Annotated in this window: 45 protein-coding genes (1 of these 45 running past the window's edge); 29 read left to right on the forward strand and 16 right to left on the reverse strand. The window is 66.3% G+C overall.

Annotation, left to right across the window (positions count from 1 at the left end; genetic code table 11):
* Positions 1–92: 92 nt before the first annotated feature.
* Positions 93–761 carry a lipoyl(octanoyl) transferase LipB gene (gene lipB / locus ACFVYC_RS17575; protein ID WP_387552654.1) on the reverse strand — a complete coding sequence of 223 codons (669 nt, stop codon included), beginning with the start codon at positions 759–761 and terminating at the stop codon, positions 93–95.
* Positions 762–900: 139 nt separating this feature from the next.
* Here lipB and ACFVYC_RS17580 point away from each other — a divergent pair, with 139 nt between their 5' ends.
* Positions 901–2,559 (forward strand): serine/threonine-protein kinase, encoded by a 1,659-nt coding sequence (locus ACFVYC_RS17580; protein ID WP_387552656.1) that lies wholly within the window; start codon positions 901–903, stop codon positions 2,557–2,559.
* A gap of 27 nt (positions 2,560–2,586) precedes the next feature.
* Here ACFVYC_RS17580 and ACFVYC_RS17585 read toward each other — a convergent pair whose 3' ends face one another.
* Positions 2,587–3,483: a TIGR01777 family oxidoreductase gene (locus tag ACFVYC_RS17585; RefSeq protein WP_387552658.1), complete on the reverse strand. Its 897-nt coding sequence runs from the start codon at positions 3,481–3,483 to the stop codon at positions 2,587–2,589.
* Positions 3,484–3,559: 76 nt separating this feature from the next.
* Between ACFVYC_RS17585 and ACFVYC_RS17590 the strand changes: the two genes are divergently transcribed.
* Positions 3,560–7,084, forward strand: coding sequence for a S41 family peptidase (locus ACFVYC_RS17590; protein WP_387552660.1), 3,525 nt, complete (start codon positions 3,560–3,562; stop codon positions 7,082–7,084).
* 85 nt (positions 7,085–7,169) lie between these two features.
* Here ACFVYC_RS17590 and ACFVYC_RS17595 read toward each other — a convergent pair whose 3' ends face one another.
* The 5 genes from ACFVYC_RS17595 to ACFVYC_RS17615 all read right to left on the reverse strand — a co-directional run bounded on the left by ACFVYC_RS17595 (position 7,170) and on the right by ACFVYC_RS17615 (position 13,310).
* Positions 7,170–7,598 (reverse strand): OsmC family protein, encoded by a 429-nt coding sequence (locus tag ACFVYC_RS17595; RefSeq protein WP_387552662.1) that lies wholly within the window; start codon positions 7,596–7,598, stop codon positions 7,170–7,172.
* A 187-nt stretch (positions 7,599–7,785) separates the two neighbouring features.
* A complete protein-coding gene (locus ACFVYC_RS17600; protein WP_387552664.1) occupies positions 7,786–8,136 on the reverse strand; it encodes a hypothetical protein in 351 nt (116 codons plus the stop codon).
* Positions 8,137–8,289: 153 nt separating this feature from the next.
* The gene (gene sucB, locus ACFVYC_RS17605) at positions 8,290–10,026 is read right to left on the reverse strand and encodes a 2-oxoglutarate dehydrogenase, E2 component, dihydrolipoamide succinyltransferase (protein WP_387552666.1); all 1,737 of its coding nucleotides are present in this window, start codon (positions 10,024–10,026) and stop codon (positions 8,290–8,292) included.
* A 117-nt stretch (positions 10,027–10,143) separates the two neighbouring features.
* Complete coding sequence (gene lpdA, locus ACFVYC_RS17610; RefSeq protein ID WP_387552668.1) at positions 10,144–11,526, reverse strand: dihydrolipoyl dehydrogenase; 1,383 nt, start codon at positions 11,524–11,526, stop codon at positions 10,144–10,146.
* A gap of 257 nt (positions 11,527–11,783) precedes the next feature.
* The gene (locus ACFVYC_RS17615) at positions 11,784–13,310 is read right to left on the reverse strand and encodes a leucyl aminopeptidase (protein ID WP_387552670.1); all 1,527 of its coding nucleotides are present in this window, start codon (positions 13,308–13,310) and stop codon (positions 11,784–11,786) included.
* A gap of 258 nt (positions 13,311–13,568) precedes the next feature.
* Between ACFVYC_RS17615 and ACFVYC_RS17620 the strand changes: the two genes are divergently transcribed.
* From ACFVYC_RS17620 to ACFVYC_RS17635, 4 genes are all read left to right on the forward strand, one after another.
* Positions 13,569–14,507, forward strand: coding sequence for a proteasome assembly chaperone family protein (locus ACFVYC_RS17620; protein WP_387552672.1), 939 nt, complete (start codon positions 13,569–13,571; stop codon positions 14,505–14,507).
* 99 nt (positions 14,508–14,606) lie between these two features.
* On the forward strand, positions 14,607–15,953 hold the full coding sequence (locus tag ACFVYC_RS17625) for a nitrate/nitrite transporter (RefSeq protein ID WP_387552674.1): 1,347 nt from the start codon (positions 14,607–14,609) through the stop codon (positions 15,951–15,953).
* Between the two features lie 93 nt (positions 15,954–16,046).
* Positions 16,047–17,318 (forward strand): DUF4192 family protein, encoded by a 1,272-nt coding sequence (locus ACFVYC_RS17630; protein ID WP_387552676.1) that lies wholly within the window; start codon positions 16,047–16,049, stop codon positions 17,316–17,318.
* A 253-nt stretch (positions 17,319–17,571) separates the two neighbouring features.
* Entirely contained in the window at positions 17,572–18,870 is a 1,299-nt protein-coding gene (locus ACFVYC_RS17635) for an RNA polymerase sigma factor (RefSeq protein WP_387552677.1), read from the forward strand.
* A gap of 148 nt (positions 18,871–19,018) precedes the next feature.
* Here ACFVYC_RS17635 and ACFVYC_RS17640 read toward each other — a convergent pair whose 3' ends face one another.
* Entirely contained in the window at positions 19,019–19,240 is a 222-nt protein-coding gene (locus ACFVYC_RS17640; RefSeq protein WP_018761086.1) for a hypothetical protein, read from the reverse strand.
* A gap of 254 nt (positions 19,241–19,494) precedes the next feature.
* On the opposite strand from ACFVYC_RS17640, the gene ACFVYC_RS17645 reads away from it, so the two are divergent.
* On the forward strand, positions 19,495–21,603 hold the full coding sequence (locus tag ACFVYC_RS17645) for a type IIA DNA topoisomerase subunit B (RefSeq protein WP_387552679.1): 2,109 nt from the start codon (positions 19,495–19,497) through the stop codon (positions 21,601–21,603).
* Positions 21,604–21,690: 87 nt separating this feature from the next.
* Here ACFVYC_RS17645 and ACFVYC_RS17650 read toward each other — a convergent pair whose 3' ends face one another.
* Complete coding sequence (locus ACFVYC_RS17650) at positions 21,691–22,683, reverse strand: M56 family metallopeptidase (RefSeq protein ID WP_387552681.1); 993 nt, start codon at positions 22,681–22,683, stop codon at positions 21,691–21,693.
* A gap of 6 nt (positions 22,684–22,689) precedes the next feature.
* Positions 22,690–23,076 (reverse strand): BlaI/MecI/CopY family transcriptional regulator, encoded by a 387-nt coding sequence (locus ACFVYC_RS17655; RefSeq protein WP_163163124.1) that lies wholly within the window; start codon positions 23,074–23,076, stop codon positions 22,690–22,692.
* A 271-nt stretch (positions 23,077–23,347) separates the two neighbouring features.
* Here ACFVYC_RS17655 and ACFVYC_RS17660 point away from each other — a divergent pair, with 271 nt between their 5' ends.
* From ACFVYC_RS17660 to cydD, 3 genes are read left to right on the forward strand one after another with little or no spacing between them, the layout of a single operon-like run.
* Complete coding sequence (locus ACFVYC_RS17660) at positions 23,348–24,952, forward strand: cytochrome ubiquinol oxidase subunit I (protein WP_387552817.1); 1,605 nt, start codon at positions 23,348–23,350, stop codon at positions 24,950–24,952.
* Between the two features lie 32 nt (positions 24,953–24,984).
* The gene (gene cydB / locus ACFVYC_RS17665) at positions 24,985–26,034 is read left to right on the forward strand and encodes a cytochrome d ubiquinol oxidase subunit II (RefSeq protein WP_387552683.1); all 1,050 of its coding nucleotides are present in this window, start codon (positions 24,985–24,987) and stop codon (positions 26,032–26,034) included.
* A 1-nt stretch (position 26,035) separates the two neighbouring features.
* Positions 26,036–29,683 carry a thiol reductant ABC exporter subunit CydD gene (gene cydD, locus ACFVYC_RS17670; protein WP_387552685.1) on the forward strand — a complete coding sequence of 1,216 codons (3,648 nt, stop codon included), beginning with the start codon at positions 26,036–26,038 and terminating at the stop codon, positions 29,681–29,683.
* On the opposite strand, the gene ACFVYC_RS17675 is transcribed toward cydD, so the two are convergent.
* Positions 29,665–30,183 (reverse strand): DinB family protein, encoded by a 519-nt coding sequence (locus tag ACFVYC_RS17675; RefSeq protein ID WP_387552687.1) that lies wholly within the window; start codon positions 30,181–30,183, stop codon positions 29,665–29,667. The genes cydD and ACFVYC_RS17675 overlap by 19 nt on opposite strands.
* Before the next feature lie 9 nt (positions 30,184–30,192).
* Positions 30,193–32,703 carry a DNA topoisomerase (ATP-hydrolyzing) subunit A gene (locus tag ACFVYC_RS17680; RefSeq protein ID WP_387552688.1) on the reverse strand — a complete coding sequence of 837 codons (2,511 nt, stop codon included), beginning with the start codon at positions 32,701–32,703 and terminating at the stop codon, positions 30,193–30,195.
* Between the two features lie 77 nt (positions 32,704–32,780).
* On the opposite strand from ACFVYC_RS17680, the gene ACFVYC_RS17685 reads away from it, so the two are divergent.
* The 5 genes from ACFVYC_RS17685 to ACFVYC_RS17705 all read left to right on the forward strand — a co-directional run bounded on the left by ACFVYC_RS17685 (position 32,781) and on the right by ACFVYC_RS17705 (position 38,850).
* Positions 32,781–35,465, forward strand: a complete 2,685-nt coding sequence (locus tag ACFVYC_RS17685) for a GNAT family N-acetyltransferase (protein ID WP_387552690.1) — start codon at positions 32,781–32,783, stop codon at positions 35,463–35,465.
* Between the two features lie 41 nt (positions 35,466–35,506).
* Positions 35,507–36,250: a DUF5998 family protein gene (locus ACFVYC_RS17690; RefSeq protein WP_387552692.1), complete on the forward strand. Its 744-nt coding sequence runs from the start codon at positions 35,507–35,509 to the stop codon at positions 36,248–36,250.
* Positions 36,250–37,479: an alkaline phosphatase family protein gene (locus ACFVYC_RS17695; protein WP_387552694.1), complete on the forward strand. Its 1,230-nt coding sequence runs from the start codon at positions 36,250–36,252 to the stop codon at positions 37,477–37,479. Before ACFVYC_RS17690 ends, ACFVYC_RS17695 begins: the two co-directional genes overlap by 1 nt.
* The gene (locus ACFVYC_RS17700) at positions 37,472–38,185 is read left to right on the forward strand and encodes a thymidine kinase (RefSeq protein WP_387552696.1); all 714 of its coding nucleotides are present in this window, start codon (positions 37,472–37,474) and stop codon (positions 38,183–38,185) included. Before ACFVYC_RS17695 ends, ACFVYC_RS17700 begins: the two co-directional genes overlap by 8 nt.
* Before the next feature lie 152 nt (positions 38,186–38,337).
* Positions 38,338–38,850 (forward strand): hypothetical protein, encoded by a 513-nt coding sequence (locus tag ACFVYC_RS17705; RefSeq protein ID WP_387552698.1) that lies wholly within the window; start codon positions 38,338–38,340, stop codon positions 38,848–38,850.
* A 147-nt stretch (positions 38,851–38,997) separates the two neighbouring features.
* Here ACFVYC_RS17705 and sepH read toward each other — a convergent pair whose 3' ends face one another.
* Positions 38,998–40,386: a septation protein SepH gene (gene sepH / locus ACFVYC_RS17710; RefSeq protein WP_387552700.1), complete on the reverse strand. Its 1,389-nt coding sequence runs from the start codon at positions 40,384–40,386 to the stop codon at positions 38,998–39,000.
* 226 nt (positions 40,387–40,612) lie between these two features.
* On the opposite strand from sepH, the gene ACFVYC_RS17715 reads away from it, so the two are divergent.
* Entirely contained in the window at positions 40,613–40,912 is a 300-nt protein-coding gene (locus tag ACFVYC_RS17715; RefSeq protein WP_387552701.1) for a DUF4193 domain-containing protein, read from the forward strand.
* Positions 40,913–41,011: 99 nt separating this feature from the next.
* Here ACFVYC_RS17715 and ACFVYC_RS17720 read toward each other — a convergent pair whose 3' ends face one another.
* Positions 41,012–41,500 carry a DUF3093 domain-containing protein gene (locus ACFVYC_RS17720; RefSeq protein WP_387552703.1) on the reverse strand — a complete coding sequence of 163 codons (489 nt, stop codon included), beginning with the start codon at positions 41,498–41,500 and terminating at the stop codon, positions 41,012–41,014.
* A 140-nt stretch (positions 41,501–41,640) separates the two neighbouring features.
* Here ACFVYC_RS17720 and dut point away from each other — a divergent pair, with 140 nt between their 5' ends.
* The 4 genes from dut (at position 41,641) to ACFVYC_RS17740 (ending at position 44,218) form a co-directional block, all read left to right on the forward strand.
* Positions 41,641–42,180 (forward strand): dUTP diphosphatase, encoded by a 540-nt coding sequence (gene dut, locus ACFVYC_RS17725; RefSeq protein WP_387552705.1) that lies wholly within the window; start codon positions 41,641–41,643, stop codon positions 42,178–42,180.
* 100 nt (positions 42,181–42,280) lie between these two features.
* Positions 42,281–42,994: a DUF3710 domain-containing protein gene (locus ACFVYC_RS17730; protein WP_387552707.1), complete on the forward strand. Its 714-nt coding sequence runs from the start codon at positions 42,281–42,283 to the stop codon at positions 42,992–42,994.
* On the forward strand, positions 42,987–43,349 hold the full coding sequence (locus ACFVYC_RS17735) for a hypothetical protein (RefSeq protein WP_387552709.1): 363 nt from the start codon (positions 42,987–42,989) through the stop codon (positions 43,347–43,349). The genes ACFVYC_RS17730 and ACFVYC_RS17735 overlap by 8 nt, the downstream gene beginning before the upstream one ends.
* On the forward strand, positions 43,346–44,218 hold the full coding sequence (locus tag ACFVYC_RS17740) for a DUF3159 domain-containing protein (RefSeq protein WP_387552711.1): 873 nt from the start codon (positions 43,346–43,348) through the stop codon (positions 44,216–44,218). Before ACFVYC_RS17735 ends, ACFVYC_RS17740 begins: the two co-directional genes overlap by 4 nt.
* A 5-nt stretch (positions 44,219–44,223) precedes the next feature.
* On the opposite strand, the gene ACFVYC_RS17745 is transcribed toward ACFVYC_RS17740, so the two are convergent.
* Positions 44,224–44,967, reverse strand: a complete 744-nt coding sequence (locus ACFVYC_RS17745; protein ID WP_387552713.1) for a potassium channel family protein — start codon at positions 44,965–44,967, stop codon at positions 44,224–44,226.
* A complete protein-coding gene (locus tag ACFVYC_RS17750) occupies positions 44,964–45,638 on the reverse strand; it encodes a potassium channel family protein (RefSeq protein WP_387552715.1) in 675 nt (224 codons plus the stop codon). Before ACFVYC_RS17750 ends, ACFVYC_RS17745 begins: the two co-directional genes overlap by 4 nt.
* A gap of 120 nt (positions 45,639–45,758) precedes the next feature.
* Between ACFVYC_RS17750 and ACFVYC_RS17755 the strand changes: the two genes are divergently transcribed.
* The 9 genes from ACFVYC_RS17755 to ACFVYC_RS17795 form a co-directional block, all read left to right on the forward strand.
* Complete coding sequence (locus tag ACFVYC_RS17755; protein WP_387552717.1) at positions 45,759–47,735, forward strand: APC family permease; 1,977 nt, start codon at positions 45,759–45,761, stop codon at positions 47,733–47,735.
* A complete protein-coding gene (locus tag ACFVYC_RS17760) occupies positions 47,732–49,138 on the forward strand; it encodes a class I SAM-dependent RNA methyltransferase (protein ID WP_387552719.1) in 1,407 nt (468 codons plus the stop codon). The genes ACFVYC_RS17755 and ACFVYC_RS17760 overlap by 4 nt, the downstream gene beginning before the upstream one ends.
* Positions 49,139–49,303: 165 nt before the next feature.
* Positions 49,304–52,129, forward strand: a complete 2,826-nt coding sequence (locus ACFVYC_RS17765) for an aconitate hydratase (protein WP_387552721.1) — start codon at positions 49,304–49,306, stop codon at positions 52,127–52,129.
* Between the two features lie 143 nt (positions 52,130–52,272).
* On the forward strand, positions 52,273–54,246 hold the full coding sequence (gene dxs / locus ACFVYC_RS17770) for a 1-deoxy-D-xylulose-5-phosphate synthase (protein WP_387552723.1): 1,974 nt from the start codon (positions 52,273–52,275) through the stop codon (positions 54,244–54,246).
* Positions 54,243–54,860, forward strand: coding sequence for a DUF402 domain-containing protein (locus ACFVYC_RS17775; protein WP_387552724.1), 618 nt, complete (start codon positions 54,243–54,245; stop codon positions 54,858–54,860). Before dxs ends, ACFVYC_RS17775 begins: the two co-directional genes overlap by 4 nt.
* Positions 54,857–55,417, forward strand: a complete 561-nt coding sequence (locus ACFVYC_RS17780) for a hypothetical protein (protein WP_387552726.1) — start codon at positions 54,857–54,859, stop codon at positions 55,415–55,417. Before ACFVYC_RS17775 ends, ACFVYC_RS17780 begins: the two co-directional genes overlap by 4 nt.
* 8 nt (positions 55,418–55,425) lie before the next feature.
* Positions 55,426–56,403 carry an aldo/keto reductase gene (locus ACFVYC_RS17785; protein ID WP_387552728.1) on the forward strand — a complete coding sequence of 326 codons (978 nt, stop codon included), beginning with the start codon at positions 55,426–55,428 and terminating at the stop codon, positions 56,401–56,403.
* Between the two features lie 7 nt (positions 56,404–56,410).
* Positions 56,411–57,436, forward strand: coding sequence for a nucleoside hydrolase (locus ACFVYC_RS17790; RefSeq protein WP_387552730.1), 1,026 nt, complete (start codon positions 56,411–56,413; stop codon positions 57,434–57,436).
* 179 nt (positions 57,437–57,615) lie between these two features.
* On the forward strand, positions 57,616–57,671 hold the beginning of the coding sequence (locus ACFVYC_RS17795; protein ID WP_387552732.1) for an ECF transporter S component. It continues 763 nt past the right edge of the window; only the first 56 of its 819 coding nucleotides appear in the window; it begins with the start codon at positions 57,616–57,618; the stop codon falls past the right edge of the window.

Genomic DNA, 57,671 nt, shown 5'->3' on the forward strand with positions numbered 1-57,671 from the left:
CTTGGCCTTGATCCAGTCCGGCTTCCGCTCCACCGGGACCGCCGAGTTGCGCTGTTCAACGCGCAAAAGCTTCCGGCCTTCAGGTGCCAATGTCACAGTAGAGCTCCTTCGGGGGTAGCGACCAGGGCGTCTTCATTGTTGCGCAGTTCTTCGGTAATTCTGGAAACGAGGTCAACCGGGGCCACGTCATAACCCGTTTCCCGGGCGATGGTTGTCACTCCGGCGTCGGTAATCCCGCAGGCAATGATCTGCGTGTAGGGGGCGAGATCGTTGTTGCAGTTGATGGCGAACCCGTGCATGGTGACGCCTTCGTGGACGCGGATGCCGATGGCTGCGATTTTCCTGTCCGGGCCTTTTCCGTCCGCTGCGATCCACACGCCTGCCCGGCCCGTGATCCGCACGGCTTGAATGCCGTAGCCGGCCAGGACGTTGATGATGACCGACTCGAGGCGTTCGACGTAGTCGCGGATCCCTGCCCGGTTCTTCAGTTTGATGATGGGATACCCCACGAGCTGTCCGGGGCCATGCCAGGTCAGTTTGCCGCCACGGTCCACCGGAACCACCGGCGTGCCGTCCAGAGGCCGCTCGTGGTCCTCGGTCCGTTTACCGGCCGTGTAGACCGGGGCGTGTTCGAGGAAAAGGACGGTGCTCGGGGCCTTCCCGGCGACAACGTTGTCGTGGAGTTCGCTCTGGATGGCCCAACCGCGGGTGTAGTCGACGAAGTCCGGAGCAAGACCCAGCTGTGAAAACTCAAGAGTCATGGCATCCAGCTTAGACGTTGGGCGGCCACGCGCCCGGTTTAGTGCTTAAGCTCACCGTGCGGTCCGGGGCCGGTCGGCACCGCCTCCGACCCTGTGGATAACTTCTGCACGCATCGCCGGATTCGACTAGACATGGGTTATGGACGATTTGCAGGGGATGACGGTCTCCGGTTACGCCGTAGGGCGGTTGCTGGGCCGCGGTGGCAGCTCCTCCGTCTGGCTGGCGAGGGAGGAACGGAGCGGGCGGGAGTTCGCCCTGAAGTGCTTCCGCCCGGCAGCGCGCAGGTCTTCACGTGGAGCGGTGATGACAGAAGAGGGCATCCGGCGCGAGATCCGCATACTGTCCGTCCTCGATCATCCGCATCTCATCAAAGCCCATGGGACGGTGGCGTTGGCCGGCGGCGCGGAGAGCCGCACCGCGCTGATTATGGACTACGCACCTGGCGGGTCCCTTGCCGGCCTGATAACGGCCAGGGGAAAGCTCAGCGCGGGGGAAACAGTGACGGTGCTGACCCCCATCTCCCAGGTCCTGGCGTATTTGCATGGCAAAGGGTTCACCCATGCCGACGTGTCACCGGGCAACGTCCTGTTCACTGGCCAGGGTAAACCGATGTTGTCCGACGTCGGCATTGCCCGCATGCTGGGGGACCCGGTCCCTGGAGCCAGCGCAGGCACACCCGGATTGATGGATCCGGCGCCGGTGGACGCAGTGCGGGCAGGACTTCAGCCTGAACGGGATGTCTATGCGGCTGCTGCGCTGGGCTGGTACTGCCTCACAGGCACGCCCCCGCAACGCACGGCTGACCGGCCCCCGTTGTCCATCCTGCTTCCCGGGGTCCCATGGGAACTCGCCGCCGCCCTGGAGGCAGGGCTGAACGAAGACCGGCGGCTCCGACCCACCGCTGCTTCCCTGGCAACAGCGGTCTACCGGAGCGCGTCACCCCTGCCGCTGGACCTGGCGCCGGCGGTCCATCCCACGGTCCTGCCGGAACTGGTCACACGCCTGCACACGCAGGCCGCTCCCCGTAACCGGTTGGGCGAGAGGGCGCGCGGGTTGCGGCGCCGGGTGACGACGTCGAAGTGGTCAGGTCCGTTTATTGCCCCGGAAAGGCTGCCCTTTCCCGAATCAGACGTGGTCAGGCCCCGCGCCCGCCGCGAGGACGGCGGAAAAGCGCGGCACGCCCAGCCGCGGGGTGGCCGGCGGCTGCGGAGAGGGGTTCTTGCGGGCGCAGCGGCCGCGGCAGTGGCTGCCGCCTGGTGGTTGTCCGGCGCGGGGGGCACGGCTGCCGGGCCGGGTACACCGTCGGGGCCTCCCGCTGCGGCCCCGAGTACTGCCGCCGTCCAGGAATCCCCTTCAGCCGGAGTTGACCAGGAGGCAGATCCGGTAGGGGCTGCCCGGCAGCAGGCAGCTTCCCTCGATCCTGGCGTGGCCGTCCATGGCATCGCGCTGCTCAGGTCGCTGGCTTTCAGTACAGGCATGCTGGAACTCCTCGATGAGGTGAACCAGCATGGCTCGGATGCGGCGGCGGCAGACGTCGGAATCAGCGGGCGGCTGAGGGAGTCCGGCCACACCCTGTCCGGATTCTCCACCACGCTCACAGAGGTGCAGACGGAGGACGGCGGCAATGGCGCCAGCACCGTGGTTGCTGTCACCTCAGCCTCATCCGGCTATGAGGAAAAGGATGCCCAGGGCGCGGTGGTGGCAAAAGGAGAGCCCAGCCCGGGACAGCGCCTCCGCCTGGTGCTGGTCTCGGTGGACGGCAGATGGCGGGTCAGCGGGATTCTTCCCGGCACCTGACCCCGGTGGCTCCTTCGAAAGGAGCTGTCACTGCTCCTTGCCGGCAACCCACTGGGCGGCCTGGGCGAGCGTTGGATGCTGCCAGGTAAAGCCGGCGGCTGAGAGGCGGGCGGGTTCCAGGCGCTGGCTGGCGAGCAGCAGTTCTTCGGCCAGGTCGCGCATGACCAGGCGCAGCACCGGGGCCGGAACCCGGAATACGGCGGGGCGGTGCAGGGCGCGGGCCAGCGCAGCCACCAGGGCGTTCACGTCCGCGTCTTCAGGAGCGCAGAGGTTGACCGGCCCGCTCAACGGGGACTCCAGCAGGAAGAGAAAAGCCGCCGACACGTCAGGCAACGTAATCCACGGCCAGAACTGGCGGCCGTTTCCAAACGGCCCACCAACGCCCAGTCGGATCAGGGGGAGCAGCTTGCCCAAAGCACCTCCGGAACGGCTGAGCACTACGCCGGTCCGCGGAACCACCACGCGCACGCCCGCGGGAGCTGTGGCAGCCGCGGCCTCCCACTCACCACAAATCCCGGCGAGGATTCCCGTTCCCTGCGGGGAATTCTCACGCAGGACAGTGTTCCCGGAGTCGCCGTAGTAATTCGCCCCGGACTGGCTGATGAAAACAGGGGGCGGGGAGCCAAGCCGGTGCATGGCCTGCGTCAGCGTCCGCGTGGAGTCCACCCGCGAGCTGTAGAGCTCCTCAACGCGTCTGCGCGTCCACGGCCTGTCCCCGATGCCTGCCCCGGAAAGATTAACAACGGCGCCGGCCCCGGCAAGCGCCTGCGGGTCCAGTTCCCCGGCGGCCGGGTTCCAACGGACTTCCGCCGCCGACCCCGGTTCGCGCCTGACCAGGGAGACGACGTCATTGCCGGCACTCCGGAACGTTGCGGACACGTGGGTCCCGATCAGCCCGGAGGCGCCGGCGATGACTATGCGCATGGAGTCCATCACACCACGGCGGGTGCTGCGGCGGCACCTCCAACAGTGCTAACCGGGGGTTGACTATGATCAAACGATGACCTTTTCGAGCTACTTCCGTTACCCGCACCTGCACGGCGATCTGGTCACCTTTGTGGCCGAGGATGACGTATGGATTGCGCCCCTGGACGGAGGCCGCGCCTGGCGTGTCTCCTCGCTCCAGCTGCCCGCCCGCAATCCCCGCTTTACCCCGGACGGACAAAGGCTCGTATGGACGGTGGTGCAGGGAACGGCGCCGGAAGTTGTGTCCGCTGCGGTGGATGGCGGCGACTACCGGCAGCTCACGTACTTTGGCCACGGCACCACGAAGGTCAGGGGATTTACCGCGAAAGGCTCCGTGGTGGTCACCAGCGCCTTCCGCCAGGCTGAGAGCCGGCATACACATGCCTACAGCGTCCCCCTTGAGGGCGGCTGGGCGGAGGAACTGCCCTTCGGGCCGGTGGAGTCGGTGGCCTTTGGCCCCGAAGTGGGGGATGAGCGCCCGGTAGTTGTGGGAAGCGTACTCTCCCGTGAACCCGCCTGGTGGAAGCGGTACCGCGGAGGTACCGCCGGGAAGCTGTGGCTGGACAACGATGGCAATGGCGAATTTGAACGACTGCTGCCCGACCTGGACGGCAACCTCGCAGATCCCATGTGGGTGGACGGCCGGATCGCTTTCCTGTCCGACCATGAGGGTTACGGCAACCTTTACTCGGTCCTCCCGAGTGGCAAAGACCTGCGCCGGCACACAGACCACGAGGACTTCTACGTCCGGCACGCCGGTACCGACGGCAAACGCGTCATCTTTGAATCCGCGGGTGAGCTCTGGGTGCTTTCCGATCTCAACTCCGCTCCATTTCGGCTGGACATCACCCTCGGCTCGGCCTCGCAGTCACGGCGCCCGGCGCTGCTCAACACCACCAGGCATTTGGGCGCTGCAGTCCCGGACAGCTCCGGCGCGGCCAGCGCCGTCGAAGCGCACGGCACCATTCACTGGCTGCGGCACAAGGACGGTCCGTCCCGCATCATCGAAGCAACCCCGGGCGTCCGCGCCCGCCTTCCCCGGCCCCTCGGCGGCGGCCGGCTGGCCTACGTGGCGGACCACGACGGCGTCGAATCGCTGTACATCAAGGACGTCGCCGCCCCGGTTCCCGGCACTCCCCACGCCGGCGCCCCCGGAACATCCGCGGGCCCGGAAGACCAGGGGAGCGAAGCGCCCGCTTCGGCACCTGGCCAGGAGGAGGCCGCGGTGCCCTTGCCTCAGCCGGTTCCGGCCGCCGGGGCTGCGGTCCTCGCGGGAGCCGCCCCGTCCTCCGTGGTGCGGGATGACCAGCAGGCTGACGTCCAGCAGGCTGACGTCGCCCCGGAAAACGCATCCCCAGCGGCCGGCGCGGTTGCTCCGGCAGCAGCAACCCGGATCGACTTTCCCCGCCCCACGCGCACCAGCTCCCTGGAAGCGAGTCCGGACGGCGATTGGCTCGCACTGGGCACATCCTTCGGTGAGGTGTACGCGGCCAACACCCGAACCGGTGAACTGACACTGGTGGCCAGCATCGGTGAGGGCACCGTCTCGGATCTGGCCTGGTCGGCCGACTCGCAATGGTTGGTCTGGTCCGAACCGGTAACTTCCTTCGGTTCGCGCAGCCGGCTTCGGCTGGCGAAGGTCACCGACACCGAAGCCGACCCGGTGGATGTCACCGATGGCCGTTTCTGCGACACGTCGCCGGCCTTCACCACAGACGGCAAGTTCCTGGCGTTCCTCTCCAACCGCAGCTTCGACCCCGTCTACGACGGGCACTCCTTTGACCTCTCCTTCCCGAGCCCCATCAAGCCGTACCTGGTGGCGCTGGCTGCTGACACGCCGTCGCCCTTTGGTCCGTCCGTGGATCCGGACGCCGGCGGGGACGGGGCAGCCAGCGAAGGCGGGGAACCGAAGCAGGATGCGGCGCCCGAGGTTCGGGTGGATGCGGAGGGGCTCGCACACCGCGTCATTGGCGTTCCCGTCCCGCAGGGCAACTACACGTCACTGAAGGCAGCCGACGGCGCACTGCTCTGGCTCGACTGGGCCCTCGCCGGCGTCACCGGGGACGGCAAAGCCAGCCAGGACGACAAGGATGCACGTCCCAGCCTTGCGCGCTTCGACCTTTCGCGGCGGAAGCAGTCCACCCTGGTGGAATCGCTGGACAGCTTCCGGCTCTCCGGTGACCGGACCAGGGCAGTGGTGATCTCCGACAAGCAGGTCAGTGTGGTACCGGCGGACAAAAAGGCGGACGAGGACTCAGGCGACCTGGTCAAGGTGGATCTTGGCCGGATCCGGGTGATGATGGACCCGCTCAGCGTGTGGGGCCAGGCCTTTGACGAGGCATGGCGGCTGCAGCGTGACTTCTTTTGGACCGAGGACATGGCCGGGCAGGACTGGGAGTCCATCTACAAGCGCTACCGTCCGCTGGTGGACCGCCTGGGATCCCATGACGACCTCGTGGACCTGCTGTGGGAACTCCACGGCGAACTGGGGACCTCCCACGCCTACGTCCGGCCCGCGCCAGTCAAAGAAAACGGAAGCCACGGCCAGGGCAGGCTGGGCGCCGACCTTGCCCTCACGCCGGCCGGTTGGGAGATCACGCGCATCCTCGCTGGCGAATCCTCCGACCCCCTCGCAACGTCGCCCCTGACCAGGCCGGGCGTCGGCGCCAAAGCCGGAGACATCCTGCTCGCCATCGACGGCGTGCCGCTGGCCGCCACCGTGACCCCGGCCATGCAGCTGGTGGGGGCGGCGGGCCGGGCCGTGGAGCTGACACTCCTCAACGGCGCAGCGCACGGCGAAAGCGCCGGCAGGCAGCGGCGGGTCGCCGTCGTACCCGTCAAGGACGAGGAACGACTGCGGTACCAGGAATGGGTGGCCTCCAACCGGCGGACCGTCCGGGAAGCCTCCGGCGGTACCTTCGGTTACCTGCATATCCCCGACATGATGGCGAACGGCTGGGCCCAGCTCCACCGCGACCTCGATACGGAAACAGCGCTGGACGGCCTGATCGTGGACGTGCGGCGCAACCGCGGAGGCCACACGTCCCAGCTGGTGGCGGAGCTGATTGGACGCAAGGTCACCGGCTGGAGCATGCCGCGGGCGGAGAAGCCGCGGACGTACCCGCACCATGCGCCGCGCGGGCCGGTCATCATCCTGGCCGATGAGTTCGCAGGATCCGACGGCGACATCATCACCCAGGTTTCCAAGCTGCGCGGCATCGGTCCCGTCATCGGAACCCGCACCTGGGGCGGCGTGGTGGGCATTGACAACAGGTTTGCCCTGGCGGACGGAACCGGTGTCACCCAGCCGCGGTACGCCACGTGGTTTGGCGGCGGTGTGGGCTGGAGCGTGGAGAACTACGGCGTCGACCCGGACATCGAGGTCACCTACCCGCCGCACGCGTACGCGGCCGGACGGGATCCGCAGCTCGAATACGGCATCGGGGCGCTAAAGGAAATGGTCCAGGAGCTGCCCACAGACCGCCCGCCGGCACGCGAAGGCTACCGCCGGCTCCGCCCGGCGCCGCTTCCACCCCGGCAAGGCAACCAGCCGTCCTGACGCAGCAAAAGGCCCTGCCTGACCGGAGCGTTCCGGTCAGGCAGGGCCTTTTGCTTACAGGGCTCTGGTGAACCCTTGGGCTCGCTTAGGACTGCAGGGTGGCATCCAGCGTGATGTCGATGCTGGCCAGGGCACCGGATACGGGGCATCCCACCTTGGCCTCGGCGGCGATCTTCTGGAACTCGTCTTCGGAGATTCCCGGGATCCGGGCCGACATGGTCAGATGGCTGCCGGTGATTCCGGTGCCAGGCACGAACGTGACGTCGGCCTTGGTGTTGACTTCCTCCGGCGCGTGCCCGGCCTGCGCCAGGGCATGGCTGAAGGCCATCGAGAAACAGGCCGAGTGGGCGGCCGCGATCAGTTCCTCCGGGCTGGTCTTGCCGCCCGCGGCCTCGGTGCGCGCCTTCCAGGTGACCTCGTACGTGCCCAGGCCGGAGCTGTCCAGGGTGGTGTTTCCGGAACCCGTCATCAGGTCGCCGTTCCAAACCGTGTGCGCGGTGCGTGTTGCTGCCATAACCACTCCTTAAGTTGATTCGAACCGGGGCAGGCCAGTGCCTGGCCCCGCCGTCTCCCATCCTAGGGATATCCCCCCGGGCATGCACCAGCTGTCCGCTGCTGGTGAATTATGACCGGCGGCAAACGTCGATGGCGGCGCCCGGGGTAGGGGGCGCCGCCGTCGTTGGGGCCTTCGCGGCAGGCAGTTACTGCCAGATGGTGGCGATGGCGACGTTCAGGAGAGCAAGCCCGCCCACGCTGTGCGCCAGGCCCTTGCTGATGTCCTCGCCGTTCTTGTACTTCCGGCGGCCGATGAAGGCCAGTACACCGACAGCGAGGGCGATGGCGAACTTAATGCCCAGCTTGGCGTAGTTGGCGTCCATGTCGAGGGCCGGAATCAGCCCCATCAGGGCGACGCCGGTGAGGAGCTGGAGCATGGCGCCGTCGAACTGGCGGGGGTGGACGGTGGGCTTCTTCATCTGGCCGATCCAGATGCCGACGATCATGGCGGCGCCGACGATGTGCAGGAAAACCACGATGTTATAGACGATGTTCATGGGACCAGTGTAGCCAGTGTTTTCTACAGCGTGTAGTAGTTCGGGGCCGCAGGTGTTTCGTCGCGCCGCGGGGCTTATTAAACGCCGATGGCGGTGCAGGACGTGCGGTGGTTTCCCGCCGCTGCCTGCACCGCCGTCGTGCGTCTTAGCCTGTTACAGCCCCAGGTCCGCTTCGAAGGCGCCTTCTTCGAGGCGCGCCTTCAGGGTCTGGAGGAACCGGCCGGCATCGGCGCCGTCCACCAGGCGGTGGTCGTACGTCAGGGAGAGGTACATCATGGAGCGGATGGCAATCGAGTCGTCACCGTTCTCGTCGGCAACAACCACGGGGCGCTTGACGATGGCGCCGGTGCCCAGGATGCCCACCTGCGGCTGGTTGATGATCGGGGTGTCGAACAGGGCCCCAACCGAACCGATGTTAGTGATGCTGAAGGTGCCGCCGGACAGCTCGTCCGGGCCGATCTTGCCGTCGCGGGTGCGCCCTGCGACGTCGGCGATCTTGCCGGCCAGTCCGGCCAGGTTGAGGTTGCCGGCGTCGGAGATGACCGGGACCAGCAGGCCCTTGTCGGTGTCGACGGCGATCGCGAGGTGCTCAGCGTTGTGGTACGTGATCTCCTGCTTGTCCTCGTCGTAGGCAGCGTTGAGCTTGGGGTGCTGCTTGAGCGCCTCGGCAACTGCCTTGGCGATGAACGGCAGGAAGGTGAGCTTGACGCCGTTCTGGGCCTGGAACGAGTTCTTGGCCTTGAGGCGCAGCTTGGCGACCTTGGTCATGTCCACTTCGTGGACCTGCGTCAGCTGGGTGGAGACCTCGAGGGACTCGCGCATGCGGCGGGCGATGACCTGGCGGATGCGCGGTGCCTTCTGCGTGGTGCCGCGCAGTGAGGAAACAGCGGCGTTGGACGCTGCCGGAGCTGATGCCGGCGCGGCTGCGGGAGCTGCGGCGGGTGCGGCCTTGGCTTCGGCGGCGGCGATGACGTCCTGCTTGCGGATGCGTCCGCCCACACCGGTGCCCGAGAGCGAGGAGATGTCCACGCCGTGCTGGTTGGCCAGCTTCCGCACCAGTGGTGTGACGTAGCCCGACTCGGATCCGTTGGCCGGTGCGGCCTCGGTTTCGGCCGGTGCTGCAGCGGGAGCAGCCTGCGGTGCAGGTTCTGCCTTGGGGGCCGCCTGTGCCGGTGCTGCCTGCGGGGCAGGTGCCGGCGCCTCAGCCTTCGGTGCCTCAGCCTTGGGAGCTTCCTGGGCCGGCGCCTCGGTGGACGGTGCTTCGGCGGGGGCGGCAGCTGCGCCTGAGCCGATAACTGCCAGGACGGAGCCCACTTCTGCTGTTTCGTCTTCGTTGACGCGGATTTCCTGGAGGGTGCCGGCCACCGGCGACGGGATTTCGGTGTCAACCTTGTCGGTGGAGACTTCCAGGAGGGGCTCGTCAACCTCGACGGAGTCACCCACGGCCTTCAGCCAGCGGGTGACGGTGCCTTCGGTGACGCTTTCGCCCAGCGCGGGGAGGGTAACCTCGTGGCCTTCGCCGCCGCCGGCCGGGGCCTCCTGGGCGGGAGCCGGCGCTTCCTGGGCAGGTGCTTCCTCGGCCGGGGCAGCTGCGGGTGCTTCTTCCGCCGGTGCTGCCGCGGGTGCTTCTTCGGCCGGTGCGCCGCCGCCGGAGCCATCGCCAATGCGGACCAGGGGAGCGCCGACCTCGGCGGTCTCGTCCTCGGCAACCAGGATTTCCTCAATCACGCCAGCGACAGGAGAGGGGATTTCAGTGTCTACTTTGTCGGTGGAGACTTCGAGCAGCGGCTCGTCCACCTCTACCCGGTCACCTACCTGCTTGAGCCAGCGGGTGACGGTTCCTTCGGTGACGCTCTCACCGAGGGCGGGCAAGTTAACGGATTCAGACATGTCGTCCCCGTTCTCCTTATTGATCTTTAGTGCGGATGATTGCTGCCTTGTTGGCCAGCCTAGTGCACCCGGCATTCCGTGCCGGGTGCACCAGGCCCTGTGGTGCTTGGGGGGAGACTAGCCGTGAAGCGGCTTGCCGGCGAGGGCCAGGTGGGCTTCGCCGAGGGACTCGTTCTGGGTGGGGTGGGCGTGCACCAGCTGGGCAACATCCTCCGGGTAGGCTTCCCAGTTCACGATCAGCTGGGCCTCGCCCACCTGCTCACCCATGCGGGCGCCGATCATGTGGACGCCCACCACGGGGCCGTCCTTCTGGCGGACCAGCTTGACCAGTCCTGAGGTGCCCAGGATGGAGCTCTTGCCGTTGCCGGCCAGGTTGTATTCCTGGGTCTGCACCTGGTCCTCGCCGAACTTCTCCTTGGCGGCCTTTTCGGTGTAGCCAACGGTGGCGATTTCGGGATCCGAGTAGGTGACCTTGGGGATGTTGATGTCCTCAACAATTACCGGCTTCAGGCCGGCGATTTCCTCGGCGACGAAGATGCCCTGCTGGTAACCGCGGTGGGCCAGCTGTACGCCGGGGACGATGTCGCCCACCGCATAGATGTTGCCGACGCCGGTGTGGAGGCGCTCGTTGGTGATAACAAAGCCGCGGTCGATGGTGACGCCGGCTTCCTCGTAGCCCAGGTTGGCGGTGACGGGGCCACGGCCGACGGCGACGAGCAGCAGGTCGGCTTCGAACGTCTTGCCGTCCACCAGGGTGACCTTGACGCCGTCGTTGTTCTGCTCAACGCCCTGGAAGAACACTCCGGTGGAGAACTTGATGCCGCGCTTCTTGAAGGCCCGCTCGAAGTTCTTGACGATGGTGGCGTCCTCGTTGGGGACCAGTGAGGGCAGGCCCTCCACGATGGTGACGTCCACGCCGAAGGACTTCCAGACGGACGCGAACTCGACGCCGATAACGCCGCCGCCCAGGATGATGACACTCTTGGGGATTGAGTCCATGGTCAGGGCCTGGTCGGAGGTGATGACCTTGCCGCCGATTTCCAGTCCCGGAAGGGAGCGGGAGTATGAGCCCGTGGCCAGGACGATGTTCTTGCCCTTGTACGCGGTGCCGTTGACCACGATGGTGTCGGTGCCCTGGAGCTTGCCCTCACCCTCGATGACGGTGATGCCCTTGGACTTGATCAGGCCCTGGAGGCCCTTGAACTTGCCGGCGATAATGCCGTCCTTGTACGCGTTGACGGCCGTGATGTCGATGCCGTCAAGGGTGACGTTCACGCCGTACTTGGCGGAGTCACGGGCGTGGTCGGCGAGCTCTGCCGAGTGCAGCAGCGCCTTGGTGGGGATGCAGCCGTTGTGGAGGCAGGTGCCGCCCAGCTTTGCCTTCTCCACGAGGCCGACGGTAAGGCCAAGCTGTACGGCCCGCAGTGCGGCGGCGTATCCGCCGCTGCCTCCACCGAGTACCAGGATGTCGAATTCTTGCGCAGTTGCCTGATCGGCCACTTAAACGCTCCCTCGCGTGAACGATGACGCGATCTCCGCGCATCATCTGGTCTTGGAACTTACACTGCCGTGATTATGCCAGCAGGCCGGTTCTCTTGCATTTGTGACTACCGTGGTTCACCTTAGCGAACCACTTATCCATGCTCCACCTTGGCGCCGCGTTTGTGGAGCGCTTGTGTCCAGTGTCACGCGGCCCTGCGGCGCAGGGAACATTCCCTGTTCCGCAGGGCGTGCGTGCCCCCGGGCGGCCGGCAGTATCAGGCCGCCGCGGCCAGGATGTCCTCTACATAGGCCACCAGGGTCCGTACGGTGCAGCCCGTGCCCTGCTTGTGGGTGTAGCCATAGGGGCTTCCGTTGTTGAAGGAAGGCCCGGCGATATCGATGTGGGCCCAGGGGATCTGCTCCCCGTCCTTGCCCTTACCCACGAACTCGCGCAGGAAAACGGCGGCCGTCATCATGCCGCCATGGCGTTCGCCGATGTTGGCGAGGTCCGCAACCTGCGAGTCAATGCTGGGGCGCAGTTCCTCCGGAAGCGGCATGGGCCACACAAGTTCCCCGGCCCGGTCGGCTGCGGCCTTGAGCGGGCCGGTCACGGTGTCGGAGCCCATGATGCCGGCCGTGCGGTTGCCCAGGGCGATCAGCTGCGCCCCAGTGAGGGTGGCGACGTCGATGATGGCGTCCGGGTACTCGCGGCTGGCTGCCACGATGCCGTCGGCCATGACCAGCCGGCCCTCGGCGTCGGTGTTGAGGACCTCGACGGTCTTGCCGCCGAACATGGTCAGGACGTCCGCCGGACGCGAGGCCGCGCCCGAGGGCATGTTCTCGGCGATACAGAGCCAGGCGGTCGCCTTGACCGGCAGGCCAAGGCCGGCGAGGGCCAGGACAGTGTTAAGGACGACGGCGGCGCCCGCCATGTCGCTCTTCATGTCGCCCATGCCGAGGGCCGGCTTGATGGAAATACCGCCGGTATCGAAGGTGATTCCCTTGCCGACGAGGGCGATCTTCGAGGTGGCCCTGGCAGGGGAGTACTCCACCTTGACCAGCCGGGGCTGGCGGGCGGAGCCCTTCCCCACGCCCATGATGCCGCCGAATCCTTCCTTTTCAAGCCGCTTCTCGTCCCAGACAGTGACCTTCACGGGCAGGCCCTTGGCCAGCTCCTTCGCTGCTTCCGCGAAGGTTTCGGGGTAGAGGTGGCTGGGCGGCTGGTTTACCAGTGAACGGGTGGCATTGACCGCCTTGCCGATCAGCCCGGCGCGTTTCAGCGCGGCGCCGGTTTCGCTATGGTCGGCGAGTTCGGTAAAGATCACCGCGTTTCGAACCGGATCCTTCAGACCGTCCCTGGATGACCGGAACTCGGTGAAGGAATAGGCGCCCAGGGCGGCACCCTCGGCGACGGCCGCCACATCGGCGACTGACGTCGTCGGCAGGGCCAGGACCACCGTTGCGAGGCCGGCGAGTTGCCGGACCGCGGAACCTGCCGCCCGGCGAAGTGCTTCGCCGGCAAGGGGCTCCGCTGCCGTGACCTTGCCGGTGCCCGCGAGGACCAGGATCCCGGCGCCGGTCTCCGGCAGGCCGGGGAGGCGGACGATCTGGTCGGCGGCGCCGGTGACGCCCAGTGACTTAAGGGAGCCGGCGAGGGCCTCTGCGGACTTGGCCGTCAGGGGGTTCTCCAGGAGGACCGGTCCGTCGGCGCCCTTTCCCACGCCTATGACCACTGCGTCACTGGGGCTCTTCTTCAGGTCCCTTGAGAGGGTACTAAGGTTGATTTCAGTATTCTTGACCACAGGGATCAGTCCTCAATTCTCGAGAGATGTTCGGGCAGGGGTGCATGTTCGGCGCTCTGCCATGGATGCCCGGGTGCAATCGGTCGGGACGCTGTCCGGGTGTCTGCAAGCCCGTCTGGCAGGCCAGTTCCGATCGTAGCCCGTCCCCGCCCGGGCCGTTGTATTTCCTGAGAGGTGCGCCACACCCGAGGCAGGAATGTGCGGCTGTCCTGCGGCGTTGTAGAAGATGTCCACCCGCACCTATGAAAGGAACACGCCGTGCTTGAACGGTTTTCCGGCTCCCTGCTGGACCCCGATGCGCTCTATGCAAGCAACATTGAGCTGTTCCACAGCCCCGCCCTCCGCGGGCTGAACCTGGTGATGGGCTTCACCGGATTCGCCGACGCCGGGCACGTGGTGAAGCAAATCAACGCGGAACTTTTGGACACGCTCGACGCCGAGCCGGTCGCAGTCTTCGACGCTGACCAGCTCATCGACTACCGGTCCCGCAGGCCGCACCTGACGTTCGTCGAGGACCACCTTCAGGACTACCAGGAGCCCCGGCTCGCCCTCTATCGGCTCATTGACGGCCTGGGTAATCCCTTCCTCCTGCTGGCAGGTTTTGAACCGGACCTGCAGTGGGAACGGTTTGCGCGTGCAGTGGTGGGGATCGTGGAGAAGTTGGACGTCAACCTCGTCACCTGGATCCACTCCATCCCGATGCCGGTGCCCCACACCCGTCCGGTGGGTGTGACGGTGCACGGCAACAGGCCTGAACTCATCGAGGGCATCTCCGTGTGGAAGCCCACCGTGGAAGTCCCCGCTGCTGTGGGCCACATCCTGGAGCTCCGCCTGGTGGAGGCCGGCCGCAACGTCGCCGGCTACGTCATCCATGTGCCGCACTACCTGGCCGAGGCGGAATACCCCACCGCCGCCGTCGCAGGCCTCGAATACCTGGGGGCGGCCACATCGCTGATGCTGCCCTCGGACAGGCTCCGCGAAGCGGGGCGGGAGGTCAGCCGGCAGATCGCCGAGCAGATCGATGCCTCCGAGGATGTCCAGCAGGTGGTTTCGCGCCTCGAATCGCGGTATGACGAAAAAGCCGAGGGCACGGTCCGCCGCTCACTCCTCGCCGACGAAAATGACGAGCTGCCCAATGCGGACGTCCTCGGCGCTGCTGTAGAGGCCTACCTCGCCCGCGAAAATCCCGGCCAGTAGGACCCTGAAGTTGTTGAACCCCCGGCCGGCAGGCGGAACGCGCTGCTGCCGGGGCGTGCGCTTGGGTCCGGGCATCACGGTCCCGGGCATAATGAAGGGGTGACTGCACCCCGCGCCTGGCTGATCTGGACCGTTGGCATCTTCGGGTACCTGGTAGCCGTTTCGCAGCGCACGTCCTTTGGGGTGGTGGGACTGGAGGCCACGGAGCGCTTCCAAGCCAGTGCCTCAGCAATTTCGTTCTTCACTGTCCTCCAGCTGCTTGTCTACGCCGGACTGCAGATCCCCGTGGGCCTGCTGGTGGACCGGTTCGGCTCCCGCGCCATGATCGCCGGCGGTGCCGTGTTGATGGGCCTGGGCCAGCTTCAGCTGGCCTTCGCTGACAGTGTTCCCGGCGGCGTGGCCGGCAGGGTCCTGGTGGGCGCCGGGGACGCCATGACTTTCATTTCGGTAATCCGCCTGATCCCCCTCTGGTTTGCGCCCGCACGGGTGCCGCTGGTGACCCAGCTGACGGGTATGTCCGGCCAGCTGGGGCAGCTGTTCAGCGTTATACCTTTCGCCTATGTCCTTCACGCTTCCGGCTGGACCCCAGCGTTCCTGATGCTGGCGGGAATGTCCGGACTTGCCGTTGTCCTGGTGCTGCTGCTCCTGCAGGACGTGCCGCCGGGCACCCCGCGGCCGCAGGCCCAGAGGGGCCTGAAGGCCACCGGGGCATCGCTCGCCCGCGCCTGGCGCCAGCCGGGGACCCGGCTGGGGTTGTGGAGCCACTTCACCATCCAATTCAGCGGCACGGTCTTCGCCATGACCTGGGGTTACCCGTTCCTGCTTTCCGGGCAGGGCCTGGATGCCGGGACGGTGGCCGCCCTCATGTCTTTGTACGTGGCAACGGCCATGGCCGTAGGGCCGTTTATTGGCCGCTTTGTCTCCCGCCACCCGCTACGGCGTTCAACGATGGTCCTGCTGATCGCCGCTGCCACTGCTGGAGCGTGGGCGGCCGTCCTGCTCACTCCGGGGCGTTCGCCGCTGTGGCTCCTGGCAGGACTGGTGGTGGTGCTGGCAATTGGCGGGCCCGGCTCCATGATCGGTTTCGACTTCGCCCGCACCTTCAACCCCGCGCACCGGATCGGCACGGCAACGGGCATCGTCAACGTCGGCGGGTTCATCGCGGCGCTGATCGCGATCTTCCTGATTGGACTGGTGCTGGACGTGCTGTACGCCAGCGGATTCTCCAACGGAGTCCTGTACGGGCTGGACCCGTTCCGGATCGCTTTGAGTGTCCAGTTCCTGCTGCTCGGCCTCGGAGCCGCAGCCACACTGGTATGCCGCCGCAAGGTCCGGCGCCAGATGGCTGCCCAAGGGGTGGTGGTCCCGCCGCTGCGCAGCGCACTGGCCCGGCAGCGCCGGGAGAACCTTGCACGGCGCAGCCGGGCCGCAGCTTCGGACGACTGACTGGTCCTCCACAGGACTGGCCTGATCCCGCTGTGTCCACATAGGGGCGGCCACCGCTGTCGAGGTGCCCGTCGCTGGGCGAATGCTGGAGCCATGACACCTCCAGAACGCCTCACCGTCCGCGGCCCGGAAGACATCCTGGGCTTCATTCCCCACTCGCTGGGATACTGGCCGGCGCAAAGCCTCGTGGCCATGACAATGCAGGGCAAAAGGCTCGGGGCTACGCTGCGGCTGGATCTTCCCGGGCCGGCTGTCCTCGCTGACCCCACCGTCTTCGCGCAAACGGTGTGCGGGTACCTGGAGGCAGACGAAAATGCCGACGGCACCCTGCTGGCCCTTTTCACGAACAACGGCTGGCTGGCAGGCCCGGATTGCTACGACGCACTGCTCGATTCCCTGGAGTGGGCACTCGCCGAGGCCGGAATGCCTGTCAAGGACGCGTGGTACGTCGGGGACCAGTACTGGCGGGACGTTCGTTGCCGCTCCGGATGCTGCCCGCTGCCGGGGCGTCCTGTCCAGGAGATCCGGGACAGCCTGCTCAACACCGAGATGGTGTTCCGGGGCAGCAGCGTGGGACCGGCACCGGAACAGCGGCAGCCGGCCTGCCCGGTGCCGGACCTCCAATGCGACGCTGTTCGGGAGGCGGAAGCCGTGTGGTCGGCCCAGTTGGACCCCAGGCGGCAGAGCCGGGCCCAGTTTGACGCGGTGCTGGGCCAGTGGGAGGCGGTGCTCGCCAGGCCGGCCGGGCACCTGCAGCGGCCGTCGGTGCACCGCGACGCCTTCCTCCGGGCAACGCTCATGATTCCCGCCTGGCGCGATGCCGTACTGGTCATGGCGGCAGCCGGGAGGGCAGCGGCAGCAGCCGGGGCCGAAGAGTTCGGAATCTTCAGCGAGGACGTGCGACTGGGGCCACTGGCACCTGCGGCGGAACAAGCCGGCGCGGAACAGACGCCATTCGCAGCGGATGCGGCTGACTATCATTGCTTTGCTGCGGACAACCCCTGCGTCCAGGGCTTGTCGATGCCGGAAGGCGGCGCTGGAACTCCTGGCTACGGTGACGTCCTGATGGGGCACGATCCCGCAGTTCCTCAATGGCACAGCCTTGACGCCCTTGACCTTGTCCTGGAGCACCTTGCCGTGCCCGGGGGACCACCGGCAGCCGCCGCTTTGACGGGGAGGGGATGGATCGCCTGGTGCCGCGGCCGCGGCTCGTATGCGGCCGCGTACCTGGATGAGGCGCTCGAATCCGAGCCCGGCTACCGGCTCGCAGAGCTACTGCTGGAGATGGTCCGCCGGGGCGCCCTGTGCGGCTGGGCGGCGCGGAAGGAGGCGGCCTGGCAGAAGTTCGGACCGGACGCGGCCTGAAGTGGCCGCGGCAGGAAAGGCGGGTTAGGCCCTATTTGGGGAAATCGTGAGACAATGAATGCCGAGACCCGGTTGGGTCCGTGTATCAAGTGTTTGTGATGAACCCTTTTGGGGAACATTACAGCCGCTCCGGCAGTTCTATTTATAGACTCTGCCGGCCGTGGTGACGCTTGGTTTCCACCACGGACTTGACAGGGTCATAGTGGTGTTGCCCGTATGGCGATTCCACAGACCACCGCTAGAAAGGTTTTCTGTGACCCCGTCTTCCACGAAGAAGGACCCCGCCGCCCAGGACGAACTGTCCGCCGAGGAGAAGCAGGCGGCAACAAACGCCAAGCGGGCCGCCACGCGGGCAGCCAACAAGGCTTCTGCCGGTGAAGCTGGTGCGGACGGCAAGCGCGAGCCCAAAAAGCGCGGACCCAAGCCCGGCGCCAAGGCTGCCGCAGAGGCTGCCGGGAAATCGGACGCCGATGACGCAGAAGAAGTCGAGGAGGACCTCGAAGCCCTCGAAGGGCCTGACGTCGTCGAGGAGGACGCCGAGGCTGATCCCGTAAAGGGAGCAGCCGGCTCGGGCAAGGGCTTCGTCTACTCTGACGCCGATGACGACGACGCACCCGTGCAGCAGGTAATGTCTGCCGGAGCGACGGCCGACCCCGTTAAGGACTACCTGAAGCAGATTGGTAAGGTCGCACTGCTCAACGCCGAGCAGGAAGTGGACCTTGCGCTCCGGATCGAAGCCGGGCTGTTCGCCGAAGAGAAGATCAACGCAGACGACGGGTCCATGGATCCGAAGTACAAGCGCGAGCTTGAGTTCATCATCCACGACGGCAAGCGCGCCAAGAACCACCTGCTGGAGGCCAACCTCCGCCTGGTGGTCTCACTGGCCAAGCGCTACACCGGCCGCGGCATGCTCTTCCTGGACCTGATTCAGGAAGGCAACCTTGGCTTGATCCGTGCGGTAGAGAAGTTCGACTACACCAAGGGCTTCAAGTTCTCCACGTACGCCACCTGGTGGATCCGCCAGGCGATCACCCGCGCCATGGCTGACCAGGCGCGCACCATCCGTATTCCGGTGCACATGGTTGAAGTCATCAACAAGCTGGCCCGTGTCCAGCGCCAGATGCTGCAGGACCTCGGCCGCGAACCCACGCCGGAAGAGCTGGCGCTCGAACTGGACATGACCCCCGAAAAGGTCGTGGAAGTCCAGAAGTACGGCCGCGAGCCCATCTCGCTCCACACGCCCCTGGGCGAGGACGGCGACTCGGAGTTCGGCGACCTGATCGAGGACTCCGAGGCTGTGGTTCCGGCCGACGCCGTGAGCTTCACGCTCCTGCAGGAGCAGCTCCACTCCGTACTGGATACGCTTTCCGAGCGCGAGGCCGGTGTTGTGGCCATGCGGTTCGGCCTCACTGACGGACAGCCGAAGACTTTAGACGAAATCGGCAAGGTCTACGGAGTGACGCGCGAGCGCATTCGCCAGATCGAATCCAAGACCATGTCCAAGCTGCGCCACCCCTCACGGTCCCAGGTGCTGCGGGACTACCTGGACTAGAGTCAGACGTACACAAGCGGCCCGCCGGTTGCTGCGCCTTGTAAGGTGCGCATCGGGCGGGCCGTTTTTGCTGCCCCGGCTCTAGGCCGGTCGGCTTAAAAAGATTGGGACCCCGCCTTCCGGCAGGGTCCCAACAACTTCAGTGAAGCTAGTCGATTTCCACGGGAGCTTTCTCGTGAAGCTTCCCCGTCTCATCATGCCAGTCGGAGCTCAACGGCTTCAGCGTTGCTTCAACTGCACGGGCGTGGTGGCCGCAGAAAAGCAGTTCACCGCCGGAGGACTCCAGTACAACCCGGACATATGCCTGGGCTCCGCAACGATCGCACCGGTCCAGTGCGTTGAGTGTGCGGTCTGCCACTGCTGTTGTCATGTCGGCCTCCTTAGTAGATCAGTACGTCTATATAACCAGCATTCGTATCAAAACCATTGCAAGGATGGCCCAAGTTCGCTGTGCGCGTAGCCGCAAGACTCCGTCAAGACCAGCGCAGCCAGCCTTGGAAACCGCCACGTGGCGCGGTGCACACGGCGCCCCGGGTGTGGCAGTCGGCACTGCCAGGCCGGGCCGACTAACCTAGGAAGAGCGCACCAGCCCGCTTTTTTCGTCCCTGAAGGAGTTCATCACCAGTGGCACCAAGCTCTGATTACACTGCCCGGCACCTGTCTGTGCTGGAGGGCCTCGAAGCCGTCCGCAAGCGCCCCGGCATGTACATCGGTTCCACTGACTCCCGCGGCCTGATGCACTGCCTCTGGGAAATCATTGACAACTCGGTGGACGAGGCACTCGCGGGGTTTGGCCACGACATCAAGATCATCCTCCACGCAGACAACTCCGTGGAGATCCACGACGACGGCCGCGGCATCCCGATCGACAAGGAGCCTAAGACCGGGCTCACCGGCGTCGAGGTGGTCTTCACCAAGCTCCATGCCGGCGGCAAGTTCGGCGGCGGCTCCTACACCGCGTCCGGCGGCCTGCACGGCGTGGGCGCCTCCGTAGTTAATGCCTTGTCCGCCCGGCTCGACGTCGAGGTGGACCGGGGCGGAAAAACGTACAAGATGTCCTTCCGCCGGGGCGAGCCGGGGCGCTTCAAGGACATCGGTTCGAAAATTGATCCGGCTGCGCCGTTCGCGCCGTTCGTGGACGACTCGGTGCTGGACGTGGCGGGCAAGGCCAAGCGGGGCGTCACAGGAACCAGGATCCGCTACTGGGCGGACCGGCAGATCTTCACCCCGGATGCAAAGTTTTCCTACGACGAACTGGCGGCCCGCGCCCGGCAGACTTCCTTCCTGGTGCCCGGCCTCAAGCTGACGGTCCGTGATGAGCGCAAAGTTCCGGGAACGCCCGGCGAAGCCGGACCCCATGAGGAGGTGTTCCACCACGACGGCGGCATCTCCGAATTCGTCGAGTTCCTTGCCGCTGATCCCGCCGTCACCGATGTCTGGCGGCTGCACGGCTCCGGAAAGTTCAAGGAGACGGTTCCCGTGCTCGACGAACGGGGGCACAGCCAGCTCGCCGAAGTGGAGCGCGACTGCGAGGTTGACGTGGCCCTGCGCTGGGGGATCGGTTACGACAGCACGGTCCGCAGCTTCGTCAACATCATCTCCACGCCCAAGGGCGGAACCCACCAGTCCGGCTTTGAACAGGCCCTGGTCAAGACCTTCCGCAAAGCAGTGGAAAGCAACGCCAGGAAGCTCAAGGCCGGCAACGACAAAATTGACAAGGATGACATTTTTGCCGGCCTCACCGCCGTGCTGACGGTACGCCTGGCTGAGCCGCAGTTCGAAGGCCAGACCAAGGAAATCCTCGGCACCAGCGCGGTGCGCGCCATCGTGTCCAGGGTGGTGGAGCGGGAGGTCAACGCGAAGCTCACGTCCGCCAACCGGAACGACAAGGCGCAGTCCGCACTGCTCCTGGAAAAAATCGTCAGCGAGATGAAATCCCGTATCTCGGCGCGCGTGCACAAGGAAACCCAACGGCGCAAGAACGCCCTGGAAACCTCCTCGATGCCCACCAAGCTCGCTGACTGCCGCACGGACGACGTCGAACGTTCCGAACTCTTCATTGTGGAAGGCGACTCGGCGCTGGGAACGGCCAAGCTGGCCCGGTCTTCGGACTTCCAGGCCCTGCTGCCCATCCGTGGCAAGATCCTCAACGTCCAGAAAGCGTCGGTGGGGGACATGCTCTCCAACGCCGAATGCGCGGCCCTCATCCAGGTGGTGGGCGCAGGATCAGGCCGCAGCTTCGACATCGCCGCCGCCCGCTACGGCAAGGTCATCCTGATGACGGACGCCGACGTGGACGGCGCGCACATCCGCACGCTGCTGCTCACCCTCTTCTTCCGCTACATGCGTCCGATGATCGTCGAAGGCAGGGTCTTCGCCGCAGTACCGCCGCTGCACAGGGTGGAAGTGATCAACGCCGGCCAAAAAGCCAACGAGATGATCTACACCTATTCCGAGGCCGAGCTCCACGTGCTGCTGGCCCGGCTGGCGAAGGAGGGCAAGCGGTACAAGGAGCCCATCCAGCGCTACAAAGGCCTCGGCGAAATGGACGCCGAACAGCTGGCCGAGACCACCATGGATCCCCGCCACCGAACGCTCCGCAAGGTCCGTATCGAGAACGCCCAGCAGGCTGAAGAGATCTTTGACCTGCTGATGGGCTCGGATGTTTCTCCGCGCAAGGATTTCATCATCGCCGGCGCCTCCAGCCTGGACCGGGAACGCATCGACGCCTGACCGGGCAGTACGCGGGCGGCAGCAGGGGACGAAGACGGCGCGCGGGAAGCCCCGCCGGGAGATGGAGTGGGCGGACGACGGCGGGCGTCAGCCCAGCAGGCCCGGCACCATGAGCAGGGCTGTAGGCAGCGCCAGCAGGAGGACGCAGCCGGCAAGCACAAGGCTGCGCACGGGGGAGGGCAGCTGGGGTTTCGGGGAGAGCAGCCGGCTGACGCGCGAGGCCGTGGTGCGGGCCGAGTCCGAGCCGGAAGTTCCCCCCGAAGAGTCGATTCCGGCCAGGGCCAGGCTTGGCCCGCCGGACTGAAGCTCCGCGTCCCGCGGCGCCCCGGCCGATCCGCTGGCCACAATGGCGATCGCCTTGATAAGGGTGGCTTTGCTTTCGGTCTTGAGTGCGACGTCGTCGGCCAGCATCTCGATCAGGGAGTTCACGGATTCCTGGGCGAGGCGGGTGGTGGGCAGCCACGGCAGAGCCTGGCGCCAGGCCGCGAACGCCCACAGCAGCAGATGGTGCCGCTGGCTCAGGTGCGCATTCTCATGGATCAGGACCGCCCGGAGCTCGGCCGGCTCAAGGGCCGCCATGAGTCCATCGGACAGCACAGTTACAGAGCGGGCGCCGCCGGGAAGACAGTAAGCCACCGGCGAATCGTGGTTAATGACCAGTGTCCCGGTGCCTTCGGCAGATGGTGAAGCCAGAAGCGCGAGAAGTTCGCGGTGGCGCCGCCGTTGGCGTTCGATCTTGTAGTACGTCAGCAGGAGGGTGAAGACCAGGTGGGCCGTCAGCAGCGCCGCAGCGGACAGGGCAAAGATATGCCAGAAGCCCAACGCGGTGGTGGGCGCATTGAAAAGCACCATCCCCGCAAGGGCGCGGAGGCCGGCGAGAAGGTTATCGCCTATGGGTTCCAGGCCGTACACCAGCATGGCGCCGATCATCGACAGCCCGCCCGCCAGTGCAATGGCCTGCCATAGCAGCATGGCCGTGAAAGGTGAGCGCGCGGGCCATTGCGCCTTCGAGAGGAGGATAGGTACCGGCCACGCCAGGACTATCGCAAGGACCGCCAGCAGGTACGAGGCCCAGAACATGGTCCGTTAGAGGTGGCCAAGCAGTTTGCGCAGAGTCTCGGCTTCACCTTCGGAAACGGATCCGATAAAACGCGCCAGCACGGCCTCGCGGTCTGGAGCCGACCCCAGTACCTCGTGCATCAACTCCGCGGTGTGGTCCTCGCGGCTGGACACTGCCTGGTAGCGGTGCGGGCGGGTGCCGCGTTCGCGTTCCACCAGGCCCTTCTTCTCCAGCCGGGACAGCACCGTGAGCACGGTAGTGACGGCAAGTTCCTTGCCCTCGTGCCCGGCCGCCCCATCCTGCCCGACCGACGTCTGTGCGAGCCGGTCCCGCAAGGTGTTTGCGGTGGCTGCTTCATGGCCCGCCCAGAGCAGATCCATCACTGCCCGTTCCAGTTCACCAAGACTAGCCATTGCACTTTTCCTTTGTTTCCCCGCACCGCAGCCGCAAAGGCTGGCGGTGACTCCATGCGTGTGGTCAACTACACGAACCAATTTACCCCGATTCCGCGCCACTTTCTACATTGGGTAGAACAGGGGGCGGCGCTGGCCGGTGATACGCCGCACGATCGGCAGCCGCACGTTTTACACCGCCCCGGCACTGTTCTACACTTCGTAGAAGTTAGAGTTTCTACAGAACGTAGAAAACCTGCATCGGCTGACAGTAGGGACCGCCTTGGACGCTTTGGACGCTCTGGAAATCGCACGCTGGCAATTTGGCATCACCACCGTTTACCACTTCATGATGGTTCCGCTGACCATCGGGCTGGGGTTGGTGGTTGCGGTGATCCAAACTGCCTGGCACCGCACCGGCAAAGCTGAATACCTCCGGATGACGAAGTTCTGGGGAAAGCTTTTCCTGATCAACTTCATCATGGGCGTGGCCACCGGCATCGTCCAGGAGTTCCAGTTCGGGATGGCCTGGAGCGAATACAGCCGCTTCGTGGGGGATGTCTTCGGCGCTCCGCTCGCACTCGAGGCGCTCCTGGCCTTCTTCGTGGAGTCCACCTTCCTCGGCCTGTGGATCTTCGGTTGGAAGCAGTTGAAGCCGGGCGTCCACCTCGCGTGCCTCTGGATCGCCGTCATAGGCTCCGTGTTCTCGGCCTACTTCATCATCGTGGCCAACAGCTGGATGCAGCACCCCGTGGGCGTGGAGATGATCGACGGCCGGCCTGTGATGACCGATGCCTGGGCAGTCTTCACCAACAACACAGCACTCGTCGCCGTCCCGCACACGCTGTTCGGCGCCCTCGCCGTCGCCGGCGCCTTCCTGCTCGGCATCGCCTGGTACCACCTGTGGCGCAGGCGGCGCGACGGCGTCGACACCGTAGGAGCCGACGGCAAGGTCATCCCCGGTGAGGCCGCGGAAATCCCCGGCCGTGACAAGGACGACCATAAAGTATGGATCCGGTCCCTGCGCATCGGCGCCGTGGTGGCCATGATCTCCTTCGCCGGAACCGCCCTCACGGGAGACCTCCAGGGCAAGCTGATGTTCGAGCAGCAGCCCATGAAGATGGCGGCCGCAGAAGCCGCCTGCCACGACGGCACGGGCTTTTCCGTCTTGAGCATCGGCAACCTCGGCTCCCAGAACTGCGACGACATCGTGGCCCTGATCGAGGTCCCCGGCATCCTCTCCTACCTGGCCAAGGGCGACTTCACCACCGAAGTCCAGGGCGTCAACAGCCTCCTGCCCCAGTACAAGGAAGCCTACGGAACCCACCTGCCGGACAACCCCATCTACGGCGAACGCGCCGGCCAGGAAATCGACTACCTGCCGGTTATGGAGGTCACCTACTGGGGCTTCCGGATGATGATCGGATTCGGCGGCATCGCCGCCTTCGCGGCCCTGGTGGCTCTCTGGCTCACCCGGAAGGGAACCGTGCCCGAATCCAGATGGCTGATGCGCCTCGCCGTCTTCGGAATCCTGGCCCCCTTCGGAGCCAACGCAGCCGGCTGGATCTTCACCGAGATGGGCCGCCAGCCCTTTGTGGTGGCGCCCAACCCCGATCCCAACGGCATCGACCAGGTGTTTATGTTCACCGCGGCGGCGGTGTCGCCGGGTGTCACCGCCGGGGAACTGCTGGCGTCGCTCATCACCTTGACCGCAATCTACGCCGTGCTGCTGGTGGTGGAAGTGAAACTGCTGGTCAAGTACATCCGGGGCGGCGTGGTGTCCGCCATGCCGGAACTGGTTCACGCTCCTGTTGATGAAAACGAGGACGCCACCCCCGGCCCGGGCGGCCCTGGCGGCGGAAAACCCGCCGACGACGTCCTGGCCTTCGCCTACTAGTCCGCGCGCAACAAGAGCAGAGGAAACGAAGAATGGAACTGCTGCCAACCATCTGGTTCATCGCCATAGCAGTGCTGTGGACCGGCTACCTCTTCCTTGAGGGCTTTGACCTGGGCGTCGGGATGCTGATGAAGCTGTTCGCCCGGGACAATACCGAACGCCGTGTCCTGCTCAACACCGTGGGCCCGGTGTGGGACGGCAACGAGGTGTGGCTCCTGACGGCCGCCGGAGCAACCTTTGCCGCTTTCCCGCTCTGGTACGCCTCGCTGTTCTCCGCCCTCTACCTGCCGCTGCTGGTGGTCCTGGTTGCCCTGATCTTCCGGGCTGTGGCCTTCGAGTACCGCGGCAAGGTGGACACGGAACAGTGGCGGACCCGGTGGGACTGGGCCATCGCCCTGGGGTCCTTCTTCGCGGCTTTCGGAGTGGGCGCAGCACTGGCCCTGACCACCACCGGCCTGCCGCTGAACGCCAACGGGGACCGCGAGGGCGGGCCGTTTGCGTGGTTCAGCGGCTACGCCGTGCTGGGCGGGTTGGCCGTGGTGGGGTTCTCGCTGGTGCACGCCCTCGCCTTCCTGGCACTGAAGACCGACGGCGACGTGCGGCACCGCGCGCGCAAGTGGTTCGTCCGGCTGCTTCCCGTCCTTCTCCTGCCGCTTGCGGTCTGGGCGCTCGGCATCCAGTTCCTCGAAGGCAAGCCCTGGACCTGGGCGCTGGTCCTGCTGGCGGTCGCCGCCGCGGCTGGGGCGTGGGTCCTGGCCCGCAAGGGTGCGGAGGGCAGGGCCTTCATCGCGCTGGGAGCCTTCCTGGCACTGGGTTCGGCATCCATCTTCGCCGCCGTGTTCCCGGTGGTGCTGCCCTCCACACTGAATGAGGCTTTCGACCTCACCATCACCAATGCCTCATCCTCCGACTACACCCTGGGCCTGATGAGCATCGTCGCTGCCTTCGGCCTGCCGTTGGTCATCGCCTACCAGGCCTGGACCTACTGGGTGTTCCGTCGCCGGGTCAGTGCCGCGCACATCCCGGAAGCCCACAGCTTCCTGCCGGCCATAGCCGCCAGGGCCTTCACCACCAAGGGCTGAGATGCGACCTACTTTCCCGGCGGGCCCGGCAACCCGTTCAGCCGTCTACTGGCTGGGACTCCTCGCCGCCCTCAAGGCGTTGTCGCTGGTCATGATCGGCCAGGCCGTGGCTTCGGCCCTGGCCGGACTCACGGCGGGAAACCCTGGCTGGGCGGAGCAGATCACTGTGGGCATGGCCGGAGTGGTGCTGCGGTCCCTCACGGTGTGGGGGCAGGCAGTTGCAGCCCGCCGGGCCGCGCTCGGCATCAAGGAGGAACTGCGTTCGGAGCTGCTGGAAAGGGCGCTGCGCAACGGCGTCCGCAGCACAGGACCGGCCGACGGCGGATTGGCTGTGCTGGCCACCCGCGGACTTGATGCCCTGGACAGCTACTACACGCAGTTCCTGCCCGCGCTGGTGAACTGCGCCGCCGTCCCGCTCCTGATAGGGGCGCGCATCCTCTTTGCCGACTGGGTCAGCGCAGTGGTGGTGGTCCTGACGGTTCCACTGGTGCCGCTGTTTATGGTGCTGATCGGCCGGTACACCGAGGACAACGTCCGCGACGCACAGGCCTCCCTCGCGAGGCTCTCCACCCACATGCTGGAGCTCGCCAAGGGACTGCCGGTCCTGGTGGGCCTGGGACGCGCCACCGCCCAGCGCAAGGCCCTCGAAGAGATTTCCGAGGAGTACAGGTCCCGCACCATGGGAACACTGCGGACCGCGTTCCTCTCGGCATTGGCCCTCGAACTCATTGCCACCATCTCCGTGGCAGTGGTGGCCGTTTTTATCGGTGTGCGGCTGGTCCACGGCGACATGCCGCTGGACGCCGGCCTGCTGGCCCTGATCCTGGCACCGGACTGCTACCTTCCACTGCGCGAACTGGGAACCGCCCACCATGCCAGCGACGACGGCCGGGTGGCGCTCGCCGAAACAACGGCAGTAACCGAAGCACCGGAACCGCAGCCGCTGCCGGCGACCCGCGCCGGCCGGCCCGGTGCGGCCATCACCGTCACCGGGCTCACCGTCAGCTACGAAGGGCGGTCCCGCCCCGCCGTCGGGCCGCTCAGCTTCAGTGCACCGCAGGGCAGGATCACCGCCCTGGACGGAGCCAGCGGCGCCGGCAAAAGCACCGTGCTCGGAGTCTTGGCCGGGACCATAGCTGACGGTGCAGGCACAGCTGTCAGCGGCACCATCACCGGTTTGGACCGCAGCGCCATCGCCTGGGTTCCGCAGCATCCGGTCATGGTGGCGGAGACGGTCCTCGACGAGATCCTGCTCTACCTGGACGGCGGCTCAGCCCGGGAAGGCAGTGACTACAGGCGTCAGGGACTGGAAACTGCTGCCCGGGACTGCCTGGTCCGCGCTGCAGCCGGACACCTTGCCGCGAAGCACCCTGCGGAGCTGAGCCCGGGGGAGCTGCGCCGTGTGGCCCTTGCCCGCGGTCTGGCAAGGATCGACGCCGGTGCCGGCGTCCTGTTGCTGGATGAACCCACGGCGCACCTGGATGACGAGTCGGCTGCCTTGGTGGAAGACGCCATCAGGAAGCTCCGGGGACAGGTGACCGTTGTCCTGGTGGCCCATGAGGAACGCACCCGCGCCCTCGCGGAACACCTGGTGCCCGTGGATGGTCATAGCCTGGCGGCCGTGGCTGCACACCCCGCTGATACCGTCAGGCACCCCGCTGCTGCCTTGAGTGCCGGCAACGCCGCCTCCAGCCATGAGAACAACGCCGGGGAGCCGGAAACATCCGCACCCTCAATGGCGGGAGGAGGTGGCGGCACGGGTGGCGTCAGCAAGCACGGCGCCGCGCGGCTGGTGGGCGCACTCCTTGCCCCGGTGAAGGGCAAGTTCGCAGCCGCAGCCCTGGTGGGTACGCTGGCGGCGGTCTTCGCCGTGGCCCTGTCCGGGCTGTCCGGGTGGCTCATCATCCGTGCCAGCGAGCAGCCCCCCATCCTTTACCTGCTGACCGCGATTGTTGGAGTCCGGTTCTTTGGAATAGGCCGGGCTGTCCTGCGGTACTGCGAACGGCTCCTTTTACACGACGCCGTGTTCGCGGCACTGACCCGCCTGCGGGGCAGGTTGTGGGAGGCGTTGAGCCGGCGGGCTTTGCCGCTCCGCCGCCTGTTGCAGGGCGGAAACGTCCTGGGATCGGTGATCGACGACGTCGACACCGTCCGCGACCTCCTTCCGCGCGTTGTCCTGCCGCCGGTCACAGCCCTCGCAGTGTCCGCGCTGGCTTTGGTGACCACGGCGGTGCTGGTGCCGGCCGCGCTGCCTGCCGTGATTGCCGCCAGTGTGGCGAGCCTCCTGCTCGCCCCGGCTGTGGCCCTGTGGGGCGACCGCCAGTCCGCCACATCCGAGCAGCTCCTTCGTTCCGGGGTCCTGCGCGGCGTTTCGGCAGCACTTGACGCCCGTGCCGAACTGCATGCCAACGGCGCGGCCCCCCGTGTTTTAGCCGAACTGCGCGCCCGGGACCGTCAGGCCACCAGGGCTTCCCAACGCTCGGCCTGGGCTGACGGGCTGGGGCAGGCACTCACCACCGCAGCCTGCGGCGCCGCGGCGCTGGGAGCCGCCTTGCTTGCAGGTCCTGCGGTGCTCGCCGGCCAGCTCGCGCCGGCGACGGCGGCAGTGGTGGTCCTGCTCCTCCTGGCGTTGGTGGAACCCTTCGCAGCGATGACGACGGCGGTACGCCAGTTCCCTGCGCTGCGGAATGTGATGCAGCGCGTCGCTGAGTCCGGTGCCCTTGAAGAGGGGAACCCGGAGGGCGGAAAGCTGGGCGGGAGCCAGCAGGGCGGAGACAAACGGGACGGGGACAAACGGGACGGCGGCGTGCGTGATGCTTCCGGCAGTGCTGATGGCGGTCTCCAGGTGGTCCCCGTCCGCCCGGGCGGGATTCCCGGCGTCGAGCTGGCAGGCCTTTCAGCCGCGTGGCCCGGGGGCGCTCCGGTGTTTACCGCGCTTGACGCAGTGGCGGAGCCAGGACGGTGGCTGGCCGTGACCGGTCCCTCGGGCTCGGGGAAGTCGACCCTGCTGTCGGTCCTGCTCGGCTTCCTGCCGGTTGCTGCCGGGCGGATCGGCGTCACCGGCCGGGCCGCATGGTGCCCGCAGGAAGCGCACTTGTTTGACTCCACGATCCGCGGCAACCTGCTGCTGGGCCGGCCTGCTTCCGACGGCGAAAAAGTAGTCACTGAGGCAGCAGGCGACGGAGCGCCCGGCACCGGAGCGACCAGCGACGCTGACATGCTGGCTGCGCTTGCTTCGGTGGGCCTGACTGCACTGCTGGAGCGGCTGCCGGCGGGCATGGACACTCGAATCGGCCCGGGCGGCGCGTTCCTCAGCGGTGGGGAGCGTCAACGCCTGGCAGTGGCCCGCACACTGATGACCGGCGCCGAGGTGATACTGCTGGACGAGCCGACGGCCCACCTGGACGCGGAGTCCGCGCGGGCCATGCTAGCGGACCTGCGGCAGGGCTTGCGCAGCCGCACCGTGGTGCTTGTGACGCACAACCCGGCCGACATCCAGGAGGAGGACGCCCGCCTGGTGCTTGCCGCCGCGCCAGGGCAGAGCCGCTCAGGGCACCCCGGCCCGGGCTCCCGCTCAGGGCACCCCGGTTCAGGGCAGGGCGAGGGCCTTGTGGCGTCGGTTGCGGGGGATCAGCCGTCCACGTCGTGAAGGTGGTGGACCACGTCGTGCAGGAAGTACTGCGACAGCGTCAGGACGGTGAACTCCGAGCCGTTGCTGCGCAGCCCTTTGCGCCCCCATTCCGATTCGCGGACGGCGGCAAAGGACTCCGCCGCCTGCTTCCCTTCCGCCGTCAGTTCGGCGCTGACAACCGCGGTGTCCGCGCTCGCGTAGTCCTTGTCCACGGCAGTCTGGTCCTGGTCCCAGTTATCGAATGTGGCGTCGTCTGAATCCAGCATCAAATTCAGCCGCTGGTCAAAGAGGCTGAAGACATCGCGGACGTGGCAGGCGTACTCCAGGGCGGACCACGTGTGGTCGTCCGGACGCTCGGCCGCGTTGGGGCGCCGGAGGACTGCGCGCCAGCGGGGGAGCATGCTGTCAATGCTGCCGGGGACTGTTGATGGCGTCACGGTGGAGGCGTCGAAGGAGCATTCCGGGCATGGACGGGTCAGGACCCAGGTCCAGTCCTTTTCATCAGGAACGATAGGCATGGAAGCAGTCTAAGCGGGATCAGGCCAGGCCATGGCAGGGCCCACCACTTCCACCGGCTGGGACAGCGGAACACCCGAACCGTCACGCCGGCCGTGCTCCTGGGGCAGGGAACGCGCCACCCCGGCCGCCGATGATGCCTTGGCCGGACCATGGCCTGCCCACGCCAGCAGCAGGGTGTCCTCGCCCTTCAGGAACCGGTGCGCCCGGACACCGGCCGTGGCACGCCCCTTCGCGGGGTACTCGGAGAAGGCCGTCACCTTGGCGGTACCCGGCGCAGTGCCGGGCAGGGCGCCCGTGGTGCCGGCGATGGTCACCACCACAGCAGCCTCGTCCTTGGGCTGGACTGCGCCGAAGAACATTACGCGGTCACCGGCAGCGAGCTTTACCCCTGCCATGCCGCCGGCGGTGCGCCCCTGCGGCCGCACAACGGCAGCACCGAACTTCAGCAGCTGGGCCTGGCTGGTCAGGAACACCAGTTCGGCGTCGTCCGCAGCGGCCGGCGCCACACCTACTATGAAGTCCTTGTCCTTCAGCGCAATAACTTCCCAGTCCTCCCGGTTCAGGGGGTAGTCGGGCTGGACCCGCTTTACTACTCCCTGGGCCGTGCCGATGGCCAGCACCTCGTCCAGCGGGGCGAAAGCCACGAGGGTTTCCCCCTTCAGGAGGGTGATGAAGTCCTTGGCCGGAACGCCGCCGGCAAGGTTTGGCAGGCCTGAAACCGGCGGAAGCACCGGCATGTCCATCACCTGCAGGCGGAGCATGCGCCCCTGGGAGGTGACAGCGGCAATTTCGCCCCTCGCCGACGTCTTGACCACGGAAGTGTAGACGTCGTGTTTGGTCCTGGGACCCGCCTCAGCCAGCGGCTCCCGGTTGCTGGTCCGCGCTATCTGGCCGGATGCAGTGAGGATGGCCCAGCAGGGGTCATCGGCGATTTCCAGCGCCAGCGGGACAGCCTTGCCCTTCTTTCCGGCGGTGAGGGCAAGGTCGGCGGACACCGTGGGGGACACGGCTTCGGACTCGAGCAGCACGGTCCGCCGCGGCGTGCCGTGCTCCTCAGCGATGGCGCCCAGTTCGTCGGACACCAGGGTGCGCAGCCGCTCCTCCGATCCGAGGATGGCTTCCAGCTCCGCAATTTCACGGCGCAGCTCGTCCTGTTCCTTCTCCAGCTCAATCCGCGAGTACTTGGTCAACTGGCGGAGCCGCAGCTCCAGGATGTAGTTTGCCTGGATCTCGGTGAGGTCGTAGATGGACATCAGCCGGGCCCGGGCGGCGGCCGCTTCGTCGGAGGACCGGATGATCTGGATGACCTCGTCGATGTCCACGATGGCGATGAGGAGGCCCTCCACCAGGTGCAGGCGGTCCTTCTTCTTCCCCAGCCTGAACACCGTCCGGCGGCGCACCACGTCAATACGGTGGTTCACGTACACAGTCAGCAGCTGAACCAGGCCCAGGGTCTGCGGCTGTCCGTCCACCAGGGTGACGTTGTTGATGCCGAAGGAGTCCTCCATCGGCGAGTAGCGGTAGAGCTGCTGGAGCACCGCGTTGGGATTGAAGCCGTTCTTCAGTTCGATGACCAGGCGCAGGCCGTGCTTGCGGTCGGTCAGGTCAACGATGTCGCTGATGCCCGTCAGCTTTTTCGCGTTGACGGCGTCCTTGATCTTCTCGATGACCTTTTCCGGGCCCACCATGTAGGGGAGTTCGGTGACCACCAGGCCGGTCCGGCGCGCGGACAGCTGTTCGACCTCCACCTTGGCCCGCGTTTTGAAGGACCCGCGCCCGGTGGCGTAGGCATCGCGGATACCGTCAAGTCCAACAATCCGCCCGCCGCTGGGCAGGTCCGGCCCGGGCACGAAGCGCATGATGTCATCCAGCGTGGCGTCCGGGTTGGCGATCAGGTGCCGGGCGGCAGAGATGACTTCCACCAGATTGTGCGGGGCCATGTTGGTGGCCATGCCGACGGCGATGCCAGTGGCGCCGTTGACCAGCAGGTTGGGGAACGCCGCCGGCAGGACCTCCGGCTGGGTCAGCTGGTTGTCATAGTTGGGGACAAAGTCCACCACGTCTTCATCGAGGTGGTTGGTGAGGGTGAGGGCAGCAGCCGCGAGGCGGGCCTCGGTGTACCGCGGTGCCGCCGGGCCGTCGTCGAGCGAGCCGAAGTTTCCGTGCCCGTCAATCAGCGGGAGCCTCAGCGAGAAGTCCTGGGCCATGCGCACCATGGCGTCATAGATGGCGGTGTCACCGTGGGGGTGCAGCTTGCCCATGACCTCGCCCACCACGCGCGCGCTTTTCACGTGGCCGCGGTCCGGGCGCAGGCCCATGTCGCTCATCATGTAAAGGATGCGCCGCTGTACGGGCTTGAGACCGTCCCGGGCGTCCGGAAGCGCGCGGGAGTAGATCACCGAGTACGCGTACTCCAGGAAGGAGCCTTCCATTTCGGAGGTGACATCGATGTCCACGATGTTCTCCGTGAAGGGAGTGCTGTCTTCAACAGCGGGGGCGGAACTTTGGCGGCGGGCCATGGGGGTTGGTAAATCCTTCTTCGTTACTGTGCAGCCGGTGGGGGTGTGCTGCGGAAGTTTTTGGCTAGGCTAAGCCTATGGTGGATCAGCCCGGGGACGGCGAATATCCGGAACATTGGGAAGCCGATGTCGTACTGCGTGACGGCGGAACAGCCCACCTGAGGCCCATCCATCCCACGGATGCGGACGCTGTCCAGACCTTCCACATCGGGCAGTCGCAGGACTCAATCTACATGCGCTTCTTCGCGTTCAAGGCGAGGCTGTCCACTAAAGAGCTTAAGCGTTTCACGGAAGTTGACTACAAAGACCGGGTGGCCTTCGTCATCACCATCCGTGGTGAAATCGTCGGCATCGGCCGCTATGACCGGCTTGATGACCCCGCAGAGGCGGAGGTGGCGTTCAACATTGCCGACTCACACCAGGGCCGGGGGATCGGATCCATCCTGCTGGAGCACCTTGCGGCCGCTGCACACGAAAACGGGATCCGGCGCTTCAGCGCCGAAGTGCTGCCGGAGAACCGGAAGATGCTGATGGTCTTTTCGGACGCGGGCTACGACGTCCGGCGGCATTTTGACGACGGCGTCATCAGCCTGGAGTTCAACATCGACCCCACGGAAAAATCCCGCGCGGTGATGGAATCCCGGGAACACCGCGCGGAGGCGAGGAGCGTGCGCGACCTGCTGACGCCGTCGTCCATCGCCGTGATCGGTGCCAGCCGTAAATGGGGCACGGTGGGGTACCAGCTCCTGGAGCACATCATTGAAGGCGGCTTCCGCGGTCCTATCTACGCCATCAACCCCGAAGCGCTGGAACTTGCCGGCATGCTGTCCTTCGGCAAACTGTCCGAGGTCCCGGATCCTGTCCAGCTCGCCGTCGTCGCCGTGCCCTATGAGGAAGTACCCGCCGTGGTGGCGGACTGCGCCGCAGCAGGCGTCAGGGGGCTGGTGGTCGCGTCGGCGGGCTTCGCGGACGACGGCGAACGCGGCCTGATGCGCCAGCGGGACCTCGTGCGCCAGGCCCGGGCCAGCGGCATGCGCGTGATCGGGCCGGCCTCCCTGGGCGTCGTGAACACCAATCCCGAGGTGTCGCTGAACGCTTCGATGGCCCCAACCCTGCCGCTGCGGGGGGCACTTGGCCTGTTCAGCCAGTCGGCCGCCATCGGTGTTTCCCTCTACGCCGCATCGAGCCGGCGCCGGCTGGGCCTGTCCACGTTCCTGTCGGCCGGAAACCGTGCCGACGTCTCAGGCAACGACATGATGCAGTACTGGGAGGACGATCCGGAGACGGCCGCGGTGGGGCTTTACCTTGAATCCATCGGCAACCCGCGCAAGTTTTCCCGCCTCGCCCGCCGGCTGGCACGCATCAAGCCCGTGATCGTGGCCAAGTCCGACGCCATGGGGCTGCGGCTGCCGCCCGGGCACGCCGTCCGGACCACCCAGGCGCCGTCCGGGGCGCTGGACGCGATGCTGCGGCAGTCCGGCGTCATCAGGGTGGAGACCATCGAGCAACTGGTGGATGTCGCCCAGGTGGTCTCCGGCCAGCCGCTTCCCGCCGGGCCGGGGCTTGCCATCTTCAGCAACTCCCAGGCTCTGGGCAAGGTGGTGGCGGACAGCGCCTCGTCCCAGGGACTCGCCGTCCGGCAGCTGGTCACCGGGGTGGACCTCGACGCCGGCCAGTCAATCGCCCTTCCCGCCCTGCGGGCCAGCCTGCTCAAGGCGCTTGAATCAGACGCCGTCCACTCGGCTGTCGCGGCGCTGCTCCCCGCACGCGGGCTGACGGTGGACAGCATTGCCGACGTGCTGGCCGAATGTTCCGCAGCGGCGGGGAAGCCGGTGGTTGCGGCGTTTACCGGCATCCTGGACCCTTCCGTTTCCGTGGAGGGAATGCTGGGGTCTGCTGAACGCGCCGTTCCCTGCTTTTCGAATCCCGGGGCCGCCGTTGCTGCGCTCGCTGCCGTGGTGCGCTACTCGGAATGGGTAGCCCGCGACCAGGGCCATTTTGTAGAACCCGAAGGCTGCAACCCGCAGCTTGCACGGGCGGAACTCGAAGCATTGCTCCAGGATGTCAAAGGGGACCAGCTGAAGAAGCTGGATTCTGCAGCTGCGGCGTCGCTGCTGGGCCACTATGGGATCAAGGTGCTGCCCTCCGTAGGTTTTGATCACCCTGACCAGGCAGTTGAAGCGGCCGATGCCCTCGGGTGGCCGGTGGTCCTGAAGACTACCGATCCCGCCCTGCGGCACCGGCTGGATCTCGGCGGAGTGCGGCTGGACATCCAGGACGCCGCATCGCTCCGCCGGAACGTGCTGCAGATGCGGCGGGTTCTCGCGAACTACGGCGACCCCGCGCTGGAAGTGCAGAGCATGGCTCCGGTGGGCCAGGCCTGCACCTTCCGGGCCATCGAGGACCCGCTGCTGGGCCCGGTCGTCTCCTTCGGGCTCGCCGGTGATGCCGTAAACCTGTTGGACGACTGGGCGCACCGCGTCCCGCCGCTGTCCGCTGCCGACGTCGACGATTTCATCCGCGGGCCCCGTGCTGCCCAAAAGCTGTTTGGCTACCAGGGCCTGCCCGCGGTGGATGTTGAGGCCCTGGAGGATCTTGCCGGCCGACTGGCCTGGCTCAAGGACAACCACCCCGAGATCGCCGTGGTGGAACTCAACCCCGTCCTGTGCGCCAGTTCGGGAGCCACCACCCTGGCCGCCGACGTGCGAATCGGCAATGCCGCCAAGCGGACGGACAGCGCGCGCAGGGCCATGCTCGGCTGAGGCGGTTAGCAAGTGACCGGCCGATCTGTGAAAATGGGGGAATGAGCTCACAGCCTCCCGCGTCGGCGCCAGAAACGCCCGGCAATGAAACCCAGGCAGTCCGCCACCACAGCTCACACAGCCACAGCGCCCAGGGCCAGAGCCTGGACGGCGCGCTCCAGAAGGCAGGCTTCTACCCCCGCCTCGTGGCCGATGTAGTCGACGACGCCCTGGACGGCCGCGATTGCGTTGCCCACCTTGTGCACCTGGAAACCCACTTCGACCGCGCCGAAGTCCGCCGCCACATCACTGTATTGGTGCTCACCTCGGACATGCTGGTGATCACGCACGTGGATGACCAGCAGCTCGATGACGCCGGCGAGCAGATCGTCGCGCAGATTTCCACCGAATCCGTTCCTGTGGCACAGATCCGTTCGGTGGTGCTCAGCTATATGTACGCCCAGCCACAGAATTACAAGCCCTCCGACCCCGTGCGCGAAGTAACGCTCTCCATCGCCTGGTCCGGTGGCCAGCGCCTGGATATGGGTCCTGCCAGTTGCGGCGACCCGCAGTGCGAAGCTGACCACGGCTACACCGGGACCATTGCCCAAGAGGACATCGTCCTTCGGATCAGCGCTGAGGCAGACGGCCTGCAGGCAGTCCAGGACGCCAAGCTCTTCGCGCGTGCGCTGCGTGCCGTCAATACCGGTTCCCCTGCGCCGCAGGCACACGTGCAGTCGATGGCGCCCCGGCCGCGTTCCGGAGTGTTCGGCAACCGCCTCAGCCGCGGGCACCAGCAGCGCTGATGCCCGAAGACCGCCACCCGAACATCAACGTTTCCGCCCGGCCCCACAGCCAGGCTGTCCTGCCGGCCGCTCCTGCCTACGGCCAACGCTCCATTGCCGAGGTACTCACCAGCGCCGCGGCAAGCCTGGGCGTGGACGGGTTTGAGAACACCCTGGACTTGCCGGCCGCCTCACGCGTCTGTGTTGTGCTGGCCGACGGACTCGGCCGGAACCTGCTGAAGCAGAAATCGGCCCACACCCCATTTTTGCGCTCCGTCATCCAGGCAGGGCAGGGCGCCGTCCCCGTCTGGCTGGATTCCGCGTTCCCTTCCACCACCGCAGCGTCCCTCGCAAGTTTCGGCACCGGCCTGGCGCCGGGCCAGCACGGCATGGTGGGCTACGACGTTCTCGACCCGGAGCAGGACAAGGTAGTCAACCTCCTCGGAAACTGGGATGCCGGCGTCGACCCGGCAGCGTGGCAGCCTTTCCCCACCGTGCTGGAACGCGCGGCGGAACACGTGGCCGTTACCACGGTCAGCCTGCCGCAGTTCGGCGGCTCGCCCATGACCCGGGCCGCACTGCGGGGCGGCAACTTCATTTCTGCCACCACTGCCCACGCCCGGACGGAAGCGGCAGCCGAGGTTATGTCCGGGGCCAGTCCGTCGCTCATGTACTTTTACCTCAACGAGTTGGACAAGGCCGGGCACCGGTACGGCTGCCAGTCGGAGCAGTGGGAACACCAGCTCGAAGAGCTCGACGCAACCATGAAGCGGCTCCACGCGTCCCTCCCGGCCGGCACCACCATCCTGCTCACGGCCGACCACGGCATGCTGGACGTTCCCGAACAGCAACGCATCGACTTTTCCGCTGACCCCGCTCTGGTGGAAGGGGTCCGGCACACAGCCGGGGAGCCCCGGATGGTCCACCTTTATCTTGAGAATGGGGCCGGCGAAGACGTCCGGGACCGGCTGCTCGCGGCATGGCGGGGACGATTCAGTGAGCAGGTGTGGGCCTTCACCCGGGAGGACGCACTGGCGGCGGGCCTGTTCGGCGAGGTTCGGCCCGCCGTCGAGGGCAGGATCGGCGACGTTATGATCGCGGCGCGGGACGCCGTCGCCCTTTACGACACCCGGCGCGTCCGTCCCACGGCCATGGAAGTGGTGGGCCAGCACGGCTCGCTCACCAAGGCTGAGCGGGAGGTTCCGCTGCTCTGCTTCACTGCCGGCGGCAGGAGTCCCCGGCGTGGCTGAACTTGTCTTTTTCTCCGGCACCATGGACTGCGGCAAGTCGACCCTTGCCCTGCAAATGGACCACAACCACCGGGCCCGGGGACGCGGCGGAGTGCGCTTCAGCCGCAACGACCGTGCCGGCGAATCACGTATCTCCAGCCGCCTTGGCCTGGAAACCGATGCGGTGGAAGTGGTGGATGGGACCGACTTCTGGGAGGAAGTCATACTTCGGCGCACGCAGGGGCAACGGGTGGACTACCTGATCTGCGACGAGGCCCAGTTCTACACGCCTGAGCAGGTGGAACAGCTGGCGAAGGTCGTGGACGAGATCGACGTGGACGTCTTCGCTTTTGGGATCACCGCCGATTTCCGGACCAGGCTGTTTCCCGGCTCCCGGCGGCTCGTCGAACTCGCCGACCGGGTGCAGGTGCTGCAGGTGGAGGCGCTGTGCTGGTGCGGCCGCCGTGCCACCCACAACGCCCGTACGGTCGACGGCGTGATGGTCACCGAAGGAGCGCAGGTGGTGGTGGGCGACGTGGATATGGCGGGAGAATCGGCCGCCGTTGAACCGTTGGTCCCCGTGGTGGGGTACGAGACCCTCTGCCGCCGGCACTACATGCGGCGGGTTACCGCGCACGGCGCTGCACTGATGGGCCAGCAGGACCCGCTGCTTCCCTTCGAAGTCGACGCCTGCCTGTGGCGCGGCTCGGGCGGAACTGGGGCTTAGACGCGTTGTTGTTCTTGCGTACTCGTACGCGCCCTGCTGCGCGCCTTCGATTGGCTGCCCGAGACAAGACGCTTTGAGAAGATTCCAGAGATTCTCACGGGGACCGGCTCCTAGTGCCCCAAAATGTCTGACCCCCTCGCGATGATGGGGGTATGGGAACGAACGCGGTGGTGGTGGAGGCGGAGGAAGCGGTTGATGCTGCTGTTGCTGCGTTTATCGCGGCGCTGGATGTCCTGGCCGGGGTGGGCCGGTCGGAGGCGAAGTTGGCGGCGGTGAAGGCGCTGGCGGTGGCGGTTCTGGCTGGTGCGGCGAAGGCGTTGAACGGGCCGGCGTCGTCTCCTTACGAGGTGACGGCGCAGGACCGGAGCCTGGTGGCCGAGGTGGGGTGTGCGCTGGCGATCGGTGACCGTGCGGCGGGGTCGTTGCTGGCTGAGCCCCATGCCCTGACCACGTCCCTGTCCCGGACGCTGGCCGCCCTGCAGTCCGGGACGATTTCCTGGGCGCACGCCCGGACCGTGCTGGATCAGACCGTGAGCCTTGACCGGGCCGGTGCGGCGGCGTTGGAGGCGGAGAAATTAGGGAGCGCAAAAGTGCAGGCAGATTTAGTGCTGCAGCACTTGTACGTTCCCGAATACTTTGACGCCTCTTCAAACCGGCTTGTCTAGACCGGCGTGTTTAGACCTGCCTGTTTAGACCCGAAGAGGCCGGCTACCAGCGGCGGCACCCCCGCCCGCGGCGGAAACAAAGGCCAGGTGCGCCGCGCGGACTGATTGCCTGCAGGCAGCGCGGCCTGAGCCATTGCCAGGAAAGCCCTAGTCGCCGCGGGTACCAAACACAATTTCATCCCAGGAGGGAACGCTGGAACGTTTGGGCCTACCGGGCTGGCGTTCAGGGGCACCTGTCTCCGGAAGCTGTCCGGTAGAGGGGGAGCTGTCCTCATTCCGGGGCGCTGGCCGCCGGGGGTTCCCGCCCAACAACTCGTTGAGGCCTCCGCCACTGGCAGGGCTGCCGTTAGCGCCGCTGCCGTCGGCTTGGTCACTCCCGCTTTCCACGGTGGTGCCGGAGGGTCGCTGGGGGGACGCAACAATGGTGATTTCGCGGGTATCGGTGCTCACGCCGTCGTGAAGCTTCAAAGCATCGTCCGTGACGTCCCGGTGTGGAGGAATGAGGCTGAGCCGGGAAAGCATGGAAGGTCTGGCGTCCCGCCGGCGGACGAAGGAGCTTCCCTGCGCTGACTGACCCGCAGCAGCCGGACCCTGCGCAGCCGGAGCGTCCGGGATGTCGCCCTGCGGCTCGTCGTCGTCGTGCTCTTCTGCCTCAGAGGTCACTTCGGACGGCCTCGGGTGGGCTGCGGGAACCCCATGGGTCAGCAGGAGCGCCAAGGCGTCGTCGGAATCCTCGTCGACACCCAGGCGCTGTCCGCGGCGCGAGCGAAGCATGTCCAGGAGTCCGTCTGACTCCTTGCCGTCCGCTTGTACCGATTCGGAAGCGGAACCGGGCGTCAGGCGGGTCGAGTCCGCGTCGGTCTCGAAGTCGAAGGGGCGGTCGGAAACTGCCGAAAGCCGGCGGGCGGGGACAGGGCCGTCCAGCGGCTCAAGTTCACTGAGCTGCTGTGCCCAACGGTTGGCGTTGTGCAACGACTTCCTGGCCGGACTGAACGTCCACATTGCCGGAGGCTCCTCGCCGATACCGGCCTTTCCGCCGGTATTGGTTTCAAAGCTGGCCTGCACCGTCCACGTTCCGTCCTGGCGGCGCCAGGAATCCCATTCCACGGTGGATGGATCGATGCCGTGGGCCGAGAGCCGGTGCGCCACCATGTCAGCCAGCGTGGCGGGGTTATCGCCGAAGGCCGAACGGTAGATGTCGTGACCGGGGGAAGGCGAGGCCACTTCCACCTTGCGCGCCTGCTGGGCAACGTACTCGCGTTCAGCAAGGACCGGTCCCTCGTAGCGCTCCACCTTGGCCAGCGGCAGGCCGGAGAGTTCCGCTACATCAGCAGCAGTCGCACCCGCCCGGATGCGGGCCTGGATGTCCCGCGGGGACATGGGAATGGCTGGCCGCTCGGCCGGCGGCCTGGCCGCTGACCTGCTCGCGGTCCTCAGCGCTTCGTCGATCGGCAGCTGGAACATCTCGCCGCCGGCCCCGCTCAACAGGAGATGCGCCCCGTCGTCGTGTACGCCTACAAGCCGTAGATCCTGCATACAAATCCTCCACCCTGGCATTACTATCAACCGAAACTCTGCCACCCGCTGCACCCGATTTGGCTCAAGGGACAGGGCGCGCCGCGATATTCCGGCGCGCGGCTGGGTAGAGGGACCGCCCAACGCCCCGGCGGAAGCCCGGGGGCCGGGCACAAACCCGGGACGTCCGGCGTTATGAAGGATGATGTTTGCAGGCAGGCTGAAGGAAAAGGGATACGGCAGACAAATGGCCACCGATTATGATGTGCCACGCACGTCCGAGGAAGAGCTCGGAGAGGATACGGTCGACGAGCTGAAGGCGCGGCGCCCGGACAAGCTGGTTGCGGTGCTGGACGAAGACGAAAGGGATCTGGCCGCCGGCTACGAGCTGCCCGGCGCGGACCTTTCCGGCGAAGAGTTGACGGTCCAGGTGGTCCCGGCCCAGGCAAACGAGTTCACCTGTTCGTCGTGCTTCCTTGTCCGGCACCGCTCCCAAATCGCCCGCGAGAAGGACGGCCGGTTCTACTGCAGGGAGTGCGAAGGCTGATACCCGGGTGGCACAAAGCAGCGAGCCACCGCAGGAGGCCACACGGGCAGGACCAGCGATTAAGGCACTACGACGGCGGAAGTGCCGCCGTCAGTGGCCTTACCTGCGTGACAGGGCCGCCGTCAGTTCATCCGGGCGCCGGGTGGAGGTCAGCCAGTACGGCGTCTGGTCCGAAGGATCCGTGATGCCGATCTTGACTACGGGGTCGATCCAGCCGCGGATGCAAAGGTAGGCCAGCGCGTTCAGGCGGGTGCCGCGTTCCGCTGTCGCTTCCGCACCCCGGAATGACTCAACCTCACCCACGTACCGGCGCTCGATGCTGGCCCGCCCAACGGTCAGGGAATCGCCCGTAACAATAATGGCCGGGGTGGACAGGATCAGGAGGACAGCCATGATGACAAAAAGCACCGCTGCAGCCGTGAAACCCGCTTCCGTGCTGATGGGTGCGAATACCAGGATGCCAGCTCCCGCCACGCCCGCGGCAATGATCCAGATCCATACGTTGGGCCAAAGCTTCTCCCTGTAGATCACCGCAGCCCCGGTGGATGGTTTCGGGGGAACGGGCGCGGAAGAGCTTGATTCGGGCATGTGCCCAGCTTTCCATCTTTGCCCGGCTATTTCATCTTGGCCAAGACCGTCCCCCGGCCGGTAATTCCTGCCACCGGGCAGCCATTGGCAGGAACCCCGCCCTAGGACTGATTTGGGGGCGCGGGTTAGAGTGAGTGACTGTGACTGATCATCCCGCCACAGTAGATACTTTCCCTGACGAAGCAACTGCCACCGGCACTGCCGCTCCCACGCTCCAGGTCCAGCTGAAGATGCTGGATCCGGACCTTGAAGCCCCGTCCTATGCCCACCCGGGCGACGCCGGCGCCGACCTTCGCGCCCGCGTGGACGTTGTACTGCAGCCGGGGGAACGGAAGCTGGTCCCCACGGGAGTGGCCATTGCCCTTCCTGAAGGCTTTGTGGCTCTGATCCACCCGCGCTCCGGCCTGGCCACTAAGCACGGGCTGACCATTGTGAACGCCCCGGGAACAGTGGACGCGGGCTACCGCGGCGAGATCGCCGTCACCCTCCTGAACACTGACGCGAACCAAAGCATCGAACTGCACCGCGGCGATAGAATTGCCCAGATGGTCATTCAGCGCGTGGAGTATGCGCAGTTCATCCCTGTCAATGAATTGAGCGGATCTGTTCGTGGCACAGGAGGCTTCGGCTCCACCGGCGGCTTCAACGTACCTGATGCTGGACCTTTAGCTCTTCCCTAAACCGTTCTTCCGCACCGGCACAGGCGTGCTGGACGGCAAACAGAGCACAACGGCGGGACCCCCACGGGGCCAGCCCGGCAACCAACTAAGGAGACACCCAATGGTCTTTGGGCTCGGCAGGAAAGCCAAGAAGGATCAAGCAGCCGAAGCGGACGGACTGTCGGCGGGCGCGGAGACCGCGGAAGAGGCAGTGGACAGCTCCGGACCCCGCTCCAACGGCCCTTTTGACGAATCCGAAATCAGCAGCCGCGATGGCTATGTTGACCTCGGTGCGCTCCTGGTTACACCAAGCGAGGGGCTCCAGCTCCGGCTCGAGGTGGAAGAGGCAACACAGCGTGTGGTTGCCGTCACCCTGGACCTCAACGGGTCCAGCCTCCAGCTCCAGGCTTTTGCAGCGCCGAAAAGCGAGGGACTCTGGGACGAGATCCGCGAGCAGATCGGCCAGTCAGTGGGAGTCCAGGGCGGCCAGGTGGAAGAAATCGACGGCATCTTCGGTAGTGAACTCGTCGCGAAGCTGCCGGCAGGGCTGCCGGACGGCAGCCAGGGCTACCGGGTTGCGCGCTTCATTGGCGTGGACGGACCGCGCTGGTTCCTGCGCGGCGTGCTCGGCGGAGCCGCGGCACTGGAACGAACGGCGGCAGAACCCCTCGAAGCACTGTTCCGCCAGGTCGTTGTGATCCGCGGCGACAGCCCCATGCCGCCGCGCGACCTGCTGCAGCTCCGGCTGCCCAAGGACGCCACCACCACGCCGCCGCCTGGCTCACCTGCACTTCAGGAACCCGAACGTGGTCCTGAAATCACCCAGATTGGCTAATAGCGCACCCGGGGGAGCCCCGCTGGACGACAGTGACGAGGTTCCCCTCAGCCGGTTGCCGGTCAAAGGCCGGGTAGTCTGCCGCGGCCGCGTCGAATCCGTAACCTATGTTCCGGCGGAACAGACTGCGGCGTTCAGTGCCATGGTCTCCGACGCCGATCCCCGGGAATCAGGGGCCGGAACCACAGCCGGGCCCCGTGGGCGGCTTCGTGTGGTGTGGCTCGGACGGCGGCGCGTCTCCGGCGTCGAGGCCGGTACCGAGGTGCGCCTCAAAGGGATGCTGTCCCGTGTGGACGGCCTGCCCACCATGTTCAACCCACGCTACGAGATATTGCCCCGCCAGGAGAACGAATGACTGCTTCCACGCCCAATCCATCTTCCGGTGCCGGCCCGAACAGTGCCGCCGGCCCGAACAGTTCTGACAGCGGGGGCGGGGCCGGCCGGGACAGGCTCCCGCACGGCGACGGTCCGGGCGGCGCCAGTCAAGCCGGATTGCCAGGCCCCACAGGACAGGACGCGGACGCCCGGGACGCGTCGCCGGCGGCAGGCCTGGCTGCGGACTACGCCGCGAAGGCAGGGCTGCACCGAACCCACGATGGCCGGGTGGACGTGCTGCGCAGCGCCGGCGGTGTCCAGGGCATTGCCGAAAGCATCCTACCGGGACTGTTGTTCCTCGTGACCTACACCATCGCCAGGGACCTTACGGTCTCGCTTGTGGCCGCGCTGGCCGCCGCCGCCGTGTTCACCGTGGTCCGGTTGGTGCAGCGGCGCCCCCTCACCCAAGCACTGGCGGGCGTCGTGGGTGTAGGCATCTCCGCCTGGGTCGCCAACACCACCGGAAAAGCCGAGGACTTTTACCTGCCGGGCTTCTTCACCAACGCCGCGTACATCGTGGCGATGGTGATTTCGATCGCCGTCAAGTGGCCGGTGGCCGGCCTGCTCTTCGGGTTCATCCGCAACGAAGGACTCGACTGGCGCAAGGACCCTGCCCGGGTCAAGGCCTACCGGATTGGCACCTGGATCATCGTCGCCGTATTGGCGCTGCGGCTTGTGGTGCAGGTACCCCTCTACCTGTTGGGACCGGAAGGGCTCGCCGCGCTGGCAACCACCAGGCTCATCATGAGCACGCCGCTGTACATTCTCGGAGTCTGGATTGCCTGGCTCGTGACCAAGCCCGCTCCGGTTAACGACGAGGCGGCGGACGGCGCCCCCACGAAGGGCTAAGCGCCTTAGCCCTCGAACCCGTCATCCTCCGGACCCTGCTGCTCCAGGTAACCTGCGTCTTCTGCAGGCCGGGGCTGCGGGGATTCGGCGGAGTCGGGGGAGAGCAGCGCCCGCAGGTCATCCTCCGCCGCGATGGTGGTGACGAAGAAAAGCTCGTCGCCGCCGTCGATCACGTCGTCCCGGCTGGGGGTAATCGGGGCATGGTCCCGCAGGATGGCCACCAGCGTGGAATCCTCCGGCCAACGGATTTCCCCTACAGTCCGGCCGATCACGTGCGAATCATGCGGAACAGTGAATTCAACCAGTGCGGACACCCCCGTCTGGAGGGTGAGGAGCCGGACAAGGTCACCGATCTCCACAGCTTCCTCCACCAGCGCCGTCATCAGCTGCGGCGTGTTGACTGCAACGTCCACGCCCCAGGAATCGTTGAACATCCAGTCGTTCTTTGGATTGTTGACCCGGCCCACGGTGCGGCCGACGCCAAACTCGGTCTTGGCCAGCAACGAGACCACAAGGTTCACCTTGTCGTCGCCGGTGGCCGATACCACCACGTCCGCGTCCTCCACCTTGGCGCCCTGCAGCGTGCTCAGCTCGCACGCGTCGCCAACAAGCCAGTGGGCGCCGCGGAGTCCGCTCCGGCCAATCACCTCCGGCTTGAGGTCGATCAGCAGGATCTCATGCTTGTGCGCCAGCAATTCCCTGGCGATGGACGATCCGACACTGCCGGCGCCGACGATCACGACTTTCACTGAAACTCCTTGGCGGGGGCTTTGGCCAGGATCTGGGCCACCTGGGCGCTGCGGTCAACCGGCAGCATGGCGTGCACGGTGTCGCCGTCCTGGTACGCCGTCCCGGCCTCGGGCAGCAAACCTTCACCGAACCGGGTGAGGTAGGCAACGCGGACGTTCGCCGCTTTTTCGATGCTGCTGATCCGGTGGCCGATCCAGCCGGGGTCGAGGTCCAGTTCGGCGAGCACCAGGCGGCCGGAAGGCTCGCGGAAGTCCCCGGCCAGGTGCTGCTCCGGAAGAATGCGGCGCAGGACCTGGTCCGCGCTCCAGCGGACCGCCGCGACGGTCGGGATTCCAAGGCGTTGGTAGATCTCGGCGCGGCCGGGATCATAAATCCGGGCCACTACATGGGGCACGTGGAACGTCTCCCTGGCCACCCGGGTGGCCAGGATATTTGAGTTGTCGCCGCTGGACACGGCGGCGAAGGCGTACGCGTCGGCAACTCCGGCCTGTTTGAGGGTGTCGCGGTCGAAGCCCACGCCGGTGACCTTGCGTCCGGTGAAACCCTGGCGGAGCCTGCGGAAAGCCCGGTCGTCCTGGTCGATGATGGCTACGGAATGCCCGGCGTCTTCGAGGGTGTGCGCCAGCGTCGCCCCCACCCGGCCACATCCCATGATCACGAAATGCGCCACCAGTATCTCCTCTGCCTCTGTCCCCACGGTCCTGCCGCTAGAACTCTACCGTCAGCCTCCCTGATCCGGCTGTCCACAGGCTGTCATGACACAGCCCGGGAATCAGACTAGCTTTGTGGGGTGTTGACAATATTGAACGCCGCGAAGCGCGTGCTCGTGGGCAGGCCGTTCCGAAACGACCGGATGGCCCACACGCTGCTTCCCAAGCGGATCGCACTTCCGGTGTTCGCCTCCGACGCCCTGTCATCCGTTGCCTACGCCCCCGATGAGATCCTGCTCACTCTGGCGCTGGCCGGAGTCAGCGCAGTGGCGTTTTCCCCCTGGGTGGGTTTGGCCGTCATGGTGGTCCTGCTGACGGTTGTGGCGTCCTACCGGCAGAACGTCCACGCCTACCCTTCCGGCGGCGGTGACTATGAAATTGCGGGCGAGAACCTGGGCAAACATGCCGGCCTCACCGTGGCATCGGCCCTGCTGGTGGACTACGTTTTGACCGTTGCCGTGTCGATGTCCTCGGCCGCCGCCTACGTCACCACCGCCATCCCGTCCCTTCACGGACAGCAGGCCATGATTGCCACTATCGGTGTGGTGATCCTTGCGCTGGTGAACCTGCGCGGCGTCAAGGAGGCCGGCAGTGTGTTCGCTGTACCCACCTACATTTTTATGGCTTCGATCCTGGGCATGACGGCGGTGGGCATCTTCCAGGCGGCCACCGGGCAGCTGGGTGAAGCGCCCTCCGCAGCCTTCACCATCGTGCCGGCGCCCGGCTTCGACGAAGGACTGGTGGGACTTGCCGGTGCCTTCCTCCTGCTGCGTGCTTTCTCCTCCGGCGCCGCGGCGCTCACCGGGGTTGAAGCCATCAGCAACGGAGTGCCCAACTTCAAGCCGCCGAAGAGCAAGAACGCGGCAACAACCCTGCTGCTCCTGGGTGTGATCGGCGCCTCCATGCTTGCGGGGATCATCTACCTGGCCAATGCCACCAAGGTCCACATCGTCCTGGACCCCGCCACGGAGTTCCTGCTGAACGGCAGCCCGCTCCCGGAGGGCTACATCCAGACCCCCGCCATCAGCCAGATTGCCCAGACCATCTTCGGCCCCGGCTCGATTCTGTTCTATGTGGTGGTGGCCGCCACCGGTGTCATCCTGGTGTTTGCCGCGAACACCGCCTTCAACGGCTTCCCGGTGCTTGGCTCCATCCTTGCCCAGGACGGCTACCTGCCGCGCCAGTTGCGCACCAGGGGTGACAGGCTGGCCTTCAGCAACGGCGTACTTGCCCTCGCCGCAGGCGCGCTGGTGCTCATCCTGGCCTTCAACGCCGACGTCACCAAGCTCATCCAGCTGTACATCGTTGGCGTCTTTATCTCCTTCACGGCCAGCCAGCTGGGGATGATCCGGCACTGGGGCCGGCAGCTCAAGCTGGCCAAGGAGAAAGGCGTCCGACGCCGGATGGCAAAGTCCCGTGCCATCAACAGCATCGGCTTCGGCATGACCGCCCTGGTCCTGGTCATTGTCCTGGTCACCAAGTTCGAGCAGGGCGCCTGGATTGCCCTGCTCGCCATGTTCGTCCTCTTCCTGATCATGTGGAGCATCAGGGCGCACTACGACAACGTGGCCAGGGAACTGGCAGTGGATGAGGACTCCTCCCCGCGGGCCCTGCCCACGCGGGTGCACGCGGTGCTGCTGGTGTCCCATGTCCGCAAGCCCGTCCTTCGGGCACTTGCGTACGCCAGGGCGTCCCGGCCATCACGGCTGGATGCAGTGACCGTGGATATCGACCCCGAGGAAACCGCGGGCACGGTAGCGGACTGGGAAAAGCTTGAGATCCCCGTGCCGCTGACAGTGCTGGCCAGCCCCTACCGCGAGACCGTCACCCCCATCATGGAGTACGTCAAGCAGATGCGGCGGGACTCGCCGCGGGACCTGATAGTCGTCTACATCCCCGAATACGTGGTGGGCAAGTGGTGGGAGCAACTGGTCCACAACCAAACCGCCCTGCGCATCAAAACCCGGCTGCACTTTGAACCAGGCGTTATGGTGGCCAGCGTTCCGTGGCAGCTCAAATCATCCGAAGAAGCAAAGAACCTGCAGGACATCCAATGACCCAGAAGACACAAACCCACCCGGCACTTAACGGGGAAGCCGGCACCGAAGTAGTGCTCGACGTCGGGCCTGTCGCCCACGGCGGACATTGCGTGGCGAGGCACGAAGGGCGCGTCATTTTTGTCCGGCACGCCATCCCGGGCGAGACAGTGCGGGCACGGCTGACGGACGCGGACGAAAAGGCCAAGTTCTGGCGTGCCGACGCGGTCGAGGTGCTCGATGCCTCACCGGACCGGGTTGACCATTTCTGGCGCCCGGCAGATTCGCTCCGCGCCTGGCGCCACGGGCACCCGCCCGTCGGCGGAGCAGAGTTCGGCCACATCAGCCTGGCCCGCCAGCGCAGCCTCAAAGCGGACGTGCTGACGGAACAGCTCAACCGGCTTGCCGGCGGGCAACTCCCGGACCGCTGGTCCGGCACGGTGGAAGCGGTTGGTGGCGCCGCACCGGCGTCGGATCCGGGAGACGGGGCAACGCACGACGGCGGGGACGGCCTCCGCTGGCGGACGCGGGCAAGTTTCTCGGTCACCCCCGGCGGCAAGCTCGGTATGCACGCGCATCGGTCGGGACACGTCATCCCCGTGCAGGAGATGCCGCTGGCCATCGACGCAATCAACAACCTGCGCCTGTGGGACCTCGACCTGCAGGGGATTGACCGGGTTGAGGTGGCCGCCCCTGCCAACGGCTCACGGCCATTGGTGCTGCTCGCCCCGGCCGAAGGAACCAAGCCGAAGAGGCTCGCCGCCGTCGCGGCCGGACTGCCCGCCGACGTCTCTGTTGCTTCCTTCGACCCCACTACCGGGGACGTGCAGCAGTTGCGGGGCAGGCTGTGGGTGCAGGAATCCGCCGCCGGGCACGAGTACCGGGTCACCGGGGCCGGGTTCTGGCAGATCCACCGCGACGCGCCCGGCACGCTTGTGGGGGCCGTCACAGAATTCCTGCAGGGTGGCGGCTTCCTCCACCCCGGCGCGGTAGTGGCTGACCTGTACGCCGGAGCCGGCCTCTTCACCGCCGTCCTCGCTGACGCTGTGGGGGAGACGGGGTCCGTGCTTTCAGTGGAAGGTGCTCCCGGAACCAGCCGGGACGCACGCAAGAACCTGCACGCAGCGCCCCAGGTCGAGATTGTCCAGGGCCGCGTCGAGCGGGTTCTCCGCCATAAACCGCGGGACTTTGACGCCCTGATCCTCGATCCGCCCCGGGCCGGCGCCGGGAAGGCAGTGGTGGGCCAGCTTGTCGCGGCGCGCCCCCGTGCCATTGCCTATGTATCCTGCGATCCGGCGTCGTTCGCCCGTGACGTGGGGTACTTCCGCCAGGCCGGTTGGGACCTTGCAGGCCTCCGCGCGTTTGACCTGTACCCCCACACCCATCACCTGGAGACGGTGGCGCTGCTGACTCCGCGTCCCTGATGCCGCACCATGTTTCGACTACTATGGCGGTAGTAGTCCCACGTCGCGCTCCGTAATCACGGCCGGCCGTGTGCAATTTTCGGGCCCTGCACTAATTAGGGCTTCCTAACTAGCAGGCGGTCACCCGCGCGACAAAGATGAAACTGTTGCGAGAGGAGTCCTGCGATGAGCACTGTGGACAGCTTCGGTTCAAAAGGCAAACTTAATGTAGCCGGAACCGATTACGAAATTTTCCGGTTGAACTCCGTTGAAGGTGCAGAAAACCTTCCGTTCAGCCTCAAGGTATTGCTTGAAAACCTGTTGAGGACCGAGGACGGCGCGAACATCACTGCCGATCACGTCCGCGCCTTGGCAGGCTGGGATCCAAACGCCCAGCCCGATACAGAAATCCAGTTCACGCCTGCACGCGTGATCATGCAGGACTTCACCGGCGTTCCCTGCGTGGTTGACCTGGCAACGATGCGCGAAGCGGTCAAGGAACTGGGCGGTGACCCCAAACGGGTTAACCCCCTGGCACCTGCCGAGATGGTCATCGACCACTCGGTCCAGATCGACGCCTTCGGCAACTCCGGCGCACTGGAGCGCAACATGGAGATCGAATACCAGCGCAACGGGGAGCGTTACCAGTTCCTGCGCTGGGGCCAGACCGCGTTTGACGACTTCAAGGTGGTTCCCCCGGGAACCGGCATCGTGCACCAGGTCAACATTGAGTACCTGGCCCGCACGGTGATGACCCGCGAGGTTGACGGCGTCCTGCGCGCCTACCCGGACACCTGCGTCGGCACCGACTCGCACACCACCATGGTCAACGGCCTGGGTGTGCTCGGCTGGGGCGTCGGCGGCATCGAAGCCGAGGCCGCCATGCTGGGACAGCCCGTCTCCATGCTGATCCCGCGCGTTGTCGGATTCAAGCTGACCGGATCCATCCCGGCCGGCGCCACCGCGACCGACGTGGTGCTCACCATCACCGAGCAGCTCCGCAAGCACGGCGTTGTGGGCAAGTTCGTGGAGTTCTACGGCGAGGGCGTGGCCGCTGTGCCGCTCGCCAACCGCGCCACCATCGGCAACATGAGCCCGGAATTCGGTTCCACGGCTGCTATGTTCCCCATCGACGACGTCACCCTGGACTACCTGCGCCTCACCGGCCGTGCGGACCAGAACGTGGCCCTCGTGGAGGCATACGCGAAGGAACAGGGCCTCTGGCACGATCCTTCCCGCGAGATCAAGTTCTCCGAGTACCTGGAACTGGACCTGTCCACGGTTGTTCCGTCCATCGCCGGCCCCAAGCGCCCGCAGGACCGGATCGAACTGACCGAGGCCAAGGACGAGTTCCGGCACGACCTGAAGAACTACGTGGCCCACGATGCCGACGCCGGTACCCTGGACGAATCGCTTGAAGAGACCTTCCCGGCCTCCGACTCGCCGTCCTTCACCGCCGGAGCCACGCACATCTCTGACACCGACCGCGAGCCGCCGAAGTACTCGGCCGGTCACGGAGCAGCGGGCCGCATCTCCAGCCCGGTCCCGGTCAAGATGGAAGACGGACGCGAATTCGAGCTGGACCACGGTGCGGTCACCATCGCATCCATCACGTCCTGCACCAACACGTCCAACCCGTCGGTCATGCTGGCCGCGGCAGTCCTGGCGCGCAACGCCGTGGACAAGGGCCTTACGTCCAAGCCGTGGGTCAAGACCTCCGTTGCGCCCGGCTCGAAGGTTGTCACCGACTACTACGAGAAGTCCGGCCTGACCCCTTACCTGGAGAAGCTCGGCTTCTACATCGTGGGCTACGGCTGCGCCACCTGCATTGGTAACTCCGGCCCGCTGGAAACCGAAGTCTCGGAAGCCATCCAGGCCAACGACCTCGCCGTCGCGGCCGTCCTCTCGGGCAACCGCAACTTCGAAGGCCGTATCAACCCGGACGTCAAGATGAACTACCTGGCCTCACCGCCGCTGGTCATCGCCTACGCCCTGGCCGGTTCCATGGACTTCGACTTCGAGACCGACGCCCTGGGGCAGGACCAGTCCGGCAACGACGTCTTCCTGAAGGACATTTGGCCGAACCCGGTTGAGGTCCAGCAGGTCATCGATTCCTCGATCGACAAGGAAATGTTTGCCAAGGGCTACGAAGGCGTCTTTGAGGGCGACGACCGCTGGAAGGCGCTCGACACTCCCGCCGGTGACACTTTCGCCTGGGATCCGAACTCCACGTACGTCCGGAAGCCCCCGTACTTCGAGGGCATGCAGGCGCAGCCCGAGCCGGTCACGGACATCACGGGCGCCCGCGTGCTCCTGAAGCTGGGCGATTCGGTCACCACCGACCACATCTCCCCGGCCGGTTCCTTTAAGTCCGACACCCCTGCCGGCCAGTACCTGCTGGCCAACGGCGTGGAGCGCAAGGACTTCAACTCGTACGGTTCCCGCCGCGGCAACCACGAGGTGATGATCCGCGGTACCTTCGCGAACATCCGCATCAAGAACCAGATCCTGGACGGCGTCGAAGGTGGCTTCACCCGCGACTTCAGCCAGGAAGGCGGCCCGCAGGCCTACGTCTACGACGCTGCGCAGAACTACCAGGCCGCCGGAACTCCGCTGGTTGTCCTGGCCGGCAAGGAATACGGTTCCGGTTCCTCCCGTGACTGGGCTGCCAAGGGTACCGCACTGCTGGGTGTGAAGGCCGTCATCGCCGAGAGCTACGAGCGCATCCACCGCTCCAACCTCATCGGCATGGGCGTCCTGCCGCTGCAGTTCCCGGCCGGCGAATCCGCTGCCACCCTGGGACTGTCCGGCACCGAAACGTTCTCGGTTGAGGGCGTCACCGCCCTGAACGAGGGCACCACGCCGAAGACCCTCAAGGTCACCGCAACCGCCGAAGACGGTTCCGCCCAGACGTTCGACGCCGTCCTGCGCATCGATACCCCGGGTGAAGCCGACTACTACCGCAACGGCGGCATCCTGCAGTACGTGCTGCGCCAGATCTCCGCTAACTAGCGGTAACTGCCAGCAGGCACCACCTTCCGAAGCCCCGGCCGGTCACCGACCAGCCGGGGCTTCGGCTGTGGTGGTGCGTCTGGTCCTGCGGACCAAGGCGTTAGAGTTAAACGGCACGTCTACCCACCCGAAGGAGGGGTCATTTGGGAATCTTGGACACCATCCGGAATCCGCAGGACCTGAACGAGTTGTCCGAAGAACAGCTGAAGCAGCTGGCTTCGGAGGTCAGGGATTTCCTGATCACGAACGTCTCCCAGACGGGCGGACACCTCGGACCCAACCTTGGCGTGGTGGAACTGACGCTTGCCGTGCACCGCATCTTCGACTCGCCCCGCGACAGCATCGTTTTTGACACCGGCCACCAGTCGTACGTGCACAAACTGCTGACCGGCCGGCAGGACTTCAGCACCCTGCGCCAGGAGGGTGGCATGTCCGGCTACCCGTCGCGCGCCGAATCCGAGCACGACATCGTGGAAAGCTCGCACGCCTCCTCGTCCCTGTCCTGGGCCGACGGTATTTCCCGCGCCCGGCAGCTTACCGGTGAAGGCGACCGGCACGTCGTCGCCGTCGTAGGGGACGGAGCCCTCACCGGCGGCATGGCCTGGGAAGCGATCAACAACATCGCCGCGGACAAGCGGCGCCGGGTGGTGATTGTGGTCAATGACAATGGCCGGTCCTACGCCCCCACGGTGGGCGGTTTTGCCGATTACCTTGCCTCCCTGCGTCCCACCATCGATTCCTTCCGCGCAGCTCCTGCCTACGAGGTGGCGCTGGACTGGTGGAAGAAGAAGCTTCAAAACGGCGGACCGGCGGGCCAGTTCACCTACAAGAGCCTGCATGCCATGAAAAAGGGCATCAAGGACTGGTGGGCACCGCAGGGCATGTTCGAAGACCTCGGCATGAAGTACATCGGCCCAGTGGACGGCCACAACCTCCAGGCAATGGAGCACGCCTTGTCCACCGCGAAGCACTACGCGGGCCCCGTGATTGTACATGCGATGACGGAAAAGGGCCATGGCTACGCTCCTGCACGCGCACACGAGGCAGACCAGTTCCACGCCGTGGGCATCATCGACCCCGAAACCGGCGAACCCACCGGCACCGCCGGCGCCCAGTCCTGGACCTCCGTTTTCGCGGACGAGATCGCCGCCATCGCCGATGAGCGGAAGGACGTCGTCGGCATTACCGGCGCCATGCTCATCCCCGTGGGCCTGCACAAGTTCGCTGCCCGGCACCCGGACCGCGTCATCGACGTCGGAATCGCCGAACAGCACGCCCTCACCTCCGCAGCCGGTATGGCGTTCGGGGGCCTGCACCCGGTGGTTGCCGTCTACGCCACCTTCCTGAACCGGGCCTTCGACCAGCTCCTGATGGACGTCGCGCTGCACAAGGCCGGCGTCACTATCGTCCTGGACCGCGCAGGTGTCACAGGCCCGGACGGTGCCAGCCACCACGGCATGTGGGACATGTCCATGGTCCAGATTGTCCCCGGCCTCCACCTGGCTGCACCCCGTGATGCCAGCCGGCTGCGCGAGGAACTCCGTGAAGCCGTGGCCATCAGCGACGCGCCTACGGTGGTCCGGTTCTCCAAGGGATCCGTCGGCGCCGAAGTGGAAGCCATCGACCGCCTCAGCGACGGCGTGGACATCCTGTCCCGCCGGCCCAGCGGTTCCACCGAGAACGACGTCCTGATCATCTCCGTGGGCGCCATGTCCGAACTCGCACTCGACGTTTCCAACCGCCTGGGGGCGCAGGGCATCAGCACCACCGTGGTGGATCCGCGCTGGGTGCTTCCCGTGCCGCGATCCATCATCGCGCTGGCGTCCCACCACCGCCTGGTCATCTGCATCGAGGACGGCGTGCGTGCCGGGGGTGTGGGCTCCCGGATCCGCCAGGAAATGCGTGCAGCCGGCGTGGACACCGCCCTGAACGAGGTGGGCCTGCCGGTCGAATTCCTTGACCACGGCACCCGCAGCCAGGTCCTGGAACGCGTAGGCCTCACGGCCCAGCAGATAACCCACGACGTCGTCGCCCAGGTTCTGGGGACGAAGGTCCCCTTTGCGCGTCCCCTGCCCGGCCAGCAGCATCCCACCACCGGCAGCCTTCCGATCCTGTGAGGGAGGAAGACGCGCTGAAGTACCCGGGCGCTGTGGGGGAGTCCGGACCGGTGATGCACACGACCACCACGCGCGTTCCCGACCGGCTCCAGCCAGGCCAGTTGGTAGTGGCCAGGAACAGAAAATGGAACGGCAAGGCGCACTGGGTTGTCCCCGGGCGCTACCTGGGCGAGGACCGCCACGGATGGTGGATCTTCCAGGGAACCAATGAGTTTTGCTCCCGGCCAGGCGCTGCCTTCTACACCAGGTCCGACGCCGTGCTGCTGGTCCCGCGCGAAGGCGACTGGGTTGCCACGTTCTATGACGATGCGCACCCCGGCGGCGTGCGCGTGTACGTGGACCTCGCCGTGGGGCACGAGTGGACGGCGATCCGGCCGGCCGTCACCGAGTTCCACGTCATCGACATGGACCTGGACGTGATCCGCACCGCGGACCGTGGCGTCTTCATCGACGACCAGGACGAGTTTGCGGAACACCGCATCGCGATGCATTATCCGGACCGGCTTGTGGATGACATGCAGGCCGCCGCAAATGAGCTTTACCAGGCCGTCAAGGCGCAGCACGCACCCTTCGACGGCACCGACGTCGAATGGTTTACAAAGGGACGGTCATGAGCGGAATTGTCAGGGTCTACAAACGGGACGAAGAGGGCACCCTCCATTTCCGGGAGGCGTGGTTCGACGAGGACTATAACCAGTTCCTGATGAACTACGGAGTTGTGGGCCACCAGAGTAAAACCGAGGAGACCGACGTCCCGGATGCGGGGGCAGCCGAAGGGCTCCTGGACGCCTTTGCGGTGCAGTGCGCCGAGGACGGCTACGCCGAAATTCCGGAGGAGGAACAGTTCTGGGTAGTGGCCCAGTTTGCGCTCAAAACCAGGGAAGGCACCGACAGGGACCGCTACCTCGAAGAGAAGGCTACGGACGCCCTCATCAGCCACCTCGCCTGGCGCGGACTCGGCACGGTGGAACGCGCCGAATTCACGGACTACAAGCTCAACATTTTCTGCCTCTGCCCCGACGTCAACAAGGCCGTCAGCGCCATCAAGGTCTGCAGCCGCGGCGAGGACCTGGACTTCACCAAGCTCAGCATCGGCGCGGCACCCCACAGCGATCCGCAGAACTTCAAGCTCAAGCACTCCGCCAAGCCCGCCAACACCTTCAGCCTTTAGGAGCGTCCGTGACCACCTACCGCCGCGTCGGAAAGTCCGGCCTGACCGTCTCCACCGTCGGGCTGGGCTGCAACAACCTGGGCCGCGCCAATACCGTCACCGAGTCCCAGGAAGCCACTGACGCCGTGGTCCACGCCGCGGTGGATGCCGGCATCACCCTGTTTGATGTTGCCGACACCTACGGCCGCGAACCCGGACTGAGCGAAACGATGCTCGGCAAGGCCCTCGGCACCAGGCGGGCCGACGTCGTGCTGGCCACCAAGTTCGGTATGGACATGAAGGGGGCCAGCGGACCGGACTTCGGAGCCCGCGGTTCGCGCCGCTACATCATGCAGGCCGTCGAGGCCTCGCTGCGGAGGCTGGGCACCGACTGGATCGACCTCTACCAGTTCCACACCCCGGATCCGCTGACCCCCATCGACGAAACACTGTCCGCACTTGATGTCCTGGTCACCAGCGGCAAAGTCCGGTACATCGGGCACTCCAACCGTGCCGGGTGGCAGATCGCCCAGGCGGAATACGTGGCCCGCGAACTCGGCAGTGCCCGCTTCATCTCCACCCAGAACCACTACAACCTCCTGGACCGCCGCGCCGAGCTCGAGGTGACGCCGGCGGCCGAAGAGCTCGGGCTGGGCGTCCTGCCGTACTTCCCCCTCGCCAACGGCCTGTTGACGGGCAAGTATTCGCCCGGCCACGCCCCGGACGGTTCCAGGCTCAGCCACACACGCAAGAACCTGGTCCACGACGCCGACTGGGACCAGTTGGACAGGTTCAGCGCCTTCGCCGGGGAGCGCGGGATGACCGAAGTCCAGGTCGCTTTCTCCTGGCTGGCAGCCCAGCCGTCCGTGGCAAGCGTCATCGCCGGCGCCACGAGGCCGGAACAGGTCCGCCAGAACGCCGCATCAGCGGACTGGCTGCCCTCGGACAAGGACCTCGCCGAGCTGGACAGCATCTTCCCGGCCGCCCCCAAGGTGGCGTTGTTCTAGGAACCTGATGACCGCCTTCCTGCTGGACGTGGACACGGGCATCGACGACGCCCTGGCACTGGCCTACCTTGCCGCCCTGCCGGACACCGAGTTCGTCTCCGTCACCGCCACGCCCGGAAACGTTGACGTGGACCAGGTGGCGCGCAACACCCTGGCACTGCTGGAACTGTGCGGCCGCCATGGCGTGGAGGTGGCCGTCGGCGCGCGCCAGCCACTGGCCATTCCGCTGCTGACCACCCCCGAAACGCACGGCCCGCAAGGTATCGGCCATGCGGTTCTGCCCGACCCCACCGGCACCGTGTCGTCGCGAAACGCCGTCGACCTGTGGGTGGAGCACGCCCGGGCCCGGCCGGGGGAGCTGACCGCCCTCATCACCGCACCCCTGACCAACTTTGCGCTGGCCCTCCGGCAGGAACCGCAACTGCCTGACCTGTTGGCCAAAACGGTCATTATGGGCGGCAGCTTCTACCACCAGGGCAACACAACGCCCACCGCGGAGTGGAACACCCACGTGGACCCCCACGCGGCCAAGGAAGTGTATGCCGCTTTCCAGGGCCGCCCCCTGGAGAAGCTCCCCATCGTGTGTTCCCTGGATACCACCGAGCGGATGGAGCTCCACCCCCTGCACGTCCGCCAACTGGCAGAAGCGGCCGGAGCGAAGGATCCCGAACAGGTGTTGCCAGAACAGCCGGAGGGCCAGCGCAGCACGTCCAGCAACACCCTCATCCGGCACCTGTCCGACGCGCTGCGGTTCTATTTCGAGTTCCACCGCCACTACGACCAGGGCTACCTGGCTCACGTCCATGACTACTTTGCCGCCGGCGTCGCCGCCGGCACCCTGGACTTCGAGGCCCGTCCCGCCACCGTGGACGTGGAAACCGGCTCGCGCATGCTGATCGGCACCACCGTGGCGGACTTCCGCGGGCTGTGGGGCCAGCCGCCGAACGCCCGGGTGGTGTCCGTCAACTATCCGGACGCTGCGTTCCGGGAGCTGGTGTCCGCCGTCGGCAGCCTGGCCCGCCGCCTGGGGTAAGGACGGGCGGGGTTTCCACAGGCACCGGAAGCTACGCCAGGACGCGCGGCAGCCGCGGTAGGATAGTCGGCGGACCGGACAGGCGCAGCTGCCTGGCGGCAGCTGCCGAGGTGACATACGCAGCGTTCCATTCCGGCCCCGGATTCCCGGGCCGGCCGTGCGCACCCCAAAGGAATTCCATGTCATCGCCCTCCCTGACGCTTCCGTCCCCGGCACCGGCCGCCGCCCGCAAACG

The sequence above is a fragment of the Pseudarthrobacter sp. NPDC058329 genome (genome assembly GCF_042879835.1).
In the GTDB taxonomy this organism is placed as follows: Bacteria; Actinomycetota; Actinomycetes; order Actinomycetales; family Micrococcaceae; genus Arthrobacter.

Excerpts from the sequence above, each read along its gene's own strand:
- lipB (WP_387552654.1), bottom strand. The coding sequence starts at position 761 with ATGACTCTTGAGTTTTCACAGCTGGGTCTTGCTCCGGACTTCGTCGAC.
- ACFVYC_RS17580 (WP_387552656.1), top strand. The coding sequence starts at position 901 with ATGGACGATTTGCAGGGGATGACGGTCTCCGGTTACGCCGTAGGGCGG.
- ACFVYC_RS17585 (WP_387552658.1), bottom strand. The coding sequence starts at position 3,483 with ATGCGCATAGTCATCGCCGGCGCCTCCGGGCTGATCGGGACCCACGTG.
- ACFVYC_RS17590 (WP_387552660.1), top strand. The coding sequence starts at position 3,560 with ATGACCTTTTCGAGCTACTTCCGTTACCCGCACCTGCACGGCGATCTG.
- ACFVYC_RS17595 (WP_387552662.1), bottom strand. The coding sequence starts at position 7,598 with ATGGCAGCAACACGCACCGCGCACACGGTTTGGAACGGCGACCTGATG.
- ACFVYC_RS17600 (WP_387552664.1), bottom strand. The coding sequence starts at position 8,136 with ATGAACATCGTCTATAACATCGTGGTTTTCCTGCACATCGTCGGCGCC.
- sucB (WP_387552666.1), bottom strand. The coding sequence starts at position 10,026 with ATGTCTGAATCCGTTAACTTGCCCGCCCTCGGTGAGAGCGTCACCGAA.
- ACFVYC_RS17630 (WP_387552676.1), top strand. The coding sequence starts at position 16,047 with ATGACACCTCCAGAACGCCTCACCGTCCGCGGCCCGGAAGACATCCTG.
- ACFVYC_RS17640 (WP_018761086.1), bottom strand. The coding sequence starts at position 19,240 with ATGACAACAGCAGTGGCAGACCGCACACTCAACGCACTGGACCGGTGC.
- ACFVYC_RS17650 (WP_387552681.1), bottom strand. The coding sequence starts at position 22,683 with ATGTTCTGGGCCTCGTACCTGCTGGCGGTCCTTGCGATAGTCCTGGCG.
- ACFVYC_RS17655 (WP_163163124.1), bottom strand. The coding sequence starts at position 23,076 with ATGGCTAGTCTTGGTGAACTGGAACGGGCAGTGATGGATCTGCTCTGG.
- cydB (WP_387552683.1), top strand. The coding sequence starts at position 24,985 with ATGGAACTGCTGCCAACCATCTGGTTCATCGCCATAGCAGTGCTGTGG.
- cydD (WP_387552685.1), top strand. The coding sequence starts at position 26,036 with ATGCGACCTACTTTCCCGGCGGGCCCGGCAACCCGTTCAGCCGTCTAC.
- ACFVYC_RS17675 (WP_387552687.1), bottom strand. The coding sequence starts at position 30,183 with ATGCCTATCGTTCCTGATGAAAAGGACTGGACCTGGGTCCTGACCCGT.
- ACFVYC_RS17680 (WP_387552688.1), bottom strand. The coding sequence starts at position 32,703 with ATGGCCCGCCGCCAAAGTTCCGCCCCCGCTGTTGAAGACAGCACTCCC.
- ACFVYC_RS17685 (WP_387552690.1), top strand. The coding sequence starts at position 32,781 with ATGGTGGATCAGCCCGGGGACGGCGAATATCCGGAACATTGGGAAGCC.
- ACFVYC_RS17690 (WP_387552692.1), top strand. The coding sequence starts at position 35,507 with ATGAGCTCACAGCCTCCCGCGTCGGCGCCAGAAACGCCCGGCAATGAA.
- ACFVYC_RS17695 (WP_387552694.1), top strand. The coding sequence starts at position 36,250 with ATGCCCGAAGACCGCCACCCGAACATCAACGTTTCCGCCCGGCCCCAC.
- ACFVYC_RS17705 (WP_387552698.1), top strand. The coding sequence starts at position 38,338 with ATGGGAACGAACGCGGTGGTGGTGGAGGCGGAGGAAGCGGTTGATGCT.
- sepH (WP_387552700.1), bottom strand. The coding sequence starts at position 40,386 with ATGCAGGATCTACGGCTTGTAGGCGTACACGACGACGGGGCGCATCTC.
- ACFVYC_RS17715 (WP_387552701.1), top strand. The coding sequence starts at position 40,613 with ATGGCCACCGATTATGATGTGCCACGCACGTCCGAGGAAGAGCTCGGA.
- ACFVYC_RS17720 (WP_387552703.1), bottom strand. The coding sequence starts at position 41,500 with ATGCCCGAATCAAGCTCTTCCGCGCCCGTTCCCCCGAAACCATCCACC.
- ACFVYC_RS17730 (WP_387552707.1), top strand. The coding sequence starts at position 42,281 with ATGGTCTTTGGGCTCGGCAGGAAAGCCAAGAAGGATCAAGCAGCCGAA.
- ACFVYC_RS17740 (WP_387552711.1), top strand. The coding sequence starts at position 43,346 with ATGACTGCTTCCACGCCCAATCCATCTTCCGGTGCCGGCCCGAACAGT.
- ACFVYC_RS17760 (WP_387552719.1), top strand. The coding sequence starts at position 47,732 with ATGACCCAGAAGACACAAACCCACCCGGCACTTAACGGGGAAGCCGGC.
- ACFVYC_RS17765 (WP_387552721.1), top strand. The coding sequence starts at position 49,304 with ATGAGCACTGTGGACAGCTTCGGTTCAAAAGGCAAACTTAATGTAGCC.
- ACFVYC_RS17780 (WP_387552726.1), top strand. The coding sequence starts at position 54,857 with ATGAGCGGAATTGTCAGGGTCTACAAACGGGACGAAGAGGGCACCCTC.
- ACFVYC_RS17790 (WP_387552730.1), top strand. The coding sequence starts at position 56,411 with ATGACCGCCTTCCTGCTGGACGTGGACACGGGCATCGACGACGCCCTG.